This window comes from Longimycelium tulufanense, from assembly GCF_014645795.1.
GTDB classification, from domain to species: domain Bacteria; phylum Actinomycetota; class Actinomycetes; order Mycobacteriales; family Pseudonocardiaceae; genus Longimycelium; species Longimycelium tulufanense.
In genome coordinates this window covers 125,789-167,641 of the sequence record NZ_BMMK01000012.1, presented here as the reverse complement: position 1 = coordinate 167,641, position 41,853 = coordinate 125,789, and the positions used below count along the sequence as shown (strand labels likewise).

Here is a 41,853-nt window from a genome sequence, read left to right as displayed (position 1 = left end):
CCATGATCAACCACGAGGCCGTGCCTGCTCCTCGTGACATGAAACGACTTCGCCGGAGCCCTGCAGCCCTCTGGGGGCGCTCAGCGGCAGCGTGATGTACGTAAAGAGGAGTTGCCCCTCGCGCTTTCCCCTACTTCGAGACAGCGCGAGGGGCTTTCCGGTTGATGTGGAGCAATAAAACGATCCTGGGGAAATGTGGTGGTTAGTATACGGAAATCGCGTAAACCAACCTGCCTAGTATGCTATTCCCGCCGGCAATGATGACTAGTGCTTGGTTTGCTCGCGAATCCAGTCGAGGATGTTGTCGACGCGGGCTTCGATGGCCCCGTTGCGGGTCTGGTCGACGCCGATGCACCCATGCTGCCACGAAGCGCCATGGATGGCGACGAGTTCGTATTTAGGGCTGGGGGGCCGAGCTGTCGTGGGGTCCAGTCCGACGGTAGGTATTTGTCGGTAGGTGGGTCCCCCGGCGTCGCCCTTGCAGGTGCTGGCCTGTCCGGCGATGCGGATCGTGGTGTCGGTGATCTTGGTTACCGAGGCCTCGCCGATTTGGTGGTCCTTCGGGACCCATTTGTTATGGGTGCGTCCCCAGCCTGCGATCTGCATTTTTTCGCCGATTCGTGGCGTTGTGTCTGCAAGCCTCGCTGGCAGGCCGTAGATAAGTTTCTCTATTTTGGCAAGTACCAGGTCGCGATCGCTTCGTGGAACGAGTTGGACGATCTTGACGCCATTGACTGTGGTGAACTTCTTGGGGGGTCCCGGCGGGATGTGAAACCCCTTGGTGGAATCATCGGCGAAACAGCTTGCAGCGGTGATGAGCCACTGGTCACCGAGCCAGACGCCGGAGCAGCCACGGTCCCCGTAGTCAATATTGATCTTTACCGTGGCCCATTCGGGTTCTGGGTATTCCGAGTTGGGGGTGCCGTTGGCGATGGCGCGGGCAGGGCTCCCCGAGGCCAGGGCGGCAAGGATACTGCCCAAGAGCCCTGCGGCGGCGACTTTGAAACGACGTGTTCGAGACATGGGCTGTTCTCCTTGTAGGCAGCGCTCTAGTTACTCCACGGTGTGACCACTCGAATCTCCAGGAGTGCGGCCGGATCCTTGCCAGCTCCTTCTCCGACCGGGGTCCACCCATTGCGTTCGATGTCGTAGGTTTCCTTCTTGCCGTTGGAGGTCATGGTGGCCCATACCTCGTTGTCATCGCCCTTGATGATGTAGACGTCGGGAATGCGCATCTTGAGCCAGGCTTCTGGCCTGGGCGGTGGTCGCAGGGTTGATGTGCTGGCCCCGGTGGTTGCGTTGTTGTCCGGGAGGGCAGGCGTAGCCTTGAAACAGATCAGTCCTTTTTCTCCGCTTCGGACTTGGATAAGCCCGGAGGGGCCGCACTCGACCATCATCATGTTGCCATCACCTTTGAGGAGAGTGATGCCACGCTCGGTGAGGATCCGCTCAGCGCCGGGATGGACGAAATCCTCCACGATCGACGGTGGTGTCTCGTCGTTTTCAGATGTCGGGGCTGATGTTGGTGTGGCCTGTGGACGGGGAATTGCTGAGGAGTGAACCGCCCCCGCTGGTAGTACAACGGCTAGTACTACTGCAACGGTGAGTAGACGGGTTTGGACACGCATCTGAGCTCCCCTCGCTCATGGGTGTGTTAGTAGTCGTATATGACCCGCTCGGATGCGAGGGTTAGTAGAAGGGCGTTGGCAAGGTCTCGGCAATAGTCCATCTAGCCGATTTACTCGTCTGTGGCGCTGCCGCTAGCGTCTGCTGCCACGAACAGAGCGACTGCTTTTGGTTGGCGTGTGACTAGACCAAACGGGGGCGGGCCTTGAAACAGTCGGGATTACGCGTTGTCGTTCTCGTAATTGCTGTCATCGGGTTGATCGCGGGGTTGGTGACCGCCCCTACAGCGGCTCCGCCACCGGCAAGCTCCTCCACAGGCCCAACCGATAAGCGTCGCCAAGCCGTCGAGCTGATGAAGTCCGGTGGATCGAGAGTAGCCAAGGCGGCTGAGGCCGCACTCCTCGGCTCGGCGGAGGAGCTTCGGCAATTCCTGACCACAGGACAACATACAGCCGCCGAAGAGGACCTGCGGGTCAAGGTTGCTCAAGTCCTCAGCGCCGGCGGGCGCAGGGTCCGTGAGGCGGCACAGCGTGCACTGGATGGAACCGTCGGTGACCTGCTCGCTTTCCTCGATACCGGTTGGAAGAAGCCGTGGGAGGAGGATCTGAGGACGCAGGTCTCCCAGATCCTGCCCTCCGGTGGGCCCAAGGTGAAGGCAGCGGCACAGCGTGCGCTGGATGGCTCCACCGACGATCTGTTGCGTTTTCTGCAGTCGGGCCATCAGCAGGCTCGGGACGAGGATGACCGGGTACGGGTAGCGCAGCTGCTGTCCACCGGCGGACCCAAGGTTCGTGAAGTGGCTCAACGCGCGCTAGATGGTTCCATTGAGGACATTCGCGAGTTCTTACGCCTGGGTTATCAGGTTGCTGCGGCTCGGGATCAGGAGACGATGTCGGTCGCGGAGCTTGCGGAGCTGGCAAGAGAGGCCGGAGCGCGGGCGTCGGCGCAAACAGAGGCGGCCAAGGACGCTGCTGATCGAGCCGTGGATGCCGCACGTCTAGCACGGCAAGCCACCGCCAAGGCAGCGGCGGAGACCAAGGCGGCGCGAGACTCCTCGGTGCGGGCTGCGGACGCGGCCGGCCGAGCTGCGGATGCTGCGAACCGGGCCGCGCAGGCGGCCCAGACCGCGATCGCTGCCGCTGAGGTCGCCAACGACGCCGCACGCGCAGCAGCAAACGCCGCCAGCCAGGCTGCGACGGCGGCTGCAATGGCGGGGCAGGCAGCGACTCGAGCGAACCAAGCAGCCCAGGCCGCACACGAAGATGCACGCCGCGCTTCGGAGGCACGTCGGGCGGCTGAGGACGCGCGCAACGTGGCGGCGGGAGCCAGAAAGGCTGCGCAGGCAGCCGAGGCCGCCGGACAGGCCGCATTGGCTGCTGGTGAGGCCGCGGTGGCAGCGGCCCGCGCAGGCGAGCAAGCTGCCGCAGCCTCAGCAGCAGCGGCTGAGGCCGGTGACTATGCCCGGCAGGCGGGCGCCAGCGCGGCGGCGGCCCAGGCTGCTGCATCTCGTGCCAAGCGCGCCGCAGAGGAAGCCACCCGCGCGGCCAGAGTGGTTCAGGAGATCGCCAAGGAAGCCGCCGGTCACGCTCAAGAAGCACGGAATGCGGCCAATCAGGCGGCAGCGCATGCCGAGGCGGCTGCGGCGGCAGCGGACGATGCCGCGAAGCATGCCGGCGAGGCGGCTGGGCAAGCCGACGTTGCTGCGGCGCACGCTGCTGAGGCCAACCGGGCCGCTGCTCAGGCGACACGTGCCGCCGAGCAGGCGCGCCGCATTCATGACACCGCGCGCAAGGCCGACGCTGAGAGACTGGCTTCCTGGCAGGCCCAAGCCGTAGCCGATGCCGAGCACGAGGCACGCGCCGAGGCCGAACGCCAGGCCAGGGCCGAGTGGGAGGCCGGGGAGAAAGCGAAGCTGGAGTCCGACACCGCTCGCCTACTCACCGAAGCCCGAGACCCAGCCACACCAGCGGCCGACGTTGTTATCAAGGGACGGATGGTAGCCGCCCGCCTCATGAAGACTGGGGGTCCCTGGGTGAAGGCCGCCGCCGAGGATGCGTTGGCTGGCTCGCCCGACGACGCCATCGCCTTCGTGCGCACCGGCCTCGACCTAGCCATCGAGCAGGACGACCGCGCCAGCGTCCAGTACCTGGCGGACACCACCGACAAACCCAAGCTGCGTGAGGCCGCTCTCGCTGCCCTGACCGGGACACATGACCAGGTCAAGGAGTTTCTGGTAACCGGGCAGCACGAGGTCCAGGCGGATGACTACCGCATCCAGATTGCGCGGATCATGCACGCCGGTGGCCCCCGGGTGAAAGCGGCGGCCCAAGCCGCGCTCGACAAGAACACGGTCCAGGCGCTGCGCGACTTCCTCCGTACCGGACAGCACAAGGCCCGTGAGGAAGACGACCGCATCGACGTCACGAAGATTCTGCACGAGGGCGGACCGGAGGTGAAAGCAGCGGCGCAGGCCGCCCTGTCCGGACCAGCCTCCTACCTGCGGACATTCCTGGAGACCGGCCAACACAAGGCTCGGCAGCGGGACGCTGACGCCGCAGCGCACAACGCCGAAATCGAGGCGTACCTGGCCGGAGCCGCGCGTTGGGCAGCGCAGGCACGACAGTCTGCGGCAGAAGCCAACGAAGCTGCGGCCCTCGCACGTGGCGCCGCTGACGAGGCTGCCGGCTACGCACGCCAGGCCCGCAATCTCGCCAACCAGGCCAAGCAGCACGCACGGGACGCCAACCAGTCCGCGGAACGTGCCCAACGGTCGGCCGATCAGGCCGCCAACTCGGCACGCCTGGCCCGTGAGGCGGCCACCTCTGCACAAGCTGCGGCCCGCGCTGCCGCCAAATCCTCCGCACAGGCCATCGCATCGGCCGAACGGGCCCGCGTCTTTGCCGACGAGGCCTACGACGCCGCCCAGCGTGCCCGTGCCGACGCCATTCAGGCAGGCAAGGACGCCGCTGCAGCCGCCCGCGCGGCGACCGAGGCTGCCCGTATCGCTGCGGAGAAGCGACTCCGGGAAGAGTCGCAGAAACGAGATGAAGATGCCCAGCGTCGCAACGATCTCAACAACGGCGTGGGTGGAGAACCGGACCCGGGAGCGGTGGACCCCGACGACGACTACCGACACCTCCGCAGCGATGAGGACATCCTGCGAGCCGAGGGCGGAGACAGCCTCGTCAATGACTACCGCACCGCCCAGGCAGACGCCCGCAAGGACGTACTCGACTATGTCCTTGCCAACGGGGGGCAAGTCATCCTCGACCTGATCGGTTGGACCGACGCTAAGCGCTGCTTTACCGAGGGCTACATCAGCAGCTGCCTGTGGACGGTCATCAACACTCTCGGTCCACTCAAGCTCATGGCAGTCGCGGTGAAGCTTCCCGAGGCAGGAGTCGTGATTTTCCGCATCGCCAAGGGGATCGGAAAGTTCCGACAGACCGTCGCCGCAGCTCGCAAGCTGGTGGAACACACCCGCAACCTCATCCAGGACATCTTCCGCCAGATCAAGAATCCGTGCGCAGCCAACAGCTTCACCGCAGGAACACCAGTCCTCCTCGGTGATGGAACCAGCAAACCCATCCAGGACGTCCAGATCGGCGACCAGGTCCTGGCCACCGACCCAACGACCGGGCAAACCCAGGCTCAACCCGTCATCGACCTGATCAACAGTGAGGATACGAAGACCTTCGTGACCGTGACGGTCACTGACGGCCATGGAGTTGCTGGCGCTGTCACAGCCACTGATGGCCACCCCTTCTGGGCCGACCAACCCGGCCGATGGGTCGATGCCAAGGACCTCAAGCCCAACGACCGACTCCGCCTGCCCGATGGCCACTACGTCACCGTCACCGCCACCCATACCTGGAGCGAGGAACGCCGGGTCTACAACCTCACCGTCGCCAGCTTCCACACCTACTACGTGGCGGCCGGAGACCTCGCCGTACTGGTCCACAACTCCGGCAAGAAGATCTGCGCCCTCGGCCAAGCGGGTGAAGCCGCGGTCGGCCGGGCAAGGGGTGGCGAGGTCAAAAACACCGAAGTCCTCAGCATTAACGGGCGCGAACGCATCCCCGACTTCCTGAACCGGGCCAAGAAGGAACTCGCTGAGGCCAAGAACGTCCGGTACCAGTACCTGTCCACCCAGCTCAAGGACTACCTCCAGTACGCCCAGGCCAACGGTCTAAAATTCATCCTGTACGTTCGTACCGGGGGCCGCACGAAGCTCTCCCGCCAGCTTCAGGAGCTGCGCGACCGAGGAGTCATCCAGGTGCAGGAGATCATCCCGTGAGCAGCAACTGGAACGAGCCGTGGACGAACTCCGAAGGCATGTCTCACCGGGAGATCGTCGAACGTATCGCCAACGACCCTGGTATCCGGGAGCGTGTTGAGGCCACGCTCGCCGAGGACCCAGAGGTTCAGGAGGGCCGGCGGCTGTACGCCGAAGCCGCTGGTCCCCTCCTGGCCGAACTGCAGCAACTCGTGCCCGACTTGGAAGCCATCAACCACAAGCTCGAAGGCGTCGGAGACCTCTACCGTGTCCAGGTCCGACACGTCGATGAGGATGGCAACGAGACCTCGCGCCGACCGCTCGACTACCGCGCTGCTGTCCCAGTGCTGCTGGAGTGGCTCCCCAAGGTCCGCTACGCGCCCTTGGCTGAGGACATAGTGTCCGCTCTCTCTGCGCCTTTCGCCAAGAAACAGGCACGCCCCCTCCTGCTACGCCTCTTCCGGGAATCACTCCCTGTAGAAAATCCCCAACGACCGGACAACACGGCCTACTTCAGGGAACAACTCCGCTGGCGGATCGGCGAAACGCTCGGGAAGTTCTCCGACCCTACCGTGGCCGATGACATGATCGAACTCGCTCGGGACCCCTCCTTCGGCCACGCCAGGTCACAGATCGTCAACCCTGGACTGGCCAAGACCAAAGACCCCAGAGTTCCTGAGATCCTGCTGGACCTCCTCGAGGACCCCACCGTTGCCCCCGCCGCGGCACAGGGACTCGGCCGGCTGCGCCATACCCCCGCCCAACCCCATCTGGAACGAGCTCTCCACAGCACCGACGAGAACCTGCGATACCAAGCCAAGAAGGCACTCAAACGCCTCACCTGATGGGAGGTCCGGAATCCTACTGGAATCTCCTCGTGAGGCTTCAGCAGGGTTGGGCGTACTGCACGCTCGGTGGGGAACCCGTTGCCAGCAGGACGGTGAAGGCGTTCCACGCCCGGAATGGACCCGTTGGACAGTTCCTTGTGAAGGGTGGTTGTCGCCCATACGCGGGGCCAAGGGCGGGAGCAGCTTCGATCCAGCTAGCCTCGCGCTTTCGCGCGACCAGCAGACCGGAAGTGACCTGGTGTAGGTGATCTGTGGTCGTCAGCTCGTCGTCGCTTGCCGGTGGGAGTCCGGTCTGGGTAGCTGCCAGGAGGCCCGGCACAGAACCAGGTCTCGCTGTAGATCACGATCGAACTTCGAGGGGAACGAGGGATCTATTCCCCAAAGACCTCTGGATCGGTAGCGGGCCGAGACCGCGCCTCCCAGGGACAGTTCCCGGGTGGTCCCGCCCGACGCAGCGGTGGAACCCGCGGCGGGGGTCGCTTGTGGCGACGTTGCCGAACTCGTCGAACCACAGTTCGGCGTCTTGGTTCGGGGGGAGCGGTGTACGTCGAGCGCGCACAGTTTGTCGGAGGCGAGGACGGTGACCAGGGTGCTGAGTAGTGCCAGGCCAGTAACGAGGACTGCGCGTTCCTGGCGTTGTTCGGGTGTGTGGGAACGCAGGAACCAGAGACCGCCGACGAGTGTAGTGAATACGGCCACGGTGAGGAAGAATGGTTTTGTCGACAGGGGTACGCACGACGGTGTGGTCGTCATTCCGGGCAGAATGGTGAGAACACTCCGTCGGCAACACCGCTGACTGGAGCAATTCGGTGGTGTGTTGCGGGAATGTGCGTGGTCGTGTCCTCATTGTTTTGTGGGTAGTGTTACGTATTGAGTCTGTCGGGATGCCGTGGGTAGCGTTTGTCGGACTCACCCGAGTGTGGGTGATGTCGGAATCTGTTGTTGTGGAGGGGAAACATTTCATGGCACAACGCGTACGCCGCTGGGTCGCCGTGGTGGCGGCCACGGGTGCGGCGCTGGGTTTCGCTGTCCCTGGTGCTCACGCCGCGGAGAGATCCAGCGACGGTGACACCTACTGCGACGTGGTCTACGGCAGGGCCCCGGCGCCGGAGGCTGACTCGCCGCTGTTGTTCCGCACGTGTGCGGGCAGCGAGGCCGAGTCGAAGGCCCGGGTGATGGCCTGGTTTGGTCGGCAACGTGCCGCCGGTCTGGCCCCGGGCGACCCGGTCACGATGATGTACTGGTATGAGCACATCAACTACAACCGGGATGCTCGCGGTGACATGACCAGGATCTGGGGCAACGACGGGCCGTGTGACAGCGCCGGCTATCGAGTCGAACCCAACAGTGAGTGGGCCGGGAAACTGTCGTCGATCCTGGGGGACAGCGGCTGCACCGAGATGACCATCTACAACCGGGCACTCACCCACCGCAGGGAGGGCTGGAGCATCCGCTACCAGTCCCCGGTGGGCATGTATCTGCACGAGTTCAACGACAACGTCGGCCGGATCCAGGCCCACGCCTGACACCTTCGTGACGGTGTGGCCCCCCTCGTGTCCTGGAGGAGGGGGGCCACGTTCCGGTGCGGGTGGGCCGAGGAGGATCGGTTAGAGGGGTTGGCGTACCTGCTCGACCCAGCCGCCCCGCTCGAACAGGGTGTAGTGCACGGTCACTGGGGTGGCCACGCGGATGCCCAGGGCCTGGGCGTCGGCCGCCAGGGCGACGTGTTCGAGGGCCAGGGGGAATCCGGTGGTGGGGTCGATCAGCAGGTAGCGGCGCTGGTGCGGGAACCAGCCGCGCCCGAGGGTGACCTCGGCCGAGACCGCCACGGCGGCACGCCCTGCCCGATCCGTGGTGGTGCCGGCCACCTGCAGGCCATGGCGGTCGGCCAGGAAACGCAGCACCGCTGCCGCCGTCGTGGGGTCCCCCGAGCGCTTAACCCAGGCGTCGGCCACGTCGTCCAGGAGCTCGCCGACGGGCTTGCGGGCATCCAGGCGGTCCACCACCGCTGAGCCGGCATCCCGGACCGGGAGGTCCCGCAGGTCCGGGGGCACCGGCCCGGTGGAGTGCGCGGGCGGGTCCGTCTGAGGCGCCACCGTGTCGGCGGTGTCGAACGGCAGTTGCCCACCCTTGGTCGTGCGGTAGCCGGAGCCATCCGGGCGCTCCCACAACTCCACGGTGCCCTCGCGGATGTCGGTGCCGATCGTGTCACCGCGGGTGGTGGCGTCGGTGGTGAACGACCACGTGCGGGTCTTGGCGTAGTGCACGCTGCCCGAACCCACGACCGCCTGACGTTCGGCGACGTCGGCCAGCTCGCGCAACAGGTTCTGCGGGTCGCTGGCGGCGGCAGGCTGGTACTCCAGCAGCGGGGGCACCTGCACGTCGGTGGTGCGCTGGGACCAGGCGAGGACGGAGGCAACGCCGAGAACGGTCACCATCGCGGCGGCAGCGGCGATCCACGGACGCCGCCACCGCCGGGTGCGCGGCGGGTGCAGGGCGGGCGGGTCAACCTCGGGCGGGTCGAGGCGATGCCGGCGCAGCACCTGGTCGGCCTGCTCGGGTCCCATCGTCATGGCGTGACTCCTTCCACAGTGACGGTCTGGAGGGCGTCGGCCAGCCGGGTGCGTGCCCGGTGCAGGCGCATGGCCGCGGCGTTGTACGAGCAGCCCAACACCGCGGCGATCTGCCCGGTCGAAAGCCCATCCCACGCCGAGGCGAGCAACAGGTCACGATCGGCGGCCGACAGCCGGGCCACGGCGTGGAACACCGCGAGGCGTTCGGCCACGTCTGGCTCGGTAGCCACCGGGGTGAGCTCGGCCAACGCGACGGTGAGGGCGGTGCGATGGCGGCGGGTCCGCCACGCGGTCATCACCAGGTTGCGGGCCGTGGCCAACAGCCACGGCACCGGGTCGGCGACAGGCACCGTGTCCAGGCGTCGCCACGCCGCCAGGTAGGTCTCGGCCACAACGTCGGCCACGTCATCGGGTGGGAGCCGACGGTAAACATAGGCGTGGACCGTGCGATAGGTGTCGTGGTACAGCGCAGTGAACCGCTGGTGGTCGACGCGCACGGGCCGCCCTTTCACCTCGGCATGGATCCCTCACTCTGTCTGTTGCAGCACCGGCACCGATTTCACCCGACAACTCCGAAAAAGCCTTCCAGATCCCAAGCCGCGGCTCTGACCAGGGACAACGTGGCCCTGCCCCTCGTTGCCGGCGACCGCGCACCCCGAACTGGGGAAACGGGCGCGAGCTCGCACGGCCACCCGGCTTGTCCACTGTGGAACTTCGGTGTTCCCCCTGGTCAGGGACGGTGCGGCGAATTCTTCGGCGTCGCCCTGGCGCTCGTGGCCCCCGGGTCCCACTAACAGTCCGTCGTGCGCGCGAGGCGGGCCGCCCCCGGTCGCCGAAACACCACCGGCCGACCGCCTTATCCGTGGGTGAGGGTCCAGTGGTGGGGGAGGAGGAGATCGGCGGCGCCGGTGTCGGCGTGCCGGAGGGTGACCGACCATGCGGTGGCTGGGGGCCGTCCGGCGTGGTGCCAGTCGGTGACGAGTGTGGCGAGGTGGTCGCGGAGGTGGTCGGCGCCGGCAAGGGTGATTCCGCCGGACGAGCTGTGCCGCGCCCGCTCCGTCGCTGGGACCCCTGGAGTAATGGCGAGATCACCGACGCCGACATCGACGACCTAGGCGGCACCGACCGCTACACCGTCACCGCGCTCGCGTTCCTGCAACGAACCTTGGAAGCCCACCGCTCGCCCTGATACTGCCCGCCCTGTCCCCGGGCGGGCCTTCGTCCACGCCTAGCGGCGGGCGTGGACACACCGTGCCCCTCGCGCTCCCGCCCTTTCCCCAGGCGGTTGAGCGCGAGGGGCACCTGTTTTCGTTTGGCTCAGCGCTCGGTGACGCTCGGTCCTAGACGGTGTATTGCCGGACATTTTTCGCAGCAAAGGACATTTGGTTAAAAACTCTGATATGCAACATGGAGTATCGAATTGGACGCGTCTTGGCGGCGGGAGTGGGAAAAACTTTAAGAATGGCATGTAGGGTAGGGGTTCCTTTCGGTCTGGTCTTGATGCAACGAAAGTTACAAAAATCCTTTCAAGACTGCTTACTTTCGTTGTATGGAATGTCCTTGTGTTGTTTTCTGCCCGTGTGATAGGACAGATTCCATCCTTGAATGGTCGATGCATCGGCTGTTTCCGATTGGACGATCCGAGGGCTAGTACTCAACTGCGAGGTAGGACATGCGCAAGAAGAACAGAACCGTCCGAGCTACGCTCGTCGGTACTGCTGTGGTCGCCACCCTGCTGACTGGGGCGGTGACCGCCAACGCTGCTCCAGCGGGCCCCGAACCGGTAAGTGCAAGCTCCCCTGTCGAGGCCGGACACTACGCGCTGCAACTCCTGGGGCACGACGGCGCGACCACGCACTTCAAGATTACCTTCGGGGGTGACTATGCGCTGGACCTGGTCGGCGGTCACCTGCGCATCCTCGACAAGTCGGGCAAGGTTGTTGAAGACATCTCCCCGAAGATCACCACTCCCGACGGTCGGCAGCTAACCGGGCACTACTCACTGAAGGGCGACAACCGGTTCGACTTTACCCAAACCAGCGAAAAGAAGGTTATGGCAACCTTCTTTGACTGGGGAAGCTTCCTCTGCGGCGCTGCAGGAACCATTGGCGGAGCAGCCCTTGGCGGCATCATTGGTGGTCCGATCGGGGCCGGTGCAGGAATCGGCTATGGGCTCGCGGCCTCGGCGACGTGTTCCTGACCCAACGAGTAGTAGGTGAGGTGCAGGTGTGGCGTGCTGGCCAGCCAGCACGCCACACCTGCTGAATCACGGTTTTTCGATTCATGATGCTGGGAGGATCGGTGCATACGGGACATCAGTCGCATTCTTCCTAGTGATGCACCGTTCCAATCCAGCTTTACGGCGCCCCGGCCAGCTACTCAAGCATACCCGGGTAGGGGTAGGGTGTCCCATGTACCGCAGTATCGGGAGGTGGGCGCATTGACGCAGTCCCAATCGTTGTTCTTGCGTCGTCTGTTGTGGCAACTGCGTCGGCCAGTGTCCCGACGCGAGCGACGCGCCATGGTCATGGCCTACACCTTCTTGGCTATCGGCACGTTCCTACTGGCGACGCGACTGGTGCCGCTCACTATCTCGGTTCCAATCTTTGTTATTGCTGCAGTCACGGTAATCACGTGTAGTGCATACTGGTACCGCAAAGCTCTACGCAAGGAGAACCTTTCCTAGCTGGGATAGTGTTCGGGGATCGGTACCCAGCGGAACTCGGGGCAGAAGCGGGCGTAGACGACGAGTTTCCAGGCTGCGTAGTCGTCCATGCGGCCTGCCTCGCGTAGTAGATGCTTGACCCAGGTGTGGGCGATCGTCGCGGCTCATGCGGTGTCGATGTGGTCGAGCATTCGGCAGGCGACGGTGAAGTCGGCTTCGGTGAGTGCGGAGACATCGATCTCCACGCCGTGGAGGGTGAAGGAGAAGACGAGCCTGGTGGTGTCGAACCGGGTGCGGCGTTCTCCTGCGAAGGAGGCGTGGGGAGTCATCACGGTGATGAGCGCGTCGCGGGCCTCGGCGGGGTAGCCGATGCCGAGGTCGAGGTCGAGGTCGCTGGATTCCAGGTTGGTCTGGATGCCGAATGATCCGACATCGCGAGGTTGCCGGCCGGTCCACGAGCGGATGAGACGGGCGGCTTCTGCCCGTACTGCCCCCAGGCGGGTGTCCTCGGCGCGACTGGCGAGCCAGAACTGTTCGGCACGGGCGAACTCTTCCCGGGAAAAGTGCTCGGGGTCGGCCCATCCGGCGGCGAGTACGGCGTCCAGGTCCAGCATCGGGGTCCTTCGTGTGGGCGCGGTGTATGGCTGCGGGTGGGGACGGTAGCGGCGTGCCCCAGCCCCGGTGGTTGGGGCACGCGGCAGGTGGTGGGCGGGTCGCCCGGTTAGGTGGCGCAGGCGTTGGCGGCGTTGATGAGGCGCCAGCCGCCGGTGTCCGACCAGCGTCGGTGTTCGTGATTCAGGATTCGGGCCGTGTGGCCGGGCAGTGTGCTGCGCAGCTCCTGGACGGTGTTGGCGACCGCGATGCGCAGACGATCCATGTGCTGGTCCATCACGGCGAGCAGGGCCCCGCGCATCATCGGGGCTTGGCTGGGCTCGTCCAGGCTGTGGGTGTCGATGAGGTTGAGCATCGCGCCGAGCAGGTCGAAGGCGGCTTTCTTCAGCACCACTCGGGCGGAGCGGGTGCGTTCGCGGGGTGGGCCGTCGAGGATCTTTTCCAGGCTTTTGAGGGCGTAGTCGAACGCGAGGTGCCGGTCGATCCACAGTTGGGCGCCGTCGGCGCAGATGCCGATGCGCCAGTCGGCGAAGTCGGCGTCGATGCGGCCCATGCTGGGCCGTGGCGTGCGGGTCAGGCCGGCGGTCTTGAGCCGCTGGGTGTAGGCGGCGCCGATGAGAGGTTCCATGACGACGAGCATGTAGGAGATCGCGGTGTAGAACGGTTGACCGGTGGCGTGGGCCGCGATGAAGGCGGGGTCGCGGACGCCGTCGACGATGTCTTCCGCGTTCAGATGGGGAAGGGGCCGGAGGAGGAGGTCGCGGCGTCCTTGGAAGGTGTAGGAGGCGCGCAGCTCCTCGGCGGTCATGAGCTGGTCGAAGGTGATGTAGGTGTATCTCGTCGGTATCCCCAGCGCCGAGAGGGTCCTGATCGCGTGGGCGTTCTGCCCGCCCGTGGTCTCCTTGTGGAACCGCTCCAGGATGCTGGTGACGCCGGACTCGATCCCGAACAGGCAGCGTCTCAACCCGAGGCTGAGAAGCCGGCGCCACAGGCAGACACGGTCGATATGCCAGCCGCGGTCAAGGTTCGGCTGCACCACCTGGTCGATCCGGCAGGACGTCTCCCAGCGGAAGCCGGCGGCGTGGAGGGTGTCGGCCACAGCCAGGGCGCGCTCAACGGCACCGATCCCGCGGCCGATGAACTCCTCATCCACGAGGTAGAGCACCCGGGCAATCTCGGGGTGCCGGTCGAACACGTCGCCCATGGCGTCGAGGATCCAGGGAAGTTGTCTCGGTGTGCTGCCGAACCAGGTTCCCTTGTGGCCGCGGGGGCAGAACGAGCAGGTGTTGGTGCAGCCGCGGGACGTTTCGAGTTGGGCGACACCGCGGTGGGCGAAGGTCGCGTCCAGCAGATCCAGTTCGGGGAAAAAGTCGGTGGTGGCCCGGTTGGGTGTGCTGGCGGTGCGTCGCCGACGGCTGAGGGCCAGGGTTCCCGAGCCGTAGGGGGCGCCGGCGTAGCCGAGGCCACGGACCTGCTCCAGCTCGAGGTCATGGTGCCAGTAGGCCAACAGGTCTGCGATCGTGGGTTCGCCGGCGCCGCGGGCAATCAACAGGTGCGGGTAGCGCTCCAGCAGCATCCGCTCGTTGCGCACAGTCAGGCTACCGCCGGCGATCACCAGCGGTGGGTTCTCACGTTCGGCGACGGTGTCGAGCAGGTGGGTCAGCAGGTCGTGCTGACCGAAGGTCGCCGACACTCCCAGGTTGTCGAAATGTTCGGTGCTCACGGCGGCGACGATGTCGGCCAGGCTCGTGTCGAGCTGCATGTCCATAAGCCGGACTTGGCCGCACAGGGTGGCGCGGGCGGCGCGGGCGAGGTCGGAAATGCTGAGCGGGAACCGGGGGAGCGGGAAGTTCTCGGGGTGGTAGAGCGCAGCCAGAAGCACCCGGGAGCGTGTCAGTCGGTGCACCGCTTGGGCGGTGAGGTGCGCGGGGCTCAACCACTCCTCGGGCCGGTGCAGATGAATCTCGGTGCGGACCCAGTCGGGCCATGCCCGCGTGGCGTGCGGTTCACCAGTCAGGTCGGCGATAGTCCATTCAGGACTTTTTGGAGTGGATAACGCGAGCAGCCGACGGTCCAGGGTTCCCGTGACCACGACTCGGCTGGACTCGGGAAGAACGGAGGCAACAGTGGCACGAAGGGCGTTCGGATCGGTCGTAGACACGGCGGCGATGGCGTCGATTTGATCGGGGTCGGGTGGGATTCCCGCCGCCTGCAGGGTCGCGACGATGTGGTCAACCACGCTGCCTGCGCGGATACGGGTCATGACGGATGACCTCCTCGGGACACGACGGTCACGGGTGGCTGGGAAAAGACATCCCATCGGTTTGGAGGTCAAGCGGCGGCGGTGTCGGTGTGGTGTGACCGGGCGGTTGTTTCGTCGTAGAGGGTTCGGGTGGTGAGGCAGCCGTGCAGGATCCCTACGAGTCGGTTGGCCAGTTGGCGCAGGGCGCCGGGGTGGCCGGCGCCGCGGGCGCGGAGCCGGTCGTAGTAGGCGCGTGCACCTGGGGAGACGCTGAGCGCGGCGAACGCCTGGTGGGACAGGGCGTCGATGAGCCGGTCGTTGTGGACGTAGCGGGCCAGCACGGTCTTCTTCTTGCCGGAGGCGCGGGTGATCGGACTGGTGCCGGCGTAGTTCTTGCGGGCCTTGGCCGAGGTGTAGCGGTCGGGGTCGTCTCCGAACTCGGCGAGCACCCGGGCGCCCAGGATCATCCCTAGACCGGGTTGGGACAGGATGATCTCAGCGTCCGGGTGCCGCCCAAAATGGGCCTCCACCTCCCCCTGCAGAGTCTTGATCTGCTCGTTGAGGGTGGTCAGGATCGCGACCTGGGCGCGCACCGAGGCGGCGTAGGCGGTGGTGACCACCGCCGGTTGGCTGAGCTGCTCACTGCGCAGCGCGGCCTGGATCGCGGTGGCCTTCTCGGCGATGTTGCGGCGCCGGGCCCGCTGGAGTGCCTTGCTGATCTGCGGGATCGTCAGCCGGGCCGCCGAGACCGGGTCCGGGGCCTTGCCCAGCAACAGCAGCGTGTCGAGTGCGGCCAGATCCGTAAACGCCTCCAGGGCGGCGGGGAAGTAGTCCCGCAACGCGTGTCTGAGTCGCTGACTGTGGCGGGTGCGTTCCCAGATCAGCGTCTTGTGCGCCCGCGCCACCACCTTGATCGCCTCGGCCTCCGCGCTGTCACCGGCAACCGGCCGCAACTGGTGGGCATCGGTGCGCACCATGTCGGCCAGGGTGTGCGCGTCCGCCGCGTCGCTCTTGGCACCGGAGACGTTGTGGCGTTCCCGGAACCGGGCGACCTGCAGCGGGTTGATCGCGAACACCCGGTATCCAGCCGCGATCAGCGCGGCCACCCACGGGCCTCGGTCGGTCTCGATCCCGATGACCACCTCGGCGGCGTCGGGGTCCTCACCCACATGCTGGCCGATCAGCTCGTGCAGCGCCGCGATCCCCGCAACGCCCTCGGGCAGTCGGGCTCGGGCCAGCCGCCTGCCCGCCGCATCCATCAGCTCAACATCGTGATGGTCCTCGGCCCAGTCATCGCCGACGAGCAGCACCGCATCTCCCCTCACCCAGCTCGCACGCACCTGGGCAGCTACCGGGAGAACCGTCAGCGACCTAATGATCAAGTGCTCACGCCAGGGCGGCGGGCACGACATCCCATCAGCGATCACGTCTCCCGGCTACCGGTGGGGGCACGATCTTTTTCAGGCCTCCATGCTGGGCCTGGGGGAAGGAGTGCTCACCCACCGGCAGCTACCGGACCGAGCCTGCCTCACGGCAGGCCCGCAGCACTCATTAGGGGACGAGGCGACCGGCCCGAACCCCACCGACCGCGCCAAGACCGGCAGCAAGCACCACCTGATCTGCGACGGCGACGGCAACCCGCTGGCCACCCGGGTGAGGCGGGGCGAACCGCAACGACATCACCCAGCTCATCCCCCTGGTAGACGCCATCCCACCCGTGCGGGGCCGACCGGGACGGCCGCGCCGCCGCCCCGACACGGTGGTCGCCGACCGGGGCTATGACCACGACACCTACCGCGACCAGCTCCGCCAGCGGGGCATACGGCCACTGATCAGCCGCCGCGGCACCCGCGACGACAACAGCCTGGCCCGCTGGATCGTCGAACAAACCCTGGCCTTGCTCCACCAGTTCCGCCGCCTCGCGGTGCGCTGGGAACGCCGACTCGACATCCACCAGGCACTCCTGACCCTCGCCTGCGCCCTCATTTGCTGACGCCGACTCCCCCAGCGAATCTGTTAGGAGCTCTAAGCTAGATCAAGCGCTGAAGTGGACTCCTTTACTCGGGCGAGTACGCTCAGGGCCGACCTGGAGGAACGGGGCTGAAGCAGGCCGCTGGCAGTAGCCGCTGCTGGGGGTCAAGGGGTCGCAGGTTCAAATCCTGTCGTCCCGACCATCGAGGAGCCCGCTGGCTCTGGGCATCAGCCCAGGTCGGCGGGCTTTTTCCTGCGTGGTTGTGGATCATTTCGGATCGTCCCTTGTGGACTGAATGGTGATCGTTGGGGGCGTCCAGGAGAAATTCTGGAGTTGTTGATCTTGGGCTTTGACGTGGGGGTCAAAGGGGGTCGCGTTCTGTCAGGGCGTGGGGTCGTCCGATCTGGTGGTTGTTGGTGGTCTGTCAGCCGGGCGGCATCGAGGTGGCGGTCCTGACAGGGTGGTTTCGACGTGTGATCCCGGACACCCAATTGTGGGGAAGTGGCACCGCCTGTCGGGGTCGTGCTTCGGCAGAGGCGAGTGTGGTGTCGGTGGCCTGTCCACGAGGGCGGTCAGCAGGCGGGCCTCGGCTTCCGGTGCGGTACGGGAGCAGGGTGTGTTGGATCTCGCCGGGGATGCGGTCGCCGAGTTGCCGGGTGTGGGCGATCTTGAGGATGCCGTCAGCGAGCCAGGCCGCTGAGCTTGTTGGCGCAGCGCTCGGCGGTGTTGCGCTGCTTGTACAGGGCGGGGTCGACATTGGGGGCCGGCCGCCCCGGCTGTCCTTGGCCTTGCGGTTGCGGACCTGGTCGGCCGGTTCGGGGATCACGGCGGTGATCCGGCGGCGCCGTAACGCCAGCCGGACGGCCCGGTTGGCGTAAGCCTTGTCCGCCAGCACGCTCCCCGGCCGGGTCCGGGGCCGCCCACCACCGGCGCGGCGGATCCGGATCCCGGCCATGACCTGCTCGAACATCTGGCTGTCGTGCCGCTGGCCGGGGCTGGTGGCACGTGAGAGCAGGCGGCATCGGGCGTCGGCGGCCAGGTGGATCTTGGTGGTCCATCCGCCCCGGGACTTGCCCAGGGACTCTCTGCCGTCAGCATCCTGCCTGGCCAGCAGCCTGCTTTTGGGTCGTACCCCCGGGGTGGGGCCCGCCGGGCACCGGCGGCGTGTTGGTGGGCCCGCACCACGGTGGAGTCCACCGCCGCCGTGAATTCCTTGGCCTGGCCGGTATCGGCGTCGATCCGCAGCGCGTCGGCGACCCGTTGCCATGTCCCGTCTGCCGACCAGCGACGATGTCGCTCATAGACGGTCTTCCATTTGCCGCAGCGGCCGGGCAGGTCCCGCCAGGGCACCCCGGTGCGGACCCGGAACAAGATCCCGTTGACCACCCTGCGGTGATCGGCCCACCGCCGCCCCTTGTCGGGGATGCGGCGGCATCAGCGGCTCCAGCAGCGCCCACTCCTGATCGGTCAGCTCGTGTCGTCCCACCACAAGCCCGGCATACGCCCAGCAAACATCAACAGCAATCAAGATCTACCGGACACGACCTAGACCGGGTTGGACAGTTGGAGCCGTTCGGCGTCGGTGTGGCAGGCCCGCCGTGGCCTCATCGGTCAGGCTCGCCGACCCCGAGCGGACCTCTGCGACAGGTCATCGGGAACCTGCCTTGGGGACTCCGCCTGCCCACCGTGACCGAGGACTATGTCACGGCAGGCCGCGAGGGTATAGCTGTCCAGGACGCCCAGTACCGCGTCTTCGGCCTGTCGGTTCAGCTGGGCGAAGAACGCGCGTCCGCGACCGGCGTTGAGGTGGCTTTGGCAGTCGGCGCCTCGCCTGTCCCACATCGGTTTGTCGCCCACCGCGGCGACGTGGATATCACGCAGCGTGATGTGTTCCGGTGGTGTGGTCAGTTGCAGACCGCCGCGCCGGCCGTGGATGGAGGTGATCAGCCCCGCGCGGATTAGCGGGGCCGTGATGCGCCGGACCAGTACTGGGTTGATGTCGAGCGCTTCGGCCAGTTCGGAGGAGCTGCGCATCGGCCGGCCGTCCCGGTAGGCGGTGGCGAGCAGCATCATGAGGTCCAGCAGCGTGGGAAACCTCAGATCCGGCATCTCCGACCCCTCCTCTTCCCTGTGAAGTGTAACTCACAGAGTAGCACTTTCACCGAACTTATCTGTAACTCTGACAGTGTCATATATTGGTCGGTGTGTCGGAGGAGAAGCATGAAAGCGGTCGGTTTCACCACGTTCGGCGGACCCGAGGTGATGCGAGTCCTGGAGTTGCCACAACCGGATCCGGGTCCGGGCCAGGTGCGGATCAAGGTCGTCGCCGCCGACGTCAACCCCTCAGACCTGATGATTCGATCCGGCCTGGCGCACGAGATCCTGCCGCTTGCCGAGGTGAACGTGGTCGGGTCCGACGCGGCCGGTGTCGTCGATGCGGTCGGCGAGGGTGTGCGGCCAGACCTGGTGGTCGGCACGGAGGTGATCGCGCTCCTGCGGCCGCAGAGGAACCAGGGGGCGCAGGCCGAGTACGTCGTGGCCCCGGCGGAATCAGTGGTGCGCGCGCCCGCCGGCGCGACCCTGGTCGAAGCGTCCACCCTGTTGATGAACGCGTTGACCGCCCGGATGTCCCTGGAGACAGTGAACCTCGAGCCGGGAGCGACCGTCGCGATCATCGGTGCGGCCGGCGCGGTCGGTGGCTACGCCGTGCAACTGGCCCGAGCCGACGGACTGACGGTGATCGCCGATGCCGCTGACCGCGACCACGACCACGACCTGGTGGCCGGGCTCGGCGCCGACCACATCGTGGCCCGCGGTACCGGGTTCGCCGACCACGTTCGCCGGATCCGGCCGGAGGGGGCGGACGGGGTGATCGATGCGGCACTGCTCGACGACGCGGTCGAACCGGCCGTCCGCGACGGCGGAACCATCGCCGGGCTCCGGGGGGCACTCCAGGGGCACCGCGACACCACCGAACGGGGCGTGCGCTAGACGTTCCCCGTCGTCGGCGACCGGTTCACCGACACCAGAACCCTCACCCGGCTCCGCGACCAGGCCGAGTCCGGCGTGCTCAGCCTGCGCGTCGCGAAAACCTTCCCCGCTGATGAAGCAGCCGAAGCGCACCGCTACCTCGCCGCTCGCGGCGTCCGCGGCCGTCCCGTCCTCACCTTCTAGCCGTGCCCGCTCAGCACCGGCCGCGTCAGCATCGAGGTGAACCCAGCGAGCACGGACGACTGACCGGCACCGATCAGCTCGTACAGTGCCCGGCGTCGACCCGCCGCTTGGTTGGTGACCTACCGCCTCCTGTCGAATCCTCCGGGATCCGGCAGGACGTGAAGTGGGAAAAGCGTCGGCCCGATCGGCGCGAGCCTGAGCCTCATGGGCTAATTAGCCCTCTTGGTGCTACCCCTGACGGTAGGACGAGATGTCGGTATCGCCTACTCGGCGCCAGCCATATGCGTCGGCAATGCGCTGTGGCATGCGATGACATACGAGGCCGTGGTCTTCGTCCTGGCAGCGGTCTTCGCGGTCGGTCTGGTTGTCGAGGGCCGGTTTCCTGCGATAACGGCTCTTATCATAGGAATCGCGGGGGTTTCGGGTCTCGCGACAGCCAGGGCTCCGAAGCACCGGGCCGGGACCAGGCTTGGCGATGCTCTGACCGTTCGCATCCGTTCGGCGATCGCGACCACGCGGGCATCATCGGAGGTGCCCAGCGGCAGGTCGCCGTACTTTTCGATCAGGTCGGCGGGTCGCGCCGATCAGCGTCGGTCAGCGCTAGGACCTGCATCTGGTCGACGCGGTCATTGGCGCGGTCAATCGTGGACCGCAGGAACGCGGCCTCCACCGCTGGTCCACACCGCGTGCCCAAGCAGGAAGCCGATCTCGCTCAGCAGTGGTTCGGGCGGCACCAGCCTCGACAGCTGGTCAACATTGCCCTTGATCACTCAACTTTTGACGGAGCCGAAACATTCACAGTCTTCCCGTTCATCGGTATTCCCAGCGCCGCACACCAGGGTGAACAGCTGGTTGCGCCGCTGCCGGTAAATGGTGAGCAGCGCCTGGCCGTCGGGGGCAGCGTCTGTTTCGACCCATTCGCAGAGGGCGGAGAGCCAGACGGTGCCGAGGATGTCGAGCAGCAGCCGTACCCGAGTGCGGGCGGAAGGGGGAACGCAGGCCAACAGCTCGGCGCGCTCGACCTGACTGGCCGCCATGATCTGGGGTGACGCGACGATGACCCGATAGGATCTGGCCAGGTCGTCGGCTTGGTCGTTGTCGATTTGCGCGATCAGCCGAACCATGATCGCCTCGATGTCGCGCAGGTGCAACTCGTCCGGGTCGGCGCGAGTCAGAAGCTCAGCGATCGCCGCGTGGACCCCCAGCTGGTCGTAGACAAGGGCGCGGTCCTTGGTCGGAAAATACCGGAAGAACGTGCGCACTGACACTCCGGCACGTTCCGCGATGTCCTCGACCGTGACCTTTTCCATGCCCTGCTCAGTGGCCAATGCCACCGCGGCGGAATGGATCTCCTGCTGAGCCTGCAACCGTCGGCGGGTTCGCAGATCGAGGTGCTGTTTGCCGGCGACCGAGCCCCTGTGCGGCATCAGGACACCCTATCAGATGTGACAGTCACCGCAACTATGGCATTAGATGTCAACATGGCATAGTATGACAACGAGGTCAGGCGGCTCACTCCTACCACTGTTGCTAGCGGCAATGGCCTGGCTTCTCCACCACCCGAATCAGCGAGGCACTGCCATGACGTCACAACTGCTGGTGCGGCCACTGGCACCAAGCGAGGCGTGGTTCTTCCCGGTCGGCGCCTATGTGGGGTACTCGACGCGGGTACGAGGTCACCTCGACACCGCCGCGTTGTCGCAGGCGTTCGACGACCTGCGCCGGGCGTATCCGATCCTGTCGAGCCGGCTCATCCCCGATCTCACCGGTCAGCCGGCGATCGCGGACGCTTCCGAACTGCCTGCCGCCTTCACGGAGTGTGCTGGCAATGCCGACGAGTCGATGGCCGGTCTGCCGGAGTTGGACAACCGCACCGCGGCCGTGCACGTCGTTCGCGACGAAGACGACACCGCGGCGGTGACGTTGCTGACCCACCACGCCGTCGCCGACGGCCACCACTCCCTGCATGCGCTGAGCGAGCTGTGGACTTTCTACACCGCACACGCCGGCGGCACCCCCCTCCGCCGGCGACGCCAGGACTATCCCCACTCCCTGGAACACGCGCTCCACCAGCGCGGAATCAGCGTCGACGTCGGAACCCCCGAGCTTCTCGGCGCAGACATCGCAGACATTGAGTACTTCCGCGGTATCCCGCGCTACGCCCGTACCCGCCTGAGCGCCGAGGACACCGCAGCCCTCACCGCGGTGGGCCGCCGTCACGGAACCACGGTCAACGGGCTGGTCTCCGCGGCATTGTTGTCCGCCACCGCACACACCATGGGCACCGACACTCACGCTGTGTATTACAGCTACGCCGTCGATCTGCGCACACGGCTTACTCCACCGATCGGTTACCCCGAGGGCACCAACATTCTGGCAATGGAGACCTTCATCGCCGACCCCGGCAGCGACCGCGACCCGATCGCGCTGGCCCGGTCCATCACCGACAAGCTCCGCGACGACATCGCCACCGGCGCGATCTACGACCCCAGGCAGGCCGCTAACCCCGGAGACCGCACCACGATGCTGGCGGCGTCGAACTGGGGGATCATTCCCCACCTGCCCACGCCGGCCGACCTCACCATCGAAGATTTCCACCCGACCGGCACAGGGCATCCGAGCCCCCGTGACCGCTACTCGCTCGGCACTCACATTATCTTCACCTTCGACGGGCAACTCACCGTCGACAGCGTCGCCACGGGCATCAACATCACCCGTCCCCTGTCCGAAAGCCTCCGCGCGCTGGCCCGGCACGCCGGATAGTCGGGCAGGGCGTGCACGAATTTCCGTGCACCGAAGTTGAGGCGGTGATCGGACCCACTCACGCGGAACTCACCCCGCCTGCGAGCAATGACCACGAACCGAAGGGTTGGCAACCATGGAATACACCTACCTCGGCCGCAGCGGCCTGTCCGTGTCCCGGCTCGTGCTCGGCACGATGAACTTCGGCGGGGAAACCTCCGAAGAGGACAGCCAGGCGATCATGGATCGCGCGCACGAGCACGGCGTCAACTTCTTCGATACCGCCAACGCGTATGGCTTCAAGTTGACCAGTGTGGACGCTTCGACTGTGATGGGTTCGGGCCTCACCGAACAGATCATCGGCCGGTGGTTCGCCACGGGTGGTGGGCGGAGGGAAAGGACCGTGCTGGCCACCAAGGTCTACATGCCGATGGGCACCTGGCCCAACGAGAGCCATCTGTCCGCGTTGAACATCCGGCGTGCGGTCGACGCGTCCCTGACGCGGTTGCGGACCGACTACATTGATGTGTACCAGATGCACCACGTCGACCGGAACACGCCATGGGAGGAGATCTGGGAGGCGTTCAGCGTCCTGCGTCAGCAGGGGAAGGTGCTCTACTTCGGCTCGTCCAACTTCGCCGGGTGGCACATCGCCCAAGCACAGGAGGCCGCCCGGTCGCGGCACTTCCTAGGGCTGGTCAGCGAGCAGTCGGTGTACAACCTGATGAGCCGCTGGATCGAGTTGGAAGTGCTGCCCGTCGCTCGGCACTACGGGCTGGGCGTGATCCCGTACTCGCCGCTGTCCGGCGGGCTGCTCGGCGGGGTCCTGCGCAAACAACAGGAAGGCAGCGCTTCCCGCAGCATCTCGGCGCGGTTTTCGGTCGCCGCGCTCGCCGCACGCCAGGAAGCCATTGCGGCGTACGAGAAGTTGTGCACGGACCTCGGCCAGGACCCGGCCCACGTCGGGCTGGCGTGGCTGCTCACGCGGGACGGCGTGACCGGGCCGATCATCGGACCCCGCACCGTCGAACACCTCGACAGCTCACTGCGCTCGCTGGAGATCACTCTCGACGACGACACGCTCGCCAAGCTGGACCAGCTGTTCCCGCCGCCCGCGCCGAACGGCGCCAAACCCGCGCCCGAAGCGTACGTCTGGTGAAGATCAAGAGGAATTCGATGAAGATCGCAGGCAGGGCATCGTGAGTGAGCGCATCACCAGCCCATGCCGTGGTGTGGAGACCGTCCGCGCGCTTACGGCGTCGATGAGGGTGCGGGTGCCGCAGGCCAGCAACGCGACCAGCAGGATCTGGTGGTGGCAGGTGCCGCTGTGGTTGCCGCGTTGTGTGGTGAAAAGGGTGAGCATGCGCGGGGTGTCGGGCACGGTCAGGGCGGTGCCGTCGATCGCGCAGACCAGCAGGCCGCGCCACCATGTTCCGGGCCGTCGCGGGGTGGCTACGGGGCCGCGCAGCAGGTCGAACAGCCATCGCAGGGGCGCCACGCCGACTCGGCGGCGTGCCTGGGCCCAACGCGCTGACGGTTGGTGTCGCGGTGGGGATGCCCGCCAGCACGGCGGTCAGTTTGCGCCAGACCCGAGATAGCCGACTTCGGGAAACAGGCGGGCGGCCAGCAGCAGGCAGTCCACGACGCGGGAGGGCAGATCCCGTAACCGGTGCTGCGTGGCGCGGGTGGCGGTCAAGGCTTCATCGACCGCCTCAAAGGGCAGCAATTGGGTGAGCTCGCCCAGGTGGCCGGGGGCGAACCGGCCCCCGGCCACGGTGATCGTGCGGATGATGACAACTGGGCATCCAACGGAGTTCTTGCTACTTGGCGATCTTGGTCGCTCGGACACGTAGTTGCCACACGAGCCCAGGTCTGTGTCCTGGGCTTTTGTTTACTGTCACTCGTTCGACGGTGTGGCGGGGTGTGAGTGCGACCTTCCCAGTAGCGCAGGTGATCACCAGTTGATGGTTCCGGAGATAGGTGTCCAGATGGCGCGGGCTGGGTACGGCTGCCTGTTCCCGCTCCATCAGGAGTGTTCTGATCTTGCCCAGTAGGTGGTCTTCTCGCCAGCAAAGGATCTTTTCGCTTCTTCTCCGGTGGGGATGGGTGCTGGTGTAGCCGTGCCGGCACCTGTAGCAGGGCCGCTCATACATCCAGTAGGACTCCAGGTACCGCCCACAGAGGCCGTAATGGAGGAGTCTCGCCAGCTGGTAGACGCGGACGCGGGTGTTGCCCGCTGTGGTGGGGTCGGGCGGGGCGTAGGGCCTGGACGGTGACGAAGTCTCCGTCGCTGACCAGCGCTGGGTGGGCTCGACGACGGGAGACGGCCCACTGCTGGCACCGTCTTGGCCCGATAGCCGTTCCGCGAACTGCCCCCGGTTCTTACCGGACGGATCGTGCCGTTCGTAGCCCAGGTGGGCGGTCATCACCCCGTCCAGAGCGGACTCCAGCAACCCCGGTGAACTGCAGCCCCTCAGCCAGGGCACGAGCCACCAGCTCGTCGATCAACTGCCGGTCCACCGCCGGCGAGGGCTGCGGCCCCACCGCCCGGCTGGTCTCGGTCACGTTCTCACTGCTCATCGGCGCATCCTCCATGATCAGGAGTTACACCGATCGTTCTACAATCCCGTCCCCACGACCGGGTAACGGCCTCGTGCATGGTTGGTGGAAGGGTGTGTCTGGTTGTGGTGGGACTGTGGGGTTCACGTGGCTGGGCATGCGGTGAGGTCGCGATCGGCTGCCGTGGGTGGTGGGTGTGTTGGTGGTCGGAGAGTCGGCCGGCGACGGCGCGGATGGTGTCGCCGGCAGGGTGTCGCGGCGGCCGTGGTGGTGGGTCAGTGCTCGCCAGTTCTTCAGATGGGCGATGGCGTGCTCGACGCGGATCCGTCTCGCTGCGTGGGCTTTCCGTTGCGTGGCACGAAGCTTCGTGATGTCGGGCATGCGTTCCCGTCGTTTCTTGTGGGACCTCACGGTGGGGGTGATGACCTGGCCGGCGGTCTGTGCTCCGAGTCCTGGGTAGCCGGCGTCGGTGAGGATCTCCACCCCGCAGGTGTGCTCGAGCCAGTCGACCCGGCCAGCCTTCCGGGCTTGGGTGATGTCGGGGGTGCTGCCCCGACACCACGCCCCGCAGAACAGCAACCGTCCGTGGGCATCGCCGGACTCACTCTCGGCGGGGGAATGGGGTGGTGGGTCGAAAGTACGGGCTGACCTGTGATCGTGTCGTGTCGATGAAGGTGGTGACACCAGACGGTCACCTGCGCACGGTGTCACGGGTGTGCGAGCCAGAGCTGTTCTGGGCGCTGCGCGGGGGCGGTGGCGGCAACTTCGGCATCGTCACCTCGTTCATTTTCCGTACGGCGCCTGCCACGAACATGGTCATGTTCTCGCTCTCGTTCCCGATCCAGGCGTGGGTGCGACGCTTGCCGCCTGGCAGGACTGGATTCCTACGCTGCCCGACGATATGTAGGCAATTTTGGGGGTCCCGGGTGGTGGATTGACCTTCTCCGCCGAGGGTTGTTACGTGGGTGGTGCGCGCGAGGCGCGGCGGTGGGTCGACGACCTGGCCCGGCGGATCGGTACCCAGCCGCGCGAACGTATTGAACACGAGTACACCGCGCTTCAGGCCATGCAGCATTTTGCCGGCTGTGCGGAGCTCGGTGGGCCCAGCTGCCGACCGAGCTGGGGCGGTGAGACCGGGGGCTACGAACGCGGTTCCTACATCGGAGCGTCGCGGATGTTGATCGAGTCGTTGCCGGATCCGCAGGCAGTAGCGGAGCTGATCAGCGAACCATCCGGGCTGTACACGATCGTCGACACCTTCGGTGGTGCGGCCGCCCGGAGCGACTCGGCCTTTCCGTACCGCAATGCTTTGTCGAGCATTCAGGTGCTGCACGACGTCGGGGGAGCGGCCGGTGATGAACGGACGGTGCGGCGCACCGTGAGGCAGGTACGGAACGAGCTCGCCAAGCACACCGGCGAGACCGGGTACGTGAACTACATCGATCCGGAGATGCCGGACTGGGCGAGCGCCTACTACGGTGCGAACCTGCCCAGGCTGCGCCGAGCAGCCCGACGCTACGACCCGGACGCATTGTTCCCTTTCCCGCAAGGACTTGCTGGATAACCACGAGATTGTGGCATCCCAGGTTCGCGGGTTAGGGCAGCCACACGTCATGTGTGAAGTTTCCGGCTGCCGGTGACGTGTCGAGCGACAGGCGGGCGCTGGAGGACCACCTTCTTCGGTATGTGGACAAATGATGAGTTCGGCGCATGGGGATCGTTTCGGACGATTCGGGTATCGGATGGTCAACAGCGTGGTTTAGGTTGTCACCGTCCATCGTCCACTGAGGAGGGCAAATCCCGATGGGCCGTACCGCTCTCACCAACGTCGTCAAGATCGTCAGTGCGGCGACGCTGTCCGCGTTGCTTGTGGGGGGAGCAAGCGCCCTCGGGGCGCCCGCCACCGAAAGCTCCACCGGCCAGGAGCCGCCGAACCTGGGTCTGGCCAAGAAGGACGTGATGGCGTACTACGGCGACTACCTCGACCCGTCCGGGCACCACCACGCATCGGACACCAGCGCGTGGGCGGACGCCACCCGGCGACAGGTTGCCGATGCCAGGAAGTACCTCGAGCAGCGCCTGGTCGACGGTGTGAAGAACCCGGCGATCGTGCTGGACATCGACGACACCTCGGAACTCACCTACGGCTGGAGTGCGGACAACGATTTCGGCTTCGACTTGGAGAAGCAGAAGGAAGCGATCGACGAGGGCCGGTACGAGCCGATCAAGCCGACGCGCGAGCTGGCGAACTGGGCCAAGCAGCACGGCGTGAAGGTGTTCTTCCTGACCGGACGCAACGACAAGCTTGCTTCGGCGACCGTACGTGACCTCGGCGACGAAGGCTTCCCCACCCCGGACGGGGCGTTCTTCAAGCCGACCACGCAGGCACCCGACTACCTGGCCTGCGGGCTGAACTGCAACACGATCCAGTACAAGTCCGGAACGCGGGCACACATCGAGTCGCTGGACAACACGATTGTGCTCAACCTGGGTGACCAGTTCAGCGACCTGGAGGGCGGTCACGCCGAGAAGGCGGTGAAGCTGCCCAACCCTATGTACTACCTGCCCTGACGGTTACTTCACACTCGATCCGGTCGGTTGCACGCCAGGCGCGACGGCACCGCGGACGTGGTGAACGGAACGGTGGGGCCGCACCGTGACAACGTTCTCTGGCCATGAGGCACCGCGATGCGCGCGGGCAACCGGTGGTAGCCAGGCGGGATCGGGTGGATTCCCCTCGATATGGGGGGCGGCGCTTCCGGCCGTACAGGGCTGGGGGACGCAGGTGAGCGGGCCCGCCGTGTAAGGGTGCTTCCGACTCGCGAACGGCTCCCGCACGGGGCCGCTCTCCACAATGCGGCGGGTGTACATCACCGACACCCAATCTGCCCCAGCAGCCAAAGGTCCAGATCACGGCTGGTCCTCAGCATCGCAAGCTTGTGGTCGACGGATCCCGTGGGGGGCCGGGCTGTTGGCGATGTGGGCACCGACTCGCAGGAACGGGTTGAGTGCGGTGATTGGCCCCTGGTAGATCACGGCGGGCGGTACCGGAGCCAAGGATCTCCGGGCGATGTCGCTCATCCAGTGGCAGTGCGGTCATCGCCACGAATCGCGATTCGACGACTGAACACCTCCACGCGATTGGTCAACCACACGGATGCGCAGAATTTCTGCGCCAGCTACCCATGGTTTCGCCAGCCGGCCCGCTCACCCTCGGCGAGCGGATAGCCCAGCTCTACGCATGAAGAAAACTGCTGCGGCATCAATGCTCGCAGGACTGCAGCGGTCTGGTGGGCTTGGTCAGTGCGTGCACGTCGGCCAGCTGCAGTCCCACACGCAGCTGGGGATCGCCGTAGCTCCCCGTTCGTAACAGTCACAACGATCTTGGCTTTCGGTGAACCGTCAACGAGAACGATTCGGATGGTGAGAACTCTCACCCGTCATCGGCTGTCCTGATATGGTTTCCGCGTTGCGGTGGGGGATTGTTGAGTATTCTCGGAATTCCGAGGGCGGGGGATCGTCAGTGGGGACTCCGAGCTGTTCAGCTCGCGGCGAATGCCTTCCGGGGCCCGGGTGTCGGCCGGCCGGGGCTCGCCGATCCCAGGTGAGTTCGCCGCGCCCCGGCTGCCGTGACTGGTTACTCTTCGGCAACCAGCCATGCCGAGCGGTCGGCCCAGGTCAGTCGATGCGGTGATCGCACCGGCACCCGGGCTCACCGCGCACGGGGGAACAGATACTGGCCGGGAGCGGCTGCGGGGGAGGTCTAAAGGGTGACGGAGCTGGCACGGCCAGCCCTGGTGGGACGTGCCGCCGAGCTGCAGATGGTGGACGAGCTGATCAGCGAGGTGTCGGCCGGCCAGGGGCGTGCCCTCTGGTGGGAGGGTGAGCTCGGCATCGGCAAGAGCGCGTTGCTGGCGGCGATCGCCGAACGTGCGTTCCGGCAGGGGTGGCGGGTGCTCGTCGGGGCCGCCGAGGAGCTGCACCAGAACGTGCCGTTCGGCACGTTGGCGACCTGCGTTCCGCTGGCGGTGACCGACTGCGATCGGGTGACGGCCCCCACCGCGGCCGATGCCGAGGCGGCGTTGTCCGAGGTTTTCCTAGCCACCATCGACGATCTCTGCTCGGCCGGGCCCACCGCCCTGTTGATCGACGACCTGCACTGGGCGGACCCGGCCAGCCTCGGTACCCTGCGCGAGCTGACGCACGCGATGCGGCAGCTCCCGATCTTCCTCGTGTTCGCGACCGACTCCTCGGCGCTGCACCGCGACGCGTGGGCCGCGCTGCGCGAGGGCCTGGTCGGCGGCGGTGCCGTCGTTCGCCAGCTCGCGCCGCTGGACGCCGACTCGGTGCAGGGGTTGGCCGGGGCGGCACTGCAGGCGCGGCCCGGACCACGGCTGACGCACCTGTTGCAGGCCACCGGCGGCAACCCGCTCTATGCCCTGGAACTCCTGGACCGCCTCACCCGGCAGGGCGAGGTCCGGCGGGACGGCGGGATCGCCGAGGTGGACGACGCGGCGGTGTCCGCCCCGCTGACCGCAGCGATCCTGGAACGCCTGGAGGCGCTGCGGCCGGGCACCCGACCGGTGCTCGAGGCGGCCACCCTGCTCGGAGCCGAGTACCGGCCGGAGGACGTCGCCACGGTGGCCCGCCGGCCGCTCGACGAGGCACGGCGGGCGCTTTCGGACGCCGTCGAGGCCGGGTTGCTCGTCCGGCACGAGGATCTGCTCGCCTTCCGGCACGAGGTCGTGCGACGCGCGCTGCTGGAGATCATCCCCGAGACGACCCGCCTGACGATGCACCTGGACGCCGGCCTGACACTGGCCGGGACCGACGCGCCCGCCGAACAGGTGGCCGAACAGCTGGCGCTGGGCACGCCCACCGCCGATCCCCGGGTCGTGACCTGGCTGGACGACCATGCCGAGTACCTCACCGCCCGGGTGCCGGACCTCGCGCTGCGGCTACTGCGCAACGCCGTGGAGTTCGGCGTTCCCGGGGACCGCACGATCGAGGCGCTCCGGTTGCGGCTGGCCGCCGCGCTGCTGCGCTCCGGTGAGGCCGGGGAGACGGCGACCACCGCCCAGGCGGCGCTGGCCCACAACGAGGATCCGGCCCAGGAGGGTGGGATCCGCTGGCTGATCGCGCAGGCGCGCTACGCCGCCCTGCAACCCCACCTCGCCTACACCGAGGTCCAGCAGGCACTGGCGACCGGACGGCTCACCCCGGCCGAGACCGCGCGGTTCCAGGCGCTCGGCTCGGTCGCCCTGCTCACCATGGGCGACCTCGACGGAGCCACCGCACTGGCTCATCCGGCGGCCGAGGCCGGCGAGCGCCTGGGCGACCCGATCGCCATCGCCGACGCATGTCAGACACTGGCGGCGGACCAGCTGGTCCACTGGCGCATCACCCCGGGGCTCGACTACGCCGACCGGGCGCTCCGCCAGCTCGGGGCCGAGGAGATCACCGGCGACCGGCTGGTCTCGCTGCAGATCATCCGGGCGAACGCCCTGTGGGCGCTCGGCCGGTGGGAGGAGGCGGATCGGGCCGCGCGGACCGCGCTGCGGCTGGCCGAGCGCAGCAACGCCAGCCGGCGCCAGCAGTGCCACCTCACGGTGGCCTTCGTCCTGTTCGTCGCCGGGCGGTGGGACGACGCGGAGGCCGAGATCCAGGCCGGTCTCGGGCTCCCGGCGGACTGGACCACGCCCCATCTGCGCGCGATGCTCTCGGCGATCGCGATGCACCGCAACGACCTGCGCACCGCGCAACGCCACGCCTCGGAGATGGCCCTGTCCGGGTCCTCCGCTTTCGGCGATTTCTACGGGTTCGTCTCCTTGTGGGCACGCCAGCTGCTGGATGTGGCGGAGGGGGAGCCCGAGCGCGCGGCGCGACGCTTCCTCGACCTGATCGAGCGGGTCGATTCCCCGCTGGTCATGAGCCCGATGGTCTCCCACGGGCCGCTGTCGGTTCGCCTCGCGCTGTCGGTCGGGGACGAGGAGATGGCGAACCGGATCGTGTCGGCCATGGAACGCCAGCTTCCGACCATTCCGTCTCCCGATCCCGGCGTCGCCGACCTCGTTGCGCACTGTCAGGGGTTGGTCCGGCGGGATGTCGCGCGGGTCCGGCAGGCCAGGTCGTACTACGAACGCACGGCCTGGATGATCATGCGCGGTCACTACCACGAGGACATCGCGTCCCTGCTTGCCCAGGCGGGGCAGGTGAGTGAGGCGCGCCAGGAACTGGACGAGGCGCTCGGCATCTACGCGAGCCTGGACGCACGGTGGGACGCGGCACAGGCGGAGGCACGGCTGCGGCGGTGGGGACTGCGGCGCGGGGTCCGCGGCCGTCGTCCCCGGGAGCGGATCGGCTGGGAGAGCCTCACCCCGACCGAACTCCGGGTCGCCGGTCTGGTCAGTGAGGGGCTGTCCAACCCGGCCATCGCCGAGCGGCTGTTCGTCTCCCGCCGCACCGTGCAGACCCACGTCTCGAACATCCTCGCCAAGCTCGGCATCAGCTCCCGCACCGAGCTCGCCGCGGCGATGGCGGTACGCCAGCAGTGAGTTGCGGGTTCGTTGGTCGGGCGCCGCGGGCCTCTTTTCCGGCGATCTCCCCGATCCCCGCACCACAAGCGGGGAGTGCGTGATCTTCAGCTCGCACTCGGAGAAGTCGTAGGCCGTCGTGATGAGTGGCGCGACATCGGCAGGCTCGGCGACCTCGATAACCACCGCCGTGGGGGCAGAGTCGCCGTTGGCCTCGCGCAGGCACGAAGCGTGGCAAATCATCCGGTGTCCCCCGCGGCGGGTACGGAGGCGGGCACGCGCGGATCCGCGCGGTAGCCGTCGCGGAGAGCGGGACGACCGGGCTAGCTACGGCGGGAAAACGGAAGACGGTGTGACTGCTGGGAACCGGAGCGAGGTAGGCGGGTCAGCCCGATCCGGTGCGGCGGGCGTCGTCCGCCTGCATGAGGTCGTCGCGCGCCCTCGCGACACGGGAACGGACAGTGCCTACGGGACATCCGCAGATCGCGGCGACCTCGGCGTAGGACAAGCCCAGGACCTGGGTGAGCACGATGGCCTCGCGTCGGCCGGGCTCCAGCCCCTCGAGCAACAGGTTCACCTCCACAAGGTCCTCGAAGCCGGCAACGGTGCCGTGCGCCCGCACCTGCCGGGTGTCGGCGGTGGCGGCCCAGTCGGCGCTCGTGGTGCTCGGCCGGCAGGCGGCGGACCTGATGTGGTCGACGGCGACCCGGCGGGCGATCGACAGCAGCCAGGTCCGCGCGGAGGAGTGGGCCCGGAACCGTTGGAGGCTGGGTAACGCCCGCAGGTAGGTCTCCTGGGTAAGGTCGTCGGCGAGTTCCACCCGGGTCAGGTGGGCGAGGAACCGCCACACGTCGCGGTGGGTCGCGCCGACGAACGCCTCCAGCGCCCGCCGGTCGCCCGCGCCGGCGGCCAGCGCCCACTGGGTGACCTCGTCGTCGTCACTCCGCGCTCGCATGCGCAGGACGTTATCCGCTAATCGCACATTTGGGTTACTGGTAGGTACACCACGTGGGGTAGTTATGGGGTGAGACTTGACAGTCCGTGTGGCTCACAATGTGGGCGTGGATTGCTCGACCTGCCGTGAGGCCGTGTCCGCCCGACTGGACGGCGAGTCCGAGCCCGTGCCGGCCCGCGACACCGACCAGCACCTGGAGCGGTGTCTGGCCTGCCGTGCCTGGCAGGAACACGCGGTGGCGACGTCGCGGGCCCTGCGGGTGCGGAAGGTCACGGCTGTGCCCGATCTCACCGCCGCCATCGTGGCCTCGGCCCCCGCCCTGCGGCCAGGCCGCCACCGTTGGTTGCGACCGGCCTTGGCCGGGGTCGCCCTTGCCCAGCTCACGCTGGCGCTGACCCAGATCCTCGGGCTGGGCACCTCCGCCCACCGGGTGGGTCACCACGCGATGAACTCGGTGGCGAGCCACCTGTTCAACGAGAGCACGTCCTGGAACCTGGCGCTGGGCATCGGCCTGCTGTGGGCCGCCTGGCGGCCCCGTTCCACCACCGGGTTGATCCCGGTTCTCAGCGGGTTCATCGTGTTGCTTTTCGCGTACTCGGCACATGACCTGATCACCGGTGCGGCACCGGTGTCGCGGGTGCTCGGCCATGGGTTGCTGGTCGTCGGCCTGGCCTTGCTGATCGTGTTGCACCGCACCAGCGCCACACCCGACCCGGGACGTGGCGACGTGCGGATCGGCGCCGCGGGGAAGGCGCCGGACGAGCCCACCCACCCCTCGCGTACCGACGGTGCGGAACCACGCCCGCGCCGGTCGCTGCGGGCTCGCCTGTGGCCGGTGGGCAGGCGACGCGCCGCGTAGCCGTGCCGGAAACACCGGGAACTCAGCTCGGACACCGAACGACCCCTCTTACGTGTCATCACGCGAATGCGACGTGACCGTGGAGGGAGGTCGCGCGATGGAGGGTGCCGAGACACCTTCCGGCCAGCGGAACCGTTGGGAAATGGTCGCGGTCGCCGGAATCCTGGCGTTCGTCGCCATGGTGGACATGGGCATCGTCACCCTCGCCCTGCCCGACATCGGTTCCAGCCTGCAGGTGGCACCGCAGGCCGCACAGTGGGCGGTGCTGGGGTACCAGCTCGCGGTGGTGGCGTTGCTGTTGCCAGTTGGTCGCTGGATGGACGGATCGGCCGTGCGACCCGTGGTTCTCGGCGCCACGGCGGCATTCGCCGGGTTCAGCGCTCTATCTGCCGCCGCGCCAGGGTTGGGCTGGCTGGTTGCGGCACGGGTTGGGCAGGGCGTGGCGGGTGCCGTCCTGTTCGTCCTGATGCCGGTGTTGGCTGCCCAGTCGGTTCGTCCCGAACTCCGCGGGCGGGCGATGAGCGTGCCGGCGACGCTGGGACCCTTGGGCGCCGTGCTGGGCCCCGTCGTGGGCGGGGTGTTGCTGGACTGGTGGGGCTGGCGCACTGTCTTCCTCGTCAAGGTCCCCTTCTGCATCCTGGGGTTCGTCGTCGCATGGAAGGCCGCACCACGGCGTGGTGAACTGCGTCGGCCCAGCGTTTCCGTGATAGCCGACTGCGCTCTGATCGCAACTGCGGTCGTGGTGGTTCTGCTCGCGCTGACGTTCGCGGTCGAGGCACCGTTGGCGCTGCTGCTCGGCTTGCTCGCCGTCCCCGCGTTCGTCCGCTGGCTCGGGCGGGAGAGTGGACAGCGGGTACGCGCCACCCTCACCGACAGCCGGACATGGGGCGTCAATGGGGCCGTGCTGGCACTGGCCGCGGCCCTGGCCGGGGTGCAGTACCTGGTTGCCCTCCACCTCCAACACGACACCGGGGTCTCGGCAACAGCGACCGGCTTGGCGATGCTGGCCCTCCCGGTCGCCATGGGACTCGCGGGCCCCCTGGGTGGGCGGCTTGCCGACCGGTTCGGGCATCGCCGCATCGCCACGGTGGGAGCAGCGGTCACGGCGATCGGACTCCTTCTCCTGACCGCGGGACAAACCGGGGCGCCACCGGATATCGCCTGGCGGATGGCGATCGCCGGAATCGGTATGGGCCTGTACGGCGGCCCCACCCAGGCCCTGGTGATGGCCAGCACGCCACCGCATCGGATGGCCACCGCGGGTTCGGTGACCCAGACCGCGCGCAGCCTGGGCTTCACCCTCGGCCCGGCGCTCGCCACGACGGCCTGGGGCGTTGCCGGCGGCGGCACCGTCGGCACCACCACGGGGCTGGCGATGGCGGTCATCGCCGCCGTTCTGGCGACGGCCCTGCTCTCCCGCGGACGGCCGCTCGCGTTGGTCACCCGCTGAGCCAGCAGCGATCGAGTCAAGGATCGAATCTAGGGGAGCCCGACGCATGTGCGGAATCACCGGCTGGGTCACCTTCGGCAGGAATCCGGCGGCCGAGCCGAACGTCATCGAGGCCATGACGGCGACCCTGGTCCGCCGGGGACCCGATGACGGCGGTACCTGGAGCGGCCCGCACGCCGCACTCGGCCACCGCAGGCTCTCGGTGATCGACTGGGACGGCGGGAAACAGCCGATGGTTTTCCCCACCGACGACCGCGAGCTCGTCCTGACCTACAGCGGCGAGGTCTACAACCATCATGAGCTGCGGCGCGAGCTGACCGCGTTGGGCCACACCTTCCGGACCCGAAGCGACACCGAGGTCGTCCTTCGCGCCTACGAGCAGTGGGGCGAGTCGTTGGTTGACCGCCTCGTCGGAATGTATGCCTTCGCGATCTGGGACGGCCGACACGAACGCCTGTTACTGGCGCGCGACCGGCTCGGCGTCAAGCCACTGTTCCTCGCCCGGGTCGAAGGCGGTGTGGTGTTCGCGTCCGAGCCGAAGGCGTTGTTCGCCCACCCCGAGGTCTCACCCCGTATCGACATCAACGGACTGCGCGAGGCATACAGCCTGCTGTTCAACACCGGTCCGACGATGTGGTCGGGAGTCCATGAGGTTCAGCCCGGCGGAATCGTGACCGTCGACCGGCAGGGAGTGTCCGAACGTCTGTACTGGCAACTCACGTCGGAGCCGAAGCAGGACGATCTGGAGACGGCCATCGATGACGTGGGCGTTCTGCTCGATGCATCCGTCAGGAGCCAGCTCGAGTCCGATGTCCCACGATGCAGCCTGCTCTCCGGTGGGATCGACTCGACGGTCCTCACCGGGCTGCTTGCCGACGAGCTGCGCCGCATGGCGGGACAGGATGCACGCATCCGTTCCTACGCGGTCGACTACAGCGACCAAGCCGAGCAGTTCACCGCCGACGTCCTACGCACAGGTCACGACACGCCCTTTGCCGCCGAGGCAGCACGCTACATCGGCACCGACCACAGCACCGTCATCCTCGACCCACATTCCCTACTCGACCTCCAGACCCGCCGCGCGGTGGTGGAATGCCGCGACTCACCGATCGGGGTCGGCGACATGGACACCTCGCTGTACCTGCTGTTCGGCCAGATTCGCGAGCATTCGACGGTGACCTTCTCCGGCGAGGGCGCTGACGAGGCATTCGCCGGGTACCCGTGGTTCCACCGCCCCGAGGCACGAGCCGCCGCAACTTTCCCGTGGCTGTTGGTCACCAGTGATGAGGCGGCAATGCCGATCCATCCCGACCTGGCGGCCGAGCTCAGGATCACCGAGTTCCAGCAGGACACCTACCGCACGTCACTCGCTGCCGTCCCGCAAACCGACAGCCCGGATCCTGTTGAACGACGCCAACGGGAACTTCGTCACCTGTCGCTCACCCGATGGCTTCGGCAGCTGCTGCATCGGAAGGACAGGCTGAGCATGGCGAACGGCCTGGAGGTGCGGGTTCCCTACTGCGACCACCGGCTGGTGCAGTACCTGTTCAACACGCCCTGGCCGCACATGAGCCACGATGGCCGGGAGAAGAGCCTGCTGCGGTCGGTGGGTCGGGGGCTGGCGCCCAAGTCCGTCTTGTACCGGCCGAAGAACCACTACCCGGCCACCCATCACCCGAGTTACAACCGCGGACTGCAGGACCTGGCTCACGACGCGCTTACCGCGCACGGAGGCGTGGTGCGCGGCCTGGTGGACGAGACGGTTGTCAAGCCCTGCCTGGACATCTCCGCGGACGAGTTGTCCTGGGAGCATCGCCTGCGCCTGGAACGTGTGGTCGACCTCGCCCTGTTTCTCGACATCCACCGCCCCGAACTCGCCATCTGAGGCCGGCACGGAAGGACCCCGATGACCCCGCCTGAGCCAATCGCACTCTATGGTCGCGATTACAAGCGTGATCCCTACAAGCTGTATCGGAGAATGCGGGACAGTGGTCCCGTCCACCGAGTGCGGTTTCCCAGCGGGGTCTGCGCGTGGCTGGTGACCGGCTACGCCGCCGCGCACGAGACGCTCAACGATGACCGGCTCGGTAAGAACCACTCCCTGGGCAACGAGAAATGGCGTAGGCGCGCGTCCATCATGCCCGAGCCACAGCACTCCCAGTTACAGGTGCACCTGCTCCACCAGGACCCACCGCGGCACACGATGATGCGGCGCCTCATCACCGACGCCTTCGCCCCGAGACGGGTCGAGGCGATGCGTCCGCGTTTGCAGCAACTCGCGGACGCACTGGTCAACGCCCTGCCTACCCGAGGGACGGTGGACCTGGTGGCGGGTTTTGCCGCGAGGTTCCCCTTCCAGGTGCTCGCCGAGGTCATCGGACTTCCCGCCGACCTGGCCGTGCGGTTCCGTCGCGAATGGGGAAAGGTGGTGCAACCGGTGGGCCCGACCGATCCGGCACGGCCTGCCTACGAGGCGTTGCTGCGTGGTTTGCAGGGCTACATCGCCGAGGTCGTCGCGCACAAGCGTTCCGAGGCGGGGGAGGACCTGCTCAGCAAGCTCGTCCTCGCGCGGGACGCAGGTGAGCTGTCCCAGGAGGAACTGGACTCCATAGTGTTCCAGTTGCTGGTCGCCGGGCAGGAACCGGTGACGAACCAGATCACCACGGCGCTGATGACCCTACTACGTTGTCCTGCGCACCTGACCCATCTGCGGGACCACCCCGAGCTGCTGCCACGGGCGGTGGACGAGCTGCTTCGCTACGACAGTGCGTTCGAACTGACGACGTGGCGATTTTTCGCGGAAGACTCCGACCTTCACGGCACCACCGTGCCGGCGGGTGACTCGGTGATCGTGTCGCTGTGTGCGGCGAACCGGGACAGCCAACGTTTCCCGGACGCCGACACCCCGGACTTCGACCGGTCGCCCAACCCCCATCTCGCCTTCGGACAGGGCATCCACTTCTGCCCGGGGGCGGTACTGGCCCGTATCGAGCTTCAGGTCGCCATCGGAACCCTGGTCAACCGACTTCGTGGCCTACGGTTGGCCGTCCCCGACGAACAGATCGAATGGATACCGGCCGTGCTCGGACGTGGTGTCCACGACCTTCCGGTGTTCTACAACGAACGCGCTTGACGCGATCCCGCTCAATCCCTTCCCCAACCCAGAAACGTCCCCACACGTCTGCCCCTGCTTGTGATGGGGCTGTCCCCTGCTGCGTGAATCCACGATGCCGACACCCACATTTTCTTCAGCCGGCCATCAGGCCGAACAGCGACCCGCCGAGGACGCGCAGACCTGTGCCGCGATCTTGGATCTCCTCCTGCCGCTGAGACGGGCCGCCGATCCCGATACGCCCAACACCCCATTCGCGTTTCCAAAGCAGATGCAACAGCTTGCCGCCTTCGTCGCGGCTGGTGAGCCGATCCTGTTCACATTGCCCGGCTTTCCGTGCAAGTCTCCGAACCCCGCGAAGGTTCTCGGGCACCTGCCGGACGAGGCGGAGCGGCAGTCGTTGCACTTTCTGGACCAGATGTGCGCTGCTGTCCAGCAGGTCTACCAGCCAGGGGCATCCGTGGTGATCTGTTCCGACGGCCATGTCTTCAGCGACATCATCGGTGTTCCCGACGAGCACGTGGATGCCTACTCCGACGAGCTACTGGACATGATCGCACGTGAGGGGCTGTCCCGGCTGTCTCTGTTCGATCTCCGCAACGTGCTGGGCGACCTGTCCTACGACGAGAAGCGACACCTCGTGTCCGAACGGTACGCACCGACGGTCACAGAGCTGCGCGAGGAGGTTCGGATGGGAGGGGAGACACTGCGACTCTACCGCGGTATCACGCGATTCCTAGTCGATGACACCGATGGCTGGCAGGGCACGAAGTCGGCGTTGCAGCGGGAGTGTCGTGCCCGTGCCTACCAGGTGGTCGCCCGTAGCCGGGCCTGGGGAAGGCTGATTGCCGAACATCACCCCCGCTCCGTTCGGTTGTCCATCCATCCGCAACCGGCAGGGTCGGAGAAGTTCGGTATCAGGCTGCTCAATCCTGCCGACACGTGGACCACACCGTGGCACGCGGTGCTCGTGCACCGCGAAGGGGAACCGGGCAGGCTCATGCGCCGGGTCGAGGCCGAAGCTTTGGGTGAGGTGGTCTTCGTGAACGGGCGGCCGAGCTATGTGAAGGTGCTGGCCTCGGTGGATGACCAGTCGGGTTCGCTGAACTCGGCCTACGCATGGTTCTGACCGGCGCGGGAGGCCGTGCCGGTCAGAAACCGAAATGGGTGATGTCTGGCCGAGCGTTGCTAGCTGATCGTCGCGGACTCGGCGGGTGTGTTGTGGTCGAAGGCGATCAGCGGGTCACCGGTCAACGGATGTTCCACGACCGCTGCATGCACGCCGAAGACCTCCGCCAGTAAATCCACGGTGAGGACCACCCGTGGAGCGCCGGATGCGACCACCACTCCGTCACGGAGGACGTGCAACCGGTCGCAGAGCGAGGCGGCGGCATTGAGATCGTGCAACGTGATCACGGTGGTGCGTCGCTGTGCCCGCAAGAGCGCGAGAAGCTCGATCTGGTGGCGCATGTCGAGATGGTTGGTGGGCTCGTCCAGTACCAGGACGTCGGGTTGCTGTGCCAACGCCCGGGCCAGCAGGACCCGCTGCCGCTCGCCACCGGACAAGGCCGAGAACGGTCGGCCACCGTGATCGACCATGCCCACCTGCTCCAGCGCGGTGGCAATGATGTCCCGGTCGCTCGTGTCGTCTCCGGAGAAGGCCCGCTTGTAGGGAGTACGGCCCATCGCCACCACCTCCCGCACGGACAGCTCGAAGTCGGTGCCCCGCTCCTGGGGGAGTGCGGCCACGTGCCGGGCGGCCCGCGACGGGTTCAGCTTCCGGATGTCGCGTCCGTCCAGCAGCACCCGGCCCGCGGCGGGCCGCAGGTGACGGTAGATCGTCCGGAGCACGGTGGTTTTCCCGCTTCCGTTGGGGCCCACCAGACCAACGATCTCACCCGGTTCCGCCACGACGTCGACACCGCAGACCACCGCGCGGCCGGAGAACGAGACGACGAGGTCCTCGACGGCGATCCTCAACTGCGCTCCAAGCGTCGATCGAGCAGGTACAGCAGGGTGGGCGCACCGATCAGCGCGGTGACCACACCGATGGGGACCTCCTGCTGGTCCAGCGCGATCCGCGCCAGGATGTCCACCACCACGAGAAGCACCGCGCCGGCCAGGGCCGAGATCGGGAGCAGCCGACGGTGGTCACCTCCGACCACCAGGCGGCACACGTGGGGAACCATCAACCCCACGAAACCGATCGCTCCGGAGACCGCAACCAGGACGCCGGTGAGAACACTGGTGACCACAAGGAGTTCCCGACGCAGCCGGGTGACATCCACGCCGAGTCCGGCTGCCGTCTCGTCGCCCACCAACAGCGCGTTGAGCGCTCTCGCCCTGGCCTGCAGCACAACGAAGCCGAGCACGACGGCGACGGCCGGTAGTACGACGACCGACCACTGCGCACCGTTCAGGCTGCCCATCAACCAGAACAGCACGCCGCGGGTTTGCTGCTCGTCGGAGGTCCGTAGGACCAGGTAGCTGGTGAGCCCGGCAAGGAACTGACCGATCCCCACGCCGGTCAGGACCAGCCGTAGCGGGGAGAACCCGTTTCCCCGCCGGGCGAGTGCCCACACCAGGGCAAAAGCGCCCAGCGCGCCGAGAAACGCGCCCGTGGACAACCCCAGCCCGAGCAGGCCGCCCGTGCCGGCACCGAGCACGATCACCGCGACCGCGCCGAGTGAGGCACCAGACGAGACACCCAGCAGGTACGGGTCGGCCAGCGGGTTGCGAACCAGGGCCTGGACGGCGGAGCCAACCAGGCCGAGCCCGGCACCGACCACGGCGGCGAGAAGCGCTCGCGGCACCCGCAGTTGCCATACGATCAGATCAGGGGTTCCGGGAGCCGGAGCACGGCCCAGAAGGTGGCCGGCCACGATCGACCACACCTGGCCGGGCGGCACGAAGGTCGAACCCACCGACACCCCGAGCACCAGCCCGACCAGCAAGGCCACCGTCAGCAGCAGCGCAACGACCGTGGACCTGGCCCCCACCACGACAGTGCTGTGCTCGCGCCGCACCGCGGTTGTTGGCGTGCTACTCACGATCAGCCGTCAGCCTTGACCAGGTCGGGGTGCAGCGTCGACGCGATCTGCACGACGGTGTCGGCGTTCCGGACGCCCGGGATGGTCGTCTGCTCGGAGCCGACCCGGAGGAACCGGCCGCGCTTGACTGCCTCGAGGCCCGCCGTCGCCGGGAACTCCCGCAGGAACTTCTCGGCCGCCGCGAAGGCCGCCTTGTTCGCCTCGGGGTTGCCCTTGTCGCGGATTCCCAGCTGGATCCAGTCGGGGTTGCGGGCCACCACGTCTTCCCAACCGACCGGCTTGAAGTCGGCATCGCAGTCGGCAAAGACGTTGCGTGCGCCGGCCAGCGTGATCACAGCGTTGGCGACCTGCTTACCGCACGCCGCGATCGGCTGGTTGGTACCCGCGTTGAAGTCGAAGAAGAAGTAACTCGGCTGCTTGTTCTCCGGGACCGAGGACAGGGCGTCACGTACCTTGTCCACCTTGCTGCGCATCCCCTTGACCAGCTCGTCGGCCTTGGCCGAGGTTCCGGTGGCCGTCCCCAGCCGCTTGATGTCGTTTTCCACCGACGACAGGTCGGTCAGCGGACCGGACGCCTCGGACGCGCACGCCGTCGACTTCAGATA

The 41,853-nt window shown here is 67.0% G+C and carries 33 protein-coding genes and 4 pseudogenes (1 of these 37 running past the window's edge); 18 read left to right on the top strand and 19 right to left on the bottom strand.

Annotated features, from left to right (window positions below):
- Positions 1-264 precede the first annotated feature (264 nt).
- Both IEY55_RS14805 and IEY55_RS14800 read right to left on the bottom strand, forming a co-directional pair.
- Entirely contained in the window at positions 265-1,023 is a 759-nt protein-coding gene (locus IEY55_RS14805; protein ID WP_189058140.1) for a trypsin-like serine protease, read from the bottom strand.
- A 26-nt stretch (positions 1,024-1,049) separates the two neighbouring features.
- Positions 1,050-1,478, bottom strand: a complete 429-nt coding sequence (locus IEY55_RS14800; RefSeq protein ID WP_189058138.1) for a hypothetical protein — start codon at positions 1,476-1,478, stop codon at positions 1,050-1,052.
- A 419-nt stretch (positions 1,479-1,897) separates the two neighbouring features.
- On the opposite strand from IEY55_RS14800, the gene IEY55_RS14795 reads away from it, so the two are divergent.
- From IEY55_RS14795 to IEY55_RS14785, 3 genes are all read left to right on the top strand, one after another.
- Entirely contained in the window at positions 1,898-5,923 is a 4,026-nt protein-coding gene (locus tag IEY55_RS14795) for a polymorphic toxin-type HINT domain-containing protein (RefSeq protein ID WP_268239315.1), read from the top strand.
- Positions 5,920-6,747, top strand: coding sequence for a HEAT repeat domain-containing protein (locus IEY55_RS14790; protein WP_189058134.1), 828 nt, complete (start codon positions 5,920-5,922; stop codon positions 6,745-6,747). The genes IEY55_RS14795 and IEY55_RS14790 overlap by 4 nt, the downstream gene beginning before the upstream one ends.
- Before the next feature lie 965 nt (positions 6,748-7,712).
- Complete coding sequence (locus IEY55_RS14785; RefSeq protein WP_189058132.1) at positions 7,713-8,276, top strand: hypothetical protein; 564 nt, start codon at positions 7,713-7,715, stop codon at positions 8,274-8,276.
- 81 nt (positions 8,277-8,357) lie between these two features.
- On the opposite strand, the gene IEY55_RS14780 is transcribed toward IEY55_RS14785, so the two are convergent.
- On the bottom strand, positions 8,358-9,323 hold the full coding sequence (locus IEY55_RS14780; protein WP_189058130.1) for a hypothetical protein: 966 nt from the start codon (positions 9,321-9,323) through the stop codon (positions 8,358-8,360).
- Positions 9,320-9,820: an RNA polymerase sigma factor gene (locus tag IEY55_RS14775; RefSeq protein ID WP_189058128.1), complete on the bottom strand. Its 501-nt coding sequence runs from the start codon at positions 9,818-9,820 to the stop codon at positions 9,320-9,322. The genes IEY55_RS14780 and IEY55_RS14775 overlap by 4 nt, the downstream gene beginning before the upstream one ends.
- Positions 9,821-10,185: 365 nt before the next feature.
- Here IEY55_RS14775 and IEY55_RS14770 point away from each other — a divergent pair, with 365 nt between their 5' ends.
- Together IEY55_RS14770 and IEY55_RS14765 are read left to right on the top strand one after the other, a co-directional pair.
- On the top strand, positions 10,186-10,512 hold the full coding sequence (locus tag IEY55_RS14770) for a hypothetical protein (RefSeq protein WP_189058126.1): 327 nt from the start codon (positions 10,186-10,188) through the stop codon (positions 10,510-10,512).
- A 483-nt stretch (positions 10,513-10,995) separates the two neighbouring features.
- The gene (locus tag IEY55_RS14765) at positions 10,996-11,523 is read left to right on the top strand and encodes a hypothetical protein (protein ID WP_189058124.1); all 528 of its coding nucleotides are present in this window, start codon (positions 10,996-10,998) and stop codon (positions 11,521-11,523) included.
- Positions 11,524-12,152: 629 nt separating this feature from the next.
- Here the strand turns inward: IEY55_RS14765 and IEY55_RS14760 are convergent.
- The 3 genes from IEY55_RS14760 to IEY55_RS14750 all read right to left on the bottom strand — a co-directional run bounded on the left by IEY55_RS14760 (position 12,153) and on the right by IEY55_RS14750 (position 16,152).
- Positions 12,153-12,602: a hypothetical protein gene (locus tag IEY55_RS14760; RefSeq protein WP_229686394.1), complete on the bottom strand. Its 450-nt coding sequence runs from the start codon at positions 12,600-12,602 to the stop codon at positions 12,153-12,155.
- A gap of 107 nt (positions 12,603-12,709) precedes the next feature.
- Entirely contained in the window at positions 12,710-14,863 is a 2,154-nt protein-coding gene (locus tag IEY55_RS14755; protein ID WP_229686393.1) for a B12-binding domain-containing radical SAM protein, read from the bottom strand.
- Positions 14,864-14,931: 68 nt separating this feature from the next.
- Positions 14,932-16,152, bottom strand: coding sequence for an IS110 family RNA-guided transposase (locus IEY55_RS14750; protein ID WP_189058179.1), 1,221 nt, complete (start codon positions 16,150-16,152; stop codon positions 14,932-14,934).
- A gap of 365 nt (positions 16,153-16,517) precedes the next feature.
- On the opposite strand from IEY55_RS14750, the pseudogene IEY55_RS14745 reads away from it, so the two are divergent.
- Positions 16,518-16,835: pseudogene (locus IEY55_RS14745) on the top strand (transposase); the annotation flags it as partial.
- A gap of 677 nt (positions 16,836-17,512) precedes the next feature.
- Here IEY55_RS14745 and IEY55_RS33215 read toward each other — a convergent pair.
- The 3 genes and pseudogenes from IEY55_RS33215 to IEY55_RS14730 form a co-directional block, all read right to left on the bottom strand.
- Positions 17,513-17,898, bottom strand: a pseudogene (locus IEY55_RS33215) (transposase); the annotation flags it as partial.
- Positions 17,899-18,080: 182 nt separating this feature from the next.
- Positions 18,081-18,239, bottom strand: a pseudogene (locus IEY55_RS33005) (transposase); the annotation flags it as partial.
- A gap of 186 nt (positions 18,240-18,425) precedes the next feature.
- Positions 18,426-18,923 carry an Rrf2 family transcriptional regulator gene (locus IEY55_RS14730; protein ID WP_189058120.1) on the bottom strand — a complete coding sequence of 166 codons (498 nt, stop codon included), beginning with the start codon at positions 18,921-18,923 and terminating at the stop codon, positions 18,426-18,428.
- A gap of 111 nt (positions 18,924-19,034) precedes the next feature.
- On the opposite strand from IEY55_RS14730, the gene IEY55_RS14725 reads away from it, so the two are divergent.
- Positions 19,035-19,805: an alcohol dehydrogenase catalytic domain-containing protein gene (locus tag IEY55_RS14725; RefSeq protein ID WP_229686392.1), complete on the top strand. Its 771-nt coding sequence runs from the start codon at positions 19,035-19,037 to the stop codon at positions 19,803-19,805.
- Positions 19,806-19,850: 45 nt separating this feature from the next.
- Positions 19,851-19,988 (top strand): annotated as a pseudogene (locus IEY55_RS32065) (zinc-binding dehydrogenase); the annotation flags it as partial.
- Between the two features lie 770 nt (positions 19,989-20,758).
- Here the strand turns inward: IEY55_RS32065 and IEY55_RS14720 are convergent.
- A complete protein-coding gene (locus tag IEY55_RS14720; protein ID WP_189058118.1) occupies positions 20,759-21,415 on the bottom strand; it encodes a TetR family transcriptional regulator in 657 nt (218 codons plus the stop codon).
- Positions 21,416-21,569: 154 nt separating this feature from the next.
- Between IEY55_RS14720 and IEY55_RS14715 the strand changes: the two genes are divergently transcribed.
- Positions 21,570-22,751, top strand: a complete 1,182-nt coding sequence (locus IEY55_RS14715) for a phthiocerol/phthiodiolone dimycocerosyl transferase family protein (protein ID WP_189058116.1) — start codon at positions 21,570-21,572, stop codon at positions 22,749-22,751.
- Positions 22,752-22,866: 115 nt separating this feature from the next.
- Positions 22,867-23,889, top strand: coding sequence for an aldo/keto reductase (locus IEY55_RS14710; protein ID WP_189058114.1), 1,023 nt, complete (start codon positions 22,867-22,869; stop codon positions 23,887-23,889).
- A 3-nt stretch (positions 23,890-23,892) separates the two neighbouring features.
- Here the strand turns inward: IEY55_RS14710 and IEY55_RS32060 are convergent, their stop codons facing one another.
- The 4 genes from IEY55_RS32060 to IEY55_RS33000 all read right to left on the bottom strand — a co-directional run bounded on the left by IEY55_RS32060 (position 23,893) and on the right by IEY55_RS33000 (position 25,973).
- Complete coding sequence (locus IEY55_RS32060) at positions 23,893-24,228, bottom strand: hypothetical protein (RefSeq protein WP_229686390.1); 336 nt, start codon at positions 24,226-24,228, stop codon at positions 23,893-23,895.
- Between the two features lie 75 nt (positions 24,229-24,303).
- Positions 24,304-24,504 (bottom strand): transposase domain-containing protein, encoded by a 201-nt coding sequence (locus IEY55_RS32055; RefSeq protein ID WP_229686389.1) that lies wholly within the window; start codon positions 24,502-24,504, stop codon positions 24,304-24,306.
- A gap of 608 nt (positions 24,505-25,112) precedes the next feature.
- The gene (locus tag IEY55_RS14700) at positions 25,113-25,310 is read right to left on the bottom strand and encodes a hypothetical protein (protein WP_189058112.1); all 198 of its coding nucleotides are present in this window, start codon (positions 25,308-25,310) and stop codon (positions 25,113-25,115) included.
- A 24-nt stretch (positions 25,311-25,334) separates the two neighbouring features.
- Positions 25,335-25,973 carry a transposase family protein gene (locus tag IEY55_RS33000; protein ID WP_373290011.1) on the bottom strand — a complete coding sequence of 213 codons (639 nt, stop codon included), beginning with the start codon at positions 25,971-25,973 and terminating at the stop codon, positions 25,335-25,337.
- Between the two features lie 250 nt (positions 25,974-26,223).
- On the opposite strand from IEY55_RS33000, the gene IEY55_RS14690 reads away from it, so the two are divergent.
- The 3 genes from IEY55_RS14690 to IEY55_RS14680 all read left to right on the top strand — a co-directional run bounded on the left by IEY55_RS14690 (position 26,224) and on the right by IEY55_RS14680 (position 31,843).
- Complete coding sequence (locus IEY55_RS14690) at positions 26,224-26,853, top strand: BBE domain-containing protein (RefSeq protein WP_189058108.1); 630 nt, start codon at positions 26,224-26,226, stop codon at positions 26,851-26,853.
- 239 nt (positions 26,854-27,092) lie between these two features.
- The gene (locus IEY55_RS14685) at positions 27,093-27,860 is read left to right on the top strand and encodes an HAD family acid phosphatase (protein WP_189058107.1); all 768 of its coding nucleotides are present in this window, start codon (positions 27,093-27,095) and stop codon (positions 27,858-27,860) included.
- Positions 27,861-29,059: 1,199 nt separating this feature from the next.
- Positions 29,060-31,843, top strand: a complete 2,784-nt coding sequence (locus IEY55_RS14680) for an ATP-binding protein (RefSeq protein ID WP_189058105.1) — start codon at positions 29,060-29,062, stop codon at positions 31,841-31,843.
- A 364-nt stretch (positions 31,844-32,207) separates the two neighbouring features.
- Here IEY55_RS14680 and IEY55_RS14675 read toward each other — a convergent pair whose 3' ends face one another.
- Positions 32,208-32,777 (bottom strand): sigma-70 family RNA polymerase sigma factor, encoded by a 570-nt coding sequence (locus IEY55_RS14675; protein ID WP_189058103.1) that lies wholly within the window; start codon positions 32,775-32,777, stop codon positions 32,208-32,210.
- An 88-nt stretch (positions 32,778-32,865) separates the two neighbouring features.
- On the opposite strand from IEY55_RS14675, the gene IEY55_RS14670 reads away from it, so the two are divergent.
- The 5 genes from IEY55_RS14670 to IEY55_RS14650 all read left to right on the top strand — a co-directional run bounded on the left by IEY55_RS14670 (position 32,866) and on the right by IEY55_RS14650 (position 39,327).
- On the top strand, positions 32,866-33,636 hold the full coding sequence (locus IEY55_RS14670) for a zf-HC2 domain-containing protein (protein WP_505735178.1): 771 nt from the start codon (positions 32,866-32,868) through the stop codon (positions 33,634-33,636).
- A gap of 97 nt (positions 33,637-33,733) precedes the next feature.
- Positions 33,734-35,086 carry an MFS transporter gene (locus IEY55_RS14665; protein ID WP_229686388.1) on the top strand — a complete coding sequence of 451 codons (1,353 nt, stop codon included), beginning with the start codon at positions 33,734-33,736 and terminating at the stop codon, positions 35,084-35,086.
- 46 nt (positions 35,087-35,132) lie between these two features.
- Entirely contained in the window at positions 35,133-36,971 is a 1,839-nt protein-coding gene (gene asnB, locus IEY55_RS14660; RefSeq protein WP_189058099.1) for an asparagine synthase (glutamine-hydrolyzing), read from the top strand.
- Between the two features lie 120 nt (positions 36,972-37,091).
- On the top strand, positions 37,092-38,219 hold the full coding sequence (locus IEY55_RS14655) for a cytochrome P450 family protein (RefSeq protein WP_229686387.1): 1,128 nt from the start codon (positions 37,092-37,094) through the stop codon (positions 38,217-38,219).
- Between the two features lie 94 nt (positions 38,220-38,313).
- Positions 38,314-39,327, top strand: coding sequence for an L-tyrosine/L-tryptophan isonitrile synthase family protein (locus tag IEY55_RS14650; protein WP_189058096.1), 1,014 nt, complete (start codon positions 38,314-38,316; stop codon positions 39,325-39,327).
- 59 nt (positions 39,328-39,386) lie between these two features.
- Here IEY55_RS14650 and IEY55_RS14645 read toward each other — a convergent pair whose 3' ends face one another.
- The 3 genes in view from IEY55_RS14645 to IEY55_RS14635 are tightly spaced (at most 2 nt apart) and all read right to left on the bottom strand, a layout consistent with a single transcriptional unit that may run on beyond the window.
- A complete protein-coding gene (locus tag IEY55_RS14645) occupies positions 39,387-40,178 on the bottom strand; it encodes an ABC transporter ATP-binding protein (RefSeq protein WP_189058094.1) in 792 nt (263 codons plus the stop codon).
- Positions 40,175-41,248, bottom strand: a complete 1,074-nt coding sequence (locus tag IEY55_RS14640; protein WP_229686386.1) for a FecCD family ABC transporter permease — start codon at positions 41,246-41,248, stop codon at positions 40,175-40,177. Before IEY55_RS14640 ends, IEY55_RS14645 begins: the two co-directional genes overlap by 4 nt.
- A gap of 2 nt (positions 41,249-41,250) precedes the next feature.
- A protein-coding gene (locus IEY55_RS14635; protein WP_229686385.1) for an ABC transporter substrate-binding protein crosses the window boundary here: on the bottom strand, positions 41,251-41,853 show its 3' portion. The gene runs 465 nt beyond the window's last position; only the last 603 of its 1,068 coding nucleotides appear in the window; its start codon lies off the right edge, out of view — the gene reads right to left on this strand; the stop codon is at positions 41,251-41,253.

Coding starts and splice junctions, on each gene's coding strand:
- IEY55_RS14725 (WP_229686392.1), top strand. CDS start 19,035: ATGAAAGCGGTCGGTTTCACCACGTTCGGCGGACCCGAGGTGATGCGA.
- IEY55_RS14720 (WP_189058118.1), bottom strand. CDS start 21,415: ATGCCGCACAGGGGCTCGGTCGCCGGCAAACAGCACCTCGATCTGCGA.
- IEY55_RS14760 (WP_229686394.1), bottom strand. CDS start 12,602: ATGCTGGACCTGGACGCCGTACTCGCCGCCGGATGGGCCGACCCCGAG.
- IEY55_RS14675 (WP_189058103.1), bottom strand. CDS start 32,777: ATGCGAGCGCGGAGTGACGACGACGAGGTCACCCAGTGGGCGCTGGCC.
- IEY55_RS14665 (WP_229686388.1), top strand. CDS start 33,734: ATGGAGGGTGCCGAGACACCTTCCGGCCAGCGGAACCGTTGGGAAATG.
- IEY55_RS14805 (WP_189058140.1), bottom strand. CDS start 1,023: ATGTCTCGAACACGTCGTTTCAAAGTCGCCGCCGCAGGGCTCTTGGGC.
- IEY55_RS14715 (WP_189058116.1), top strand. CDS start 21,570: ATGACGTCACAACTGCTGGTGCGGCCACTGGCACCAAGCGAGGCGTGG.
- IEY55_RS14700 (WP_189058112.1), bottom strand. CDS start 25,310: ATGAGCAGTGAGAACGTGACCGAGACCAGCCGGGCGGTGGGGCCGCAG.
- IEY55_RS14685 (WP_189058107.1), top strand. CDS start 27,093: ATGGGCCGTACCGCTCTCACCAACGTCGTCAAGATCGTCAGTGCGGCG.
- IEY55_RS14650 (WP_189058096.1), top strand. CDS start 38,314: ATGCCGACACCCACATTTTCTTCAGCCGGCCATCAGGCCGAACAGCGA.
- IEY55_RS14780 (WP_189058130.1), bottom strand. CDS start 9,323: ATGACGATGGGACCCGAGCAGGCCGACCAGGTGCTGCGCCGGCATCGC.
- IEY55_RS14785 (WP_189058132.1), top strand. CDS start 7,713: ATGGCACAACGCGTACGCCGCTGGGTCGCCGTGGTGGCGGCCACGGGT.
- IEY55_RS14710 (WP_189058114.1), top strand. CDS start 22,867: ATGGAATACACCTACCTCGGCCGCAGCGGCCTGTCCGTGTCCCGGCTC.
- IEY55_RS14755 (WP_229686393.1), bottom strand. CDS start 14,863: ATGACCCGTATCCGCGCAGGCAGCGTGGTTGACCACATCGTCGCGACC.
- IEY55_RS14765 (WP_189058124.1), top strand. CDS start 10,996: ATGCGCAAGAAGAACAGAACCGTCCGAGCTACGCTCGTCGGTACTGCT.
- asnB (WP_189058099.1), top strand. CDS start 35,133: ATGTGCGGAATCACCGGCTGGGTCACCTTCGGCAGGAATCCGGCGGCC.
- IEY55_RS14730 (WP_189058120.1), bottom strand. CDS start 18,923: ATGCCGGATCTGAGGTTTCCCACGCTGCTGGACCTCATGATGCTGCTC.